This window comes from Pseudomonas sp. MYb13 (assembly GCF_002980075.1).
Lineage (GTDB): Bacteria > Pseudomonadota > Gammaproteobacteria > Pseudomonadales > Pseudomonadaceae > Aquipseudomonas > Aquipseudomonas lurida.
Genome location: NZ_PCQI01000023.1, coordinates 1 through 55,403 on the forward strand (window position 1 = coordinate 1; position 55,403 = coordinate 55,403).

General features: G+C 61.8%; 57 protein-coding genes, 1 pseudogene and 1 riboswitch (1 of these 59 running past the window's edge). Of the genes and pseudogenes, 36 read left to right on the forward strand and 22 right to left on the reverse strand.

The window, feature by feature from the left end; genetic code table 11:
• The 5 genes and pseudogenes from CQ002_RS26110 to CQ002_RS26125 all read left to right on the forward strand — a co-directional run.
• Window positions 1–704 (forward strand): annotated as a pseudogene (locus tag CQ002_RS26110) (MFS transporter); the annotation flags it as partial.
• A gap of 61 nt (window positions 705–765) precedes the next feature.
• Entirely contained in the window at window positions 766–1,200 is a 435-nt protein-coding gene (locus CQ002_RS26115) for a hypothetical protein (RefSeq protein WP_034107720.1), read from the forward strand.
• Window positions 1,197–2,657, forward strand: a complete 1,461-nt coding sequence (locus CQ002_RS26120; protein ID WP_034107718.1) for an ATPase domain-containing protein — start codon at window positions 1,197–1,199, stop codon at window positions 2,655–2,657. Before CQ002_RS26115 ends, CQ002_RS26120 begins: the two co-directional genes overlap by 4 nt.
• An 8-nt stretch (window positions 2,658–2,665) precedes the next feature.
• Window positions 2,666–2,980 (forward strand): hypothetical protein, encoded by a 315-nt coding sequence (locus CQ002_RS28680; protein WP_234010342.1) that lies wholly within the window; start codon window positions 2,666–2,668, stop codon window positions 2,978–2,980.
• A 24-nt stretch (window positions 2,981–3,004) separates the two neighbouring features.
• Window positions 3,005–3,685, forward strand: a complete 681-nt coding sequence (locus CQ002_RS26125; protein ID WP_234010341.1) for a sensor histidine kinase KdpD — start codon at window positions 3,005–3,007, stop codon at window positions 3,683–3,685.
• Here CQ002_RS26125 and CQ002_RS26130 read toward each other — a convergent pair.
• Complete coding sequence (locus CQ002_RS26130; protein ID WP_034107714.1) at window positions 3,682–4,743, reverse strand: SDR family oxidoreductase; 1,062 nt, start codon at window positions 4,741–4,743, stop codon at window positions 3,682–3,684. The two genes, CQ002_RS26125 and CQ002_RS26130, sit on opposite strands and share 4 nt — an antisense overlap.
• Window positions 4,744–4,899: 156 nt before the next feature.
• Between CQ002_RS26130 and CQ002_RS26135 the strand changes: the two genes are divergently transcribed.
• Window positions 4,900–5,697: a DNA/RNA non-specific endonuclease gene (locus CQ002_RS26135; protein ID WP_034107712.1), complete on the forward strand. Its 798-nt coding sequence runs from the start codon at window positions 4,900–4,902 to the stop codon at window positions 5,695–5,697.
• Here the strand turns inward: CQ002_RS26135 and CQ002_RS26140 are convergent.
• The gene (locus tag CQ002_RS26140; RefSeq protein WP_034107710.1) at window positions 5,648–6,916 is read right to left on the reverse strand and encodes an MFS transporter; all 1,269 of its coding nucleotides are present in this window, start codon (window positions 6,914–6,916) and stop codon (window positions 5,648–5,650) included. The two genes, CQ002_RS26135 and CQ002_RS26140, sit on opposite strands and share 50 nt — an antisense overlap.
• Window positions 6,917–7,649: 733 nt before the next feature.
• On the opposite strand from CQ002_RS26140, the gene CQ002_RS26145 reads away from it, so the two are divergent.
• A complete protein-coding gene (locus CQ002_RS26145; RefSeq protein ID WP_034107708.1) occupies window positions 7,650–8,858 on the forward strand; it encodes a YeeE/YedE family protein in 1,209 nt (402 codons plus the stop codon).
• A 1-nt stretch (window position 8,859) separates the two neighbouring features.
• Here the strand turns inward: CQ002_RS26145 and CQ002_RS26150 are convergent, their stop codons facing one another.
• Window positions 8,860–9,021, reverse strand: a complete 162-nt coding sequence (locus CQ002_RS26150) for a DUF2986 domain-containing protein (RefSeq protein ID WP_069077874.1) — start codon at window positions 9,019–9,021, stop codon at window positions 8,860–8,862.
• Between the two features lie 150 nt (window positions 9,022–9,171).
• Between CQ002_RS26150 and panB the strand changes: the two genes are divergently transcribed.
• Window positions 9,172–9,987, forward strand: coding sequence for a 3-methyl-2-oxobutanoate hydroxymethyltransferase (gene panB / locus CQ002_RS26155; protein WP_034107706.1), 816 nt, complete (start codon window positions 9,172–9,174; stop codon window positions 9,985–9,987).
• Here the strand turns inward: panB and CQ002_RS26160 are convergent.
• Together CQ002_RS26160 and CQ002_RS26165 are read right to left on the reverse strand one after the other, a co-directional pair.
• Window positions 9,975–11,369 (reverse strand): PLP-dependent aminotransferase family protein, encoded by a 1,395-nt coding sequence (locus CQ002_RS26160; protein ID WP_105163152.1) that lies wholly within the window; start codon window positions 11,367–11,369, stop codon window positions 9,975–9,977. The genes panB and CQ002_RS26160 overlap by 13 nt on opposite strands.
• A gap of 48 nt (window positions 11,370–11,417) precedes the next feature.
• Window positions 11,418–12,452 (reverse strand): alpha/beta fold hydrolase, encoded by a 1,035-nt coding sequence (locus CQ002_RS26165; protein ID WP_105162611.1) that lies wholly within the window; start codon window positions 12,450–12,452, stop codon window positions 11,418–11,420.
• Window positions 12,453–12,697: 245 nt separating this feature from the next.
• Between CQ002_RS26165 and CQ002_RS28225 the strand changes: the two genes are divergently transcribed.
• The 3 genes from CQ002_RS28225 (at window position 12,698) to msrA (ending at window position 15,255) form a co-directional block, all read left to right on the forward strand.
• Complete coding sequence (locus CQ002_RS28225) at window positions 12,698–13,204, forward strand: hypothetical protein (protein ID WP_146117485.1); 507 nt, start codon at window positions 12,698–12,700, stop codon at window positions 13,202–13,204.
• 102 nt (window positions 13,205–13,306) lie between these two features.
• Entirely contained in the window at window positions 13,307–14,653 is a 1,347-nt protein-coding gene (locus CQ002_RS26170; RefSeq protein ID WP_105162610.1) for a hypothetical protein, read from the forward strand.
• A gap of 95 nt (window positions 14,654–14,748) precedes the next feature.
• The gene (gene msrA, locus CQ002_RS26175) at window positions 14,749–15,255 is read left to right on the forward strand and encodes a peptide-methionine (S)-S-oxide reductase MsrA (RefSeq protein ID WP_034107703.1); all 507 of its coding nucleotides are present in this window, start codon (window positions 14,749–14,751) and stop codon (window positions 15,253–15,255) included.
• A gap of 332 nt (window positions 15,256–15,587) precedes the next feature.
• Here msrA and CQ002_RS26180 read toward each other — a convergent pair whose 3' ends face one another.
• From CQ002_RS26180 to CQ002_RS26195, 4 genes are all read right to left on the reverse strand, one after another.
• On the reverse strand, window positions 15,588–16,841 hold the full coding sequence (locus tag CQ002_RS26180; protein WP_105162609.1) for an NAD(P)/FAD-dependent oxidoreductase: 1,254 nt from the start codon (window positions 16,839–16,841) through the stop codon (window positions 15,588–15,590).
• A 76-nt stretch (window positions 16,842–16,917) separates the two neighbouring features.
• The gene (locus CQ002_RS26185) at window positions 16,918–17,358 is read right to left on the reverse strand and encodes a type II 3-dehydroquinate dehydratase (RefSeq protein ID WP_105162608.1); all 441 of its coding nucleotides are present in this window, start codon (window positions 17,356–17,358) and stop codon (window positions 16,918–16,920) included.
• Window positions 17,359–17,371: 13 nt separating this feature from the next.
• Entirely contained in the window at window positions 17,372–18,352 is a 981-nt protein-coding gene (locus tag CQ002_RS26190) for an NAD(P)H-quinone oxidoreductase (RefSeq protein ID WP_105162607.1), read from the reverse strand.
• Window positions 18,349–18,771, reverse strand: a complete 423-nt coding sequence (locus CQ002_RS26195) for a RidA family protein (RefSeq protein WP_065904398.1) — start codon at window positions 18,769–18,771, stop codon at window positions 18,349–18,351. The genes CQ002_RS26190 and CQ002_RS26195 overlap by 4 nt, the downstream gene beginning before the upstream one ends.
• Window positions 18,772–18,953: 182 nt before the next feature.
• Here CQ002_RS26195 and CQ002_RS26200 point away from each other — a divergent pair, with 182 nt between their 5' ends.
• The 7 genes from CQ002_RS26200 to argE all read left to right on the forward strand — a co-directional run bounded on the left by CQ002_RS26200 (window position 18,954) and on the right by argE (window position 26,039).
• A complete protein-coding gene (locus CQ002_RS26200) occupies window positions 18,954–19,943 on the forward strand; it encodes a LysR family transcriptional regulator (RefSeq protein ID WP_034107694.1) in 990 nt (329 codons plus the stop codon).
• 189 nt (window positions 19,944–20,132) lie between these two features.
• Window positions 20,133–21,650 carry an amino acid ABC transporter permease/ATP-binding protein gene (locus CQ002_RS26205; RefSeq protein ID WP_105162606.1) on the forward strand — a complete coding sequence of 506 codons (1,518 nt, stop codon included), beginning with the start codon at window positions 20,133–20,135 and terminating at the stop codon, window positions 21,648–21,650.
• A gap of 27 nt (window positions 21,651–21,677) precedes the next feature.
• The gene (locus CQ002_RS26210; protein WP_105162605.1) at window positions 21,678–22,550 is read left to right on the forward strand and encodes a phytanoyl-CoA dioxygenase family protein; all 873 of its coding nucleotides are present in this window, start codon (window positions 21,678–21,680) and stop codon (window positions 22,548–22,550) included.
• A 40-nt stretch (window positions 22,551–22,590) separates the two neighbouring features.
• The gene (locus CQ002_RS26215; protein WP_034107687.1) at window positions 22,591–23,421 is read left to right on the forward strand and encodes an ABC transporter substrate-binding protein; all 831 of its coding nucleotides are present in this window, start codon (window positions 22,591–22,593) and stop codon (window positions 23,419–23,421) included.
• Between the two features lie 54 nt (window positions 23,422–23,475).
• Window positions 23,476–24,207, forward strand: coding sequence for a class II aldolase and adducin N-terminal domain-containing protein (locus CQ002_RS26220; RefSeq protein WP_034107686.1), 732 nt, complete (start codon window positions 23,476–23,478; stop codon window positions 24,205–24,207).
• A gap of 9 nt (window positions 24,208–24,216) precedes the next feature.
• Window positions 24,217–24,891: a DUF1028 domain-containing protein gene (locus CQ002_RS26225; protein ID WP_034107685.1), complete on the forward strand. Its 675-nt coding sequence runs from the start codon at window positions 24,217–24,219 to the stop codon at window positions 24,889–24,891.
• A complete protein-coding gene (gene argE / locus CQ002_RS26230) occupies window positions 24,888–26,039 on the forward strand; it encodes an acetylornithine deacetylase (protein ID WP_098467015.1) in 1,152 nt (383 codons plus the stop codon). The genes CQ002_RS26225 and argE overlap by 4 nt, the downstream gene beginning before the upstream one ends.
• Before the next feature lie 135 nt (window positions 26,040–26,174).
• Here the strand turns inward: argE and CQ002_RS26235 are convergent, their stop codons facing one another.
• Complete coding sequence (locus tag CQ002_RS26235; protein WP_105162604.1) at window positions 26,175–27,416, reverse strand: acyl-CoA dehydrogenase family protein; 1,242 nt, start codon at window positions 27,414–27,416, stop codon at window positions 26,175–26,177.
• A gap of 241 nt (window positions 27,417–27,657) precedes the next feature.
• Here CQ002_RS26235 and CQ002_RS26240 point away from each other — a divergent pair, with 241 nt between their 5' ends.
• Entirely contained in the window at window positions 27,658–28,581 is a 924-nt protein-coding gene (locus CQ002_RS26240; RefSeq protein WP_034107682.1) for an ABC transporter substrate-binding protein, read from the forward strand.
• A gap of 231 nt (window positions 28,582–28,812) precedes the next feature.
• On the opposite strand, the gene gudD is transcribed toward CQ002_RS26240, so the two are convergent.
• Both gudD and CQ002_RS26250 read right to left on the reverse strand, forming a co-directional pair.
• A complete protein-coding gene (gene gudD / locus CQ002_RS26245; protein WP_105162603.1) occupies window positions 28,813–30,138 on the reverse strand; it encodes a glucarate dehydratase in 1,326 nt (441 codons plus the stop codon).
• Window positions 30,139–30,157: 19 nt separating this feature from the next.
• Complete coding sequence (locus CQ002_RS26250) at window positions 30,158–31,516, reverse strand: MFS transporter (RefSeq protein ID WP_105162602.1); 1,359 nt, start codon at window positions 31,514–31,516, stop codon at window positions 30,158–30,160.
• Window positions 31,517–31,853: 337 nt separating this feature from the next.
• On the opposite strand from CQ002_RS26250, the gene CQ002_RS26255 reads away from it, so the two are divergent.
• From CQ002_RS26255 to CQ002_RS26270, 4 genes are all read left to right on the forward strand, one after another.
• A complete protein-coding gene (locus tag CQ002_RS26255; protein ID WP_034107679.1) occupies window positions 31,854–32,573 on the forward strand; it encodes a FadR/GntR family transcriptional regulator in 720 nt (239 codons plus the stop codon).
• Complete coding sequence (locus CQ002_RS26260) at window positions 32,570–33,265, forward strand: tRNA (adenine(22)-N(1))-methyltransferase TrmK (protein WP_105162601.1); 696 nt, start codon at window positions 32,570–32,572, stop codon at window positions 33,263–33,265. Before CQ002_RS26255 ends, CQ002_RS26260 begins: the two co-directional genes overlap by 4 nt.
• A gap of 1,029 nt (window positions 33,266–34,294) precedes the next feature.
• A complete protein-coding gene (locus tag CQ002_RS26265; protein ID WP_371919474.1) occupies window positions 34,295–35,668 on the forward strand; it encodes a methyl-accepting chemotaxis protein in 1,374 nt (457 codons plus the stop codon).
• Window positions 35,669–35,743: 75 nt separating this feature from the next.
• Window positions 35,744–37,471: an OPT family oligopeptide transporter gene (locus CQ002_RS26270; protein ID WP_105162599.1), complete on the forward strand. Its 1,728-nt coding sequence runs from the start codon at window positions 35,744–35,746 to the stop codon at window positions 37,469–37,471.
• A 38-nt stretch (window positions 37,472–37,509) separates the two neighbouring features.
• Here CQ002_RS26270 and CQ002_RS26275 read toward each other — a convergent pair whose 3' ends face one another.
• Window positions 37,510–37,950, reverse strand: coding sequence for a hotdog fold domain-containing protein (locus CQ002_RS26275; RefSeq protein WP_034107675.1), 441 nt, complete (start codon window positions 37,948–37,950; stop codon window positions 37,510–37,512).
• Window positions 37,951–38,085: 135 nt separating this feature from the next.
• Here CQ002_RS26275 and CQ002_RS26280 point away from each other — a divergent pair, with 135 nt between their 5' ends.
• Both CQ002_RS26280 and CQ002_RS26285 read left to right on the forward strand, forming a co-directional pair.
• Window positions 38,086–38,724 (forward strand): TetR/AcrR family transcriptional regulator, encoded by a 639-nt coding sequence (locus CQ002_RS26280; protein ID WP_105162598.1) that lies wholly within the window; start codon window positions 38,086–38,088, stop codon window positions 38,722–38,724.
• 68 nt (window positions 38,725–38,792) lie between these two features.
• A complete protein-coding gene (locus CQ002_RS26285) occupies window positions 38,793–39,419 on the forward strand; it encodes a glutathione S-transferase family protein (RefSeq protein WP_034107673.1) in 627 nt (208 codons plus the stop codon).
• On the opposite strand, the gene CQ002_RS26290 is transcribed toward CQ002_RS26285, so the two are convergent.
• A complete protein-coding gene (locus CQ002_RS26290) occupies window positions 39,420–40,046 on the reverse strand; it encodes a LysE family translocator (protein ID WP_034107672.1) in 627 nt (208 codons plus the stop codon).
• Between the two features lie 126 nt (window positions 40,047–40,172).
• On the opposite strand from CQ002_RS26290, the gene CQ002_RS26295 reads away from it, so the two are divergent.
• On the forward strand, window positions 40,173–40,895 hold the full coding sequence (locus CQ002_RS26295; RefSeq protein ID WP_105162597.1) for a BPL-N domain-containing protein: 723 nt from the start codon (window positions 40,173–40,175) through the stop codon (window positions 40,893–40,895).
• Window positions 40,896–40,940: 45 nt separating this feature from the next.
• Here the strand turns inward: CQ002_RS26295 and solA are convergent, their stop codons facing one another.
• The 4 genes from solA to CQ002_RS26315 all read right to left on the reverse strand — a co-directional run bounded on the left by solA (window position 40,941) and on the right by CQ002_RS26315 (window position 44,653).
• Window positions 40,941–42,113: an N-methyl-L-tryptophan oxidase gene (gene solA / locus CQ002_RS26300; RefSeq protein WP_105162596.1), complete on the reverse strand. Its 1,173-nt coding sequence runs from the start codon at window positions 42,111–42,113 to the stop codon at window positions 40,941–40,943.
• Window positions 42,114–42,155: 42 nt separating this feature from the next.
• Window positions 42,156–43,403, reverse strand: coding sequence for a hypothetical protein (locus CQ002_RS26305; RefSeq protein WP_105162595.1), 1,248 nt, complete (start codon window positions 43,401–43,403; stop codon window positions 42,156–42,158).
• Between the two features lie 69 nt (window positions 43,404–43,472).
• Window positions 43,473–43,835, reverse strand: a complete 363-nt coding sequence (locus CQ002_RS26310; RefSeq protein ID WP_034107668.1) for a hypothetical protein — start codon at window positions 43,833–43,835, stop codon at window positions 43,473–43,475.
• A gap of 122 nt (window positions 43,836–43,957) precedes the next feature.
• On the reverse strand, window positions 43,958–44,653 hold the full coding sequence (locus CQ002_RS26315; RefSeq protein WP_105162594.1) for a DUF1963 domain-containing protein: 696 nt from the start codon (window positions 44,651–44,653) through the stop codon (window positions 43,958–43,960).
• A 244-nt stretch (window positions 44,654–44,897) separates the two neighbouring features.
• Here CQ002_RS26315 and CQ002_RS26320 point away from each other — a divergent pair, with 244 nt between their 5' ends.
• The 7 genes from CQ002_RS26320 (at window position 44,898) to CQ002_RS26350 (ending at window position 48,742) form a co-directional block, all read left to right on the forward strand.
• Window positions 44,898–45,131, forward strand: a complete 234-nt coding sequence (locus CQ002_RS26320) for a hypothetical protein (protein ID WP_034107666.1) — start codon at window positions 44,898–44,900, stop codon at window positions 45,129–45,131.
• 79 nt (window positions 45,132–45,210) lie between these two features.
• Window positions 45,211–45,774, forward strand: coding sequence for a nucleotidyltransferase family protein (locus tag CQ002_RS26325; protein WP_034107664.1), 564 nt, complete (start codon window positions 45,211–45,213; stop codon window positions 45,772–45,774).
• Between the two features lie 311 nt (window positions 45,775–46,085).
• Window positions 46,086–46,526 (forward strand): TspO/MBR family protein, encoded by a 441-nt coding sequence (locus CQ002_RS26330; RefSeq protein ID WP_034107663.1) that lies wholly within the window; start codon window positions 46,086–46,088, stop codon window positions 46,524–46,526.
• Window positions 46,526–47,470: an alpha/beta hydrolase fold domain-containing protein gene (locus CQ002_RS26335; RefSeq protein WP_105162593.1), complete on the forward strand. Its 945-nt coding sequence runs from the start codon at window positions 46,526–46,528 to the stop codon at window positions 47,468–47,470. The genes CQ002_RS26330 and CQ002_RS26335 overlap by 1 nt, the downstream gene beginning before the upstream one ends.
• A 36-nt stretch (window positions 47,471–47,506) precedes the next feature.
• Window positions 47,507–47,965 (forward strand): GNAT family N-acetyltransferase, encoded by a 459-nt coding sequence (locus CQ002_RS26340; RefSeq protein WP_105163151.1) that lies wholly within the window; start codon window positions 47,507–47,509, stop codon window positions 47,963–47,965.
• Window positions 47,966–48,023: 58 nt separating this feature from the next.
• Complete coding sequence (locus tag CQ002_RS26345) at window positions 48,024–48,248, forward strand: hypothetical protein (RefSeq protein WP_034107655.1); 225 nt, start codon at window positions 48,024–48,026, stop codon at window positions 48,246–48,248.
• Entirely contained in the window at window positions 48,245–48,742 is a 498-nt protein-coding gene (locus tag CQ002_RS26350; protein ID WP_105162592.1) for a GNAT family N-acetyltransferase, read from the forward strand. The genes CQ002_RS26345 and CQ002_RS26350 overlap by 4 nt, the downstream gene beginning before the upstream one ends.
• A 25-nt stretch (window positions 48,743–48,767) precedes the next feature.
• Here the strand turns inward: CQ002_RS26350 and CQ002_RS26355 are convergent, their stop codons facing one another.
• From CQ002_RS26355 to CQ002_RS26365, 3 genes are read right to left on the reverse strand one after another with little or no spacing between them, the layout of a single operon-like run.
• A complete protein-coding gene (locus tag CQ002_RS26355; RefSeq protein ID WP_034107652.1) occupies window positions 48,768–49,532 on the reverse strand; it encodes an ABC transporter ATP-binding protein in 765 nt (254 codons plus the stop codon).
• Window positions 49,529–50,533 carry an iron ABC transporter permease gene (locus tag CQ002_RS26360; protein WP_034107651.1) on the reverse strand — a complete coding sequence of 335 codons (1,005 nt, stop codon included), beginning with the start codon at window positions 50,531–50,533 and terminating at the stop codon, window positions 49,529–49,531. The genes CQ002_RS26355 and CQ002_RS26360 overlap by 4 nt, the downstream gene beginning before the upstream one ends.
• A complete protein-coding gene (locus CQ002_RS26365; protein ID WP_069077850.1) occupies window positions 50,530–51,540 on the reverse strand; it encodes an ABC transporter substrate-binding protein in 1,011 nt (336 codons plus the stop codon). The genes CQ002_RS26360 and CQ002_RS26365 overlap by 4 nt, the downstream gene beginning before the upstream one ends.
• Before the next feature lie 115 nt (window positions 51,541–51,655).
• Window positions 51,656–51,851, reverse strand: a riboswitch (cobalamin riboswitch).
• A gap of 103 nt (window positions 51,852–51,954) precedes the next feature.
• Between CQ002_RS26365 and CQ002_RS26370 the strand changes: the two genes are divergently transcribed.
• Window positions 51,955–52,398, forward strand: a complete 444-nt coding sequence (locus CQ002_RS26370; protein WP_034107647.1) for a hypothetical protein — start codon at window positions 51,955–51,957, stop codon at window positions 52,396–52,398.
• A gap of 644 nt (window positions 52,399–53,042) precedes the next feature.
• On the opposite strand, the gene CQ002_RS26375 is transcribed toward CQ002_RS26370, so the two are convergent.
• A complete protein-coding gene (locus tag CQ002_RS26375; protein WP_105162591.1) occupies window positions 53,043–53,969 on the reverse strand; it encodes a DNA/RNA non-specific endonuclease in 927 nt (308 codons plus the stop codon).
• A gap of 130 nt (window positions 53,970–54,099) precedes the next feature.
• On the opposite strand from CQ002_RS26375, the gene CQ002_RS26380 reads away from it, so the two are divergent.
• A complete protein-coding gene (locus CQ002_RS26380; RefSeq protein ID WP_105162590.1) occupies window positions 54,100–55,161 on the forward strand; it encodes a M4 family metallopeptidase in 1,062 nt (353 codons plus the stop codon).
• 14 nt (window positions 55,162–55,175) lie between these two features.
• Window positions 55,176–55,403 carry the 5' portion of a protealysin inhibitor emfourin gene (locus CQ002_RS26385; RefSeq protein ID WP_034107641.1) on the forward strand. Its footprint extends 78 nt past the window's final position, so 228 of the gene's 306 nt are visible here — the first part of the coding sequence; it begins with the start codon at window positions 55,176–55,178; the stop codon falls past the right edge of the window.

A 55,403-nucleotide genomic window follows, 5' to 3' on the forward strand; every position in this document is an offset into this window, starting at 1 on the left:
GGCGCACCACCTTCGGCCTGATGTCGGCGGTGAGCCTGGTGCTGATCGCTTGGGTGCTGGTGAAAGTCCCGGACTACGCGCCCCAGCCCGCGCATCAACGCGTGTCGTTGGGCAAGGTGCTGACCACGCCGGGTGTGCGACCGGTGCTGGCGGTGGTCATCAGCTGGATGCTGGCGCACAACATTCTCTACACCTACATCGCGCCGTTTGTGGCACCGGCCGGTTTGGCGGATCGGGTTGACCTGGTGTTGTTGGTATTCGGGGTTGCCGCGCTGGCGGGGATCTGGATCACGGCAAGGCTGGTGGAGCCGCTATTGCGCCACACGGTACTCACGAGCCTCGTGGTGTTTGGCGGGGTCTCGCTGGCGTTGGGCTTGTTCGGCAACGTGCCTGGAGTGATCTACCTCGGCGTAGCGGTATGGGGCCTGAGTTTCGGCGGTGCCGCGACCTTGTTGCAAACCGCCCTGGCCGACGCGGCGGGGGATGGCGCGGACGTGGCGCTGTCGCTGAATGTGGTGGCCTGGAACAGCGCCATTGCCGGCAGTGGCGTCGTCGGTGGGGTGTTGCTGGAGAGCTGGGGCGTGGCGGCATTTCCGTGGGCGATGCTGGTGTTGATTGGCGTGTCGCTGGCGATTGCCTGGGGTGCCAGGGCCCATGGGTTCAAGCCGGGACGGCGTGCGGGAGCGGCGATAGTGGCTCATTAAACCCTCGGTCGAACGCCATTGGGTGTACGCTGGGTCTCAATTCATCGGATATTAGCCCTTCATGTCCACGCTAAGCGAAGAGAGCCGCCAGATCGTAGCTTCTCTGGCGCACCGTGCTGGTCCTGCCGCTGATATTGCAGGCATTGCTGAAGCGATCATGTCGATCTTGCAGGACATGGACGCAGCACTCATCCCCATCATTGGGCAGCAAGGCTGTGTCGCGCTGTTGCGCCGCAGCCTGCATCTCAGCGCCTCGACCCAGGCGCGACTCGCCAATTTGCACGACCGCATGCAGGCGGCGACGGATCGGGCCGGGCTCAAGGCCGTATTGCTAGAGCAGACTGAAGCTGATGCGCTGTTTTTGGGTGAGGTGTTGCTGACGACCTTTTACACCTTGCTCACCACGCTGATTGGGCCTTCGCTGACCGCGCGTTTACTGCGCGACGTGTGGGAACCTTCTTTGAGCGACACCCCTTCGCAGGAAAATTCGCCATGAGCACCAAAGTAACTATCAACCGCCTGGCTACCGGTGTGCCAGGGCTGGACGAGGTGCTGGGCGGAGGATTGCCGGAGTTTTCGTTCAACCTGATCGCCGGCCCCCCTGGCTGTGGCAAGACCACGCTGGCGCATCAGATGATGTTTGCCTTGGCGACACCTGAACGCCCCGCGCTGTTTTTCACTGTGCTGGGCGAGCCGCCGCTGAAGATGCTGCGTTATCAGCAGCAGTTTGACTTCTTCGACAACGAAGCGATCAACCAATCGATCCGCTACATCAACCTGGCCGACGATACCCTGGCCGGGAACCTGGACGAAGTGCTGCGCCGGATCGTCAGCGAAGTGGAGGCGCACTCGCCGTCGCTGGTGTTTGTCGATTCCTTCCGCTCGGTGGTGCTGGCCAGCCAGACCCAACACAACCCCAATAACAACCTGCCGCAGTTCGTGCAACAACTGGGCATGTTGATGACCACCTGGCAGGCGACTACGTTCCTCATCGGCGAGTACTTCACCGAGACCGACACCAACCCGATCTTCACCGTGGCCGACGGGCTGATCTGGTTGCGCCAGAGCGTCGAGCGCAACTCGATGGTGCGCAAGATGGAAATCATGAAGATGCGCGGCCAACCGACCTTGCCGGGCTTGCACACCTTTCGTATTGCCAGTTCGGGCATCAAGGTGTTCGCACCGGCAGCCCTCAACCCGGTCGAGGCGCCGATGACGCTGCCTGTTCAGCGCCTGAAAATGGGCGTGCCGCGTCTCGACGACATGCTCGGTGGCGGCCTGCCGCGGGGCTATTCGCTGCTGGTGGCTGGGCCTTCGGGGTCGGGCAAAAGCATCCTGGCGGCGACCTTCCTGGCCGAGGGTGCACGCAATGGTGAAACCGGCGTTATCGCGGTATTCGAACAACGCCCAAACCGCTCGCAAAACGCCGTGCTGGCCGACTTGATCCACAGTGGCAAGGTCGGCCTGGTGGACAGCCGGGCGCCGGACCTGTCGATTGACGAAATTGTCCAACTGCTGCTCAGCGAAATCAGCCGCTTGAACGCCACGCGGGTGGTCATCGATTCGCTGTCGGGTTTTGAGCTGGCCCTGGCGCCGACCTTTCGTGAGGACTTCCGTGAGTCGTTGTCACGCATGGTCACGGCCTTGACCCGCGCCGGGGTCAGCGTGTTGATGACCTCGGAACTCGAAGACCGCTACACCGACCTGCGCTTCAGCCCCTACGGCACGGCGTTCCTGACAGATGCGATCATCGTGCAGCGCTACATCGAAGTGCGCAGCCGCTTGCTGCGCATCATGGCCGTGGTCAAGGTGCGCGCCAGTGCCCATTGCGATGAGCTGCGCCAATACCACATCAACGAAGATGGCCTACAGATCGGCGAGATGCTCGCTGACCAGGAGGGGCTGCTAGGTGGTCGACCGACCCGCGAGCACACGGGCGCTGAAAATGTGTGAGTTGACTCATGAGTAAAGGCGCGGGCGGGGACGAGCGTGAGGTGGCCAGTGCCGCCCATGAGTTGTTCATGCTCGGCCAGAAAACGGTTGAGGCCCGCGCCGTACTGGCCGCGCTGCAGCAACAACTGACTGACGCCAACACCCGCTTGGAGGATTCCCAGCACGTCGAGCAACTGATTGAGGCCAACCAGCAGTTGGTGCTGGCGATACTGCTGGCGCAATCCGACGCGGTGGCGGCGCCTCTGGTCGAGGAGCAACAATTGTTCCAGGAATTGCGCGAAGCCAATGCGCAACTGGTGATCGCCGCACTCAGCGCCCAGTAGCTTCAAGCCACTGCCGAACGTGCGTTGGGCCAGCAGAAAAGCATCCTGGCGATGGTTGCCCATGAACTGCGCAACCCACTGACGCCCATCAGCCTGATTGCCGAGCGCATGGTCAGGCTACCCAGCGACCAACTGCCACGCATGCGCGAGTTGATCGAAGGCCAAGTCCAGCATATTTCCCAACTGGTCGACGACTTGCTGGATGTCTCGCGCGCCAGCACCGGAAAACTGCGCATTCACCGCCGCGAGGTGGACATGCTGCGCATCCTGAATGCCGCCGTCGACGCCTGCAGCCCGGTGATGATCGCGCGTAGGCAGCAATTCGATGTGGCGGTTCCCGACGCGATCCTGACTATCAACGGCGACCCCGTGCGACTCGCACAGATCCTTCACAACCTGCTAGGCAACGCGGCCAAGTACACCCAGGCGGGTGGCACTATCGCGATGGTGGTGAGCGTGGACGCTGGGCGATTGAGGATCAGCATTGCCGACAATGGCATCGGTGTGACCGCCAAGGCCTTGCCGTTCATTTTTGATCCTTATGTGCAGGACGCCCACGCAATCGGTTTCAACAGTGCCGGCCTGGGCATTGGCTTGACTGTGGTGCGCGAACTGGTCGAAGCCCATGGCGGTACCGTCACGGGCATGAGTGAAGGGCATGGCAAGGGCAGCGAATTTGTGGTGTCGCTGCCGCTGTCGGGTTAAGGAATCAGCCGCGCATCACGCAACTGATCGAACACGTCGAAAAAGGCCTGGTCGCTGGCCTGGTAGGCGGTGAAGCCCAGCTTGCGGCTCTTGGACATATCGGTGACGACCTCGATCGGCCGTCCCAGGTCGGCGTCGGTGTGCCACGGCGAGATGAGCCGGCTGATGTCCGCTTCTTTCAGCCCGTGTTGCGCCGCGATCTGGCGCCAGATGGCCTGGTCGTCGGCCATCTGGCGTTCGAGCGGGGCGGGCGCGGCGGGGAACTCTGCCGGCGCAAGGCCAAAATAATCCGCAATCTGCCCCCACATCCATTGCCAGCGGAATACATCGCCATTGGTGATGTTGAACGCCTGGTTGGCGGCCGCCGGTGTGGTGGCCGCCCACAGCTGTTGCTTGGCCAATTGCCGCGCATCGGTCATGTCGGTGAGGCTGTCCCATTGCACGCGGGAGCCTGGAAACACGAACGGGCGCCCGGTGTGTTTGCACACGCTGGCGTAGACGGCGAGGGTGGTCGCCATGTTCATCGCATTGCCCACGGCCACGCCGGTGACGGTGTGCGGGCGGTGCACGCTCCAGGTGAACCCATCTTTCTCGGCCGCAGCGAACACCTCGTCCTCCTGGGCATAGTAGAAATTCTCCACGTCCAGACGGCCTTGTTCTTCGCGGAACGGGGTTTGCGGCAGGCTGCCCTTGCCATAGTTCTCGAAGGGGCCGAGGTAGTGCTTCAAACCGGTGACCAGCGCCACATGCTGCACGCTGCTGGCGGGGCGCACCGCGTCCAGCACGTTGCGCACCATCGCGGCGTTGACGCGGATGTTCTCGGCCTCCGTGGCCTGGCGTGACCATGTGGTGATAAACACATGCGAGGGTTTCAACTCGGCCAGTGCCTGCTGTACAGACGCCGGGTCTTGCAGGTCGGCGGCTACCGGGATCACGCCGGGCACTTGGGACGGGCTACGGGACAGCGCGGCGACTTGCCACTGATTATCGAGCAGTAACTGGGTGATGGCGCTGCCAACGATGCCGCTGGCGCCAACGACTAAGGCTGTCTGGGTCATAATGTTCTCCCGAGGATGTAGGGTTCTGAGCCCCTTCGTGTAGGAGAGGTTCAACCTTATCCGTGAGCCTTGCGGCACCAAACAGCCCTATAAGGGTCATAGGCCCCGCACGAACATTCGCGCTTGTCCGTTTACCCTCACCATAAGATCTAACGCATGTACCTACGCAATATTGCAGTCGGGCTGTCGGCCCTTGTTTTGCTTTCCACCGCTGTAGACGCACGCAGCCTGGCCAATCCCTACACCCCCACGCAACAACGCAGCTCGTTCGACGGTTGCGCCCAACTTTTCCCCGCTACCACCCCGATCAACACAGCCACCGTCCCGGCGTCGATGAAACCCCTGGCCCTGTGTTCCGACACCTTTGCGGTGCTGTACTCGCAAACCAGCAAGACACCGCTGGTGGTGGTCGAGCGCCTGAATGCCGCGCAGTTGAAAGACGCCAAAGGCGAGGAGCGCACCAACCAGTTCTACCCCGACCCTCGCATCCCCAAGGCTGGGCGTGCGGAGCTGAGTGACTACCGCAGCCAGCACCCGGCCGTGGACCGCGGCCACCAGGCCCCGGCTGCCGATGCGCCGAACGCCCATGCCATGGCTCAGTCCTTCGCGCTGTCGAACATGGTGCCGCAAGACCCCACCAACAACCGCAAGGTGTGGAGCAAAGTCGAGGCCGACGTGCGCAAATTCGCCAAGCGTGCGGGGGGTGATGTGTATGTGTTCACCGGCCCGCTGTTCGATGCCGGCTACGGCACCATCGGCGACAACAAGGTCTGGGTGCCGACGCGCCTGTTCAAGCTGGTGTATGACGCCTCAAGCAAGCGTGCCTGGGCGTATGTGCTGCCCAACGCCGAGACGCGGATCCAGAAACCGATGGACTACGACACCTTTGTGAAGAGCACCGGGCTCAAGTTGTTGGGGGATCTTCCGGTTTCGGGCTCGGTGGGGCGGACATGATCGAGGCGGGTCTATCCAGTTGGCGCTTGAGGGTATAGAGCGCCACCCCCACGGCAAGTATCCCTGCCAACGCACCCACCCCCAGCGCCCAACGTGGCCCCAGGTGGTCAGCGACCCAACCGACAATCGGCGCACCGATCGGCGTTCCACCCAGGGCCACGCCCACGCGCAGGGCGATCACTCGGCCGCGCATCGCCGGCTCGGTCGTGAGCTGCATCAGGCTGTTGGTGGTGTTGCTGAAGGTCATGGCACCCACGCCGATGATCACCAGCGCCACCGCGAACAGCCAGTAGTTCGGCGCCAGGGCTGCCAAGGTGCAGCCAATCCCGAATATCGCCGCACCGTTGAGCAGCGAGCTGAACTGTGGGCGTTCACGGCCAGCCGCGATCAGTGCGCCGGCGATAGTGCCGATGGCCAGCGTCGAGGACAGCAGGCCGTAGCCGCGCGCATCGGTATCGAACACGCGGACCGCCATGGTCGAGATGAAGATCGGGAAGTTCATGCCGAAGGTGCCAATCAGGAACAGCATCAGCAGGATCGCCTTCAAGTCCGGTCGCGCCCACACATATCGCAACCCTTCGGTGAGGCTGCCCTTGGTGCGCAAGGCGCGAACCTTGGCGTGCTGCCCCGAGACCCGCAGCAAAAACAGCGAAGCCAGCACCGCAAAGAAACTGCTGCCATTGAGCAGGAACGCCCAGCCGGTGCCTACCGATGCGATCGTCAGGCCGGCCACCGCCGGGCCGATCATGCGGGCCATATTGAACGAGGTGGAGTTGAGCGCGATGGCGTTGGACAAGTCCTTCTCGCCGACCAACTCCGCGACGAAGATCTGCCGCACCGGTGCATCGAATGCCGAGGCGCAGCCGGACAGAAACGCGAACACATACACATGCCACAGCTCGACGAACCCGGTGATGGTAAACACCCCCAACGTCAGTGCCAGCAGGCCCATGACCGCCTGGGTCACGATCAGCAGTTTGCGCTGGTCATAGTGGTCGGCGGCAAAGCCGGTCCACGGCAGCAACAGCAGTTGCGGCCCGAACTGCAAGGACATGACGATGCCGACAGCGGCGGCGTTGTGCGCAGTGAGCTGGGTCAGCACCAACCAATCCTGGGCGGTGCGTTGCATCCAGGTGCCGATATTGGAAACCAGTGCACCGGCGGCCCAGATGCGGTAATTGGGGCTTCGCAGGGAGCGGAAGGTGCCGAGGAAACTCATGGTTGTATCGGGGACTCCTCAAGCCGACGGAACGATTTGCACAATGCCTGGGTGCATAGCGCGGCAGGCGCAACTACCTACCACAGTGAAGATCAATGTGGGCGTTGTCGAGCCCTGGCGAGGCTGCGAAGGCGGCACCGCCGGCATTTACATTGCCTGACCTACCGCCATCGCAGCCTCGCTAAAGCTCGACAGCTCCCACACGGGATCTGATTTGTAGACGGAAATTTGAGCCACGACGAAGATCAACTGTGGGAGCTGTCGAGCCCCAGCGAGGCTGCGAAGGCGGCGTCACGGCTAGCCTTTCCATTGCCTGACACACCGTAATCGCAGCCTCGCCAAAGCTCGACAGCTCCCACAAGGGATCTGCTTTGTAGACAGAAATTTGAGCCACGACGAAGATCAACTGTGGGAGCTGTCGAGCCCCAGCGAGGCTGCGAAGGCGGCGGCACCGCTGGCCTTTCCATCGCCTGACCCACCGCCATCGCAGCCTCGCCAAAGCTGGACAGCTCCCACAAGGGGTCTGCTTTGTAGACAGAAATTTGAGCCACGACAAAGATCAACTGTGGGAGCTGTCGAGCCCCAGCGAGGCTGCGAAGGCTGCGGCACGGCTGGTATTTCCATTGCCTGACACAGCGCCATCGCAGCCTCGCCGGCCCCCACACTGTATTTCGCCCCACGGGGTATACTCGCCTACTCGCAACCAACCCATTCAAACTGCCCGAGATACTCCATGAGCACTCTTTCTCTCACCCCCGCGCGCAAGCCTGTCGCGCCGCTGGTGGCCTTTATCATCCTGGTGCTTGGCGCCCTGTTCCTGCAAAACATGGTCGGCTCGCGCCAGGTGCTATTGCTGGTGGTTGGCGCCGCGCTGGGCTTGACCCTTTACCACGCCGCCTTCGGGTTCACCTCGGCGTGGCGCGTCTTCATCAATGATCGGCGCGGCGCCGGCCTGCGCGCGCAGATGGTGATGCTGGCGGTGGCGGTGCTGCTGTTCTTCCCGGCGTTGGGGGCGGGCACGTTGTTCGGGCAGCCAGTGGTCGGGTTGGTGGCGCCGGCCGGGGTGTCGGTGGTGTTCGGGGCGTTCATTTTCGGGATCGGCATGCAACTGGGCGGCGGTTGTGCGTCGGGCACGCTGTTCACCGTGGGCGGCGGTAATGCGCGCATGCTGGTGACGCTGTTGTTCTTTATCTGCGGGTCGTTGATTGCCACGCACCACGTGGATTGGTGGTTCGCGCTCCCGGCCTTCCCGGCAGTGTCTATCGTCAAGAGTTTCGGCGTGGTGCCGGCGTTGGGCTTGAGCCTGGCGGTGTTCGCGATCATTGCGCTGGTGACGGTTCGCCTGGAGAAGGGCCGCCACGGTCAGCTGGAAGAGGGTGTAAAAAGCGAGCACCAGGGCGTGCGCCGCTTCCTGCGCGGGCCGTGGCCATTGGTGTGGGGCGCCATCGGCTTGGCTTTGCTTAACTACGCCACCCTGGCATTGGCGGGGCGGCCGTGGGGCATTACTTCAGCGTTCGCCTTGTGGGGTGCCAAGGTTGCGAGCGGCCTGGGTGTAGACGTGGCCAGCTGGGCGTTCTGGCAGATGCCGGGCAACGCCAAGGCCCTGGCCGCACCGGTGTGGGAAGACATCACCAGTGTGATGGACATCGGCATCGTCCTCGGTGCGCTGTTGGCGGCCGGCCTGGCCGGGCGCTTTGCCCCCAGCCTGAAAATTCCAGCGCGCTCGCTGGTGGCGGCGGTAATCGGCGGCCTGTTGCTCGGCTATGGCTCGCGCCTGGCCTACGGCTGCAACATCGGCGCGTATTTCAGCGGCATCGCCTCGGGCAGCCTGCATGGCTGGGTATGGCTGGTGGCGGCGTTTATCGGCAACAGCGTCGGCGTGCGTCTGCGGCCGTTCTTCTTTGCGGGCGAGCGACCGCAGGTGGCGCTGAGCGGTTGCTGAATCAGCTTTCAGGTGGAAGGCTGGGCGCCTGGGCCGCTTCAGCCGCCAGCCTTTCCCGATCTGCCTTGCTGATGTACGTATCCTTTTTCTTCGGCGCCAATTTGGCGCTGGCCTTCTTGGCTTTGGCCTTGAAGAGCTGCTGCAGTTTTTTCTGGCGATTCATGTCTTTCTACCCGGGTTGTTCAGGCTCGGGATGATACCAGCTTAAAATCCGACGCCGTCCCCTGGGTCGCTTTTTAGCGCCGATCTGTGCATTGAATCGCCGTTGCTTTCACCAATAATCGGGTCCTCCAGCGCATAACGGAAGACACTGATGAGCATCCATACCCGCACCAAGCGCATGACGGTCCCGCAACTGGTCGCCATGAAGGGCCAGCAGAAGATCGTCTCCCTGACGGCTTACTCCAGCGCCATCGCCAAGCTGATCGATCCGTTGGTCGACTTCATCCTGGTGGGCGATTCCACGGCCATGGTCGGTTATGGCCGGCCTTCGACGTTGAGCATGCAACTCGAAGAAATCATCGGCCACACCCGGGCGGTGGTCGACAGCACGCACCTGGCCTGTGTCATCGCCGACATGCCGTTCGGCAGTTATCAGGAATCCAACGAGCAGGCCTTCCGCAACTGCGCCCAGGTACTGGCGCGCACCGGTTGCGACGCCGTCAAGCTGGAAGCCAACCAGGCGTTGGCGGGCACCGTCGAGTTTCTGGTGGCGCGCGGTATTCCGGTGATGGCTCACGTGGGGTTGATGCCCCAGTTCGTCAATGTGATGGGCGGTTTCAAGGCCCAGGGCCTCACCGCTGAAACCGGCGCCGTGATAGCCGAGGACGCTCGGGCCAACCTGCAAGCGGGCGCGTTCAGCCTATTGCTCGAAGGGGTGGCTGAAGGTGTTGCGCGGCAGATCACCCTCGACTCGACAATGCCCACCATCGGCATTGGCGCTTCACCGGCCTGTGACGGCCAGGTGCTGGTCACTGAAGATGTGCTGGGCCTGGGCGGCGAACACCTGCCGCGCTTCGTCAAACAGTACGCGGATGTCGGCGCGGTGATTCGTGACGCGTGCGAGCGGTTTGCCGAAGACGTGCGCCATGGTCGCTTCCCTGAGGCGCGGCACTGTTACGGGCTGTGACGGATTGCCCGCGCTAGTTGCTCCACGGCCTGGGCGATGTCCTTGCTCCAATCCAGGGTAAAGCTCAGGCGCACATGCTGTTTCCAGGCGCCTTGCTGGCTGAACAGCTCACCGGGGGCGATGACGATGCGTTCGGCCAGCAGGCGTTCGAACACCCGGTGCATGTCGACCGGGTGCTTGGCCTCCAGCCAGAAGCTCGCACCGCCTTGGGGCATCACCACCTCGAAGGTACCCTGGCTGTGTTCGTCCAGCAGGGTGTTCATACGCGTCATGCTTGCTTGCAGCACCGCCCGCAGCTTGTGCAGATGCGGGTCGATGCGCTGGGAGGTGAACAGTTTTGCGATAGCTTTCTGGCGGATCGGCGAGAGTCGAAACGCCCGCTTCAGGAACAACCGCTGCAACTGTGGCCCATGCCCTCGGCACAGCACATAACCGTAGGGCGCCTCGGCGCCGATCACCTTGTCGAAGGTCGAGAACACCAACAGTTTCTGCCGGTCGGCAAAGTCGCGGTAGCGGGCCGGCTGGGGGGTGAAGTACAACTCGCCGTACGTGTCGTTTTCGAACAACCAGATATCCCGCTCAGCGAGCCACTGGCAGATCTGCTGTTTATCCTCAGTTGGCATGCGGCTGCCATGGGGGATGTTCACGGTCGACGACAGCACCGCCAGGCGGATGGGCTCCTGCCTGAGCCGTTCATCGAGCGCGACCAGGTCGAAGCGCCCGTCGGCGTCCAGGGGCACTTCGATTACGCGGATGTGCGCCGCCTGCAACTGGCGCAGGATCGCCCATGAGCACGGCGATTCCACCAGCGCCACCGTGCCCTCCAGCCCCAGGGCATTGAGCGACAACTCCAGCACACTGTGCAGGTCCGCGCCGATGTACACCTGGTCGGCCTGCCAATAGTTGGCAGTGGAACAGGTGTAGTGCTCGGCCAACGCCGCGCGCAACTCTGGCTCACCGAACGGCAGATAGAGCGGGCTGAGTGAACGCGGGTAAAGGCGCGCCAGTTCCCGCTCGATCATCAGCAGCGGGTTTTCCAGCGAGAGCAGCATCGCAGGGGCGTCGCTGCTCAGGGCCAGCATGCCTGGCTGCCGGGCGCTGGCAAAGACTTGGTCGAGCAGGGTAGGCGGGTGTCCAGTCGATAAAGGCCCCGGCACCCAACGCGTGAAGTAGCCGAACTTGGGCTTGGCGTAAACCCGGCCTTCATCCTCGAGCAGCGAGTAGGCGTACTTGGTCGTCGATACCGACACGCCGAGGCGCTGCGCCAACTGGCGCAGCGACGGTAACTTCTGCTCGCCTTGCGCAGGGCTGGCCTCGATCATCTCGACGAGGTAGCGATACACCGCTTGGTAGGCGAACGAGGCGTCTTTGGGGGTATCCACGATCACTCCGGGGGCTTCATCGCGATGTTTCAGGTGATTGCGCCTTCTTCAAGGGTGAAAGGAGCGCGCCAGAAATTCATCGATCAGCGCCACCACCTGCCGCTGAATAACCGCCCTCGGTCGCGCGCCCTCACCATCCCGGCAGATCATGCCATCGCCTGGCGAATCTTCCTCGATCAACGCCATGCCGCCCGGCTTGCAGATCGACATAAAGCTGAAGTGCGTGGCGTCGGTGATCTCTACGTAGTGCGTCGATGCTTTTGGCAGGCGCCGGACCATGTCGGCAGACTCCAGGTTGGGGTCCATATCCTCCGTGGGTACGCCGCCCGCGATCACCAGTGCCGGCACCGGCAGTGCGGCCAGGCTGGAGTCGGTGAAGCCGCGCGAGAGACCCAGGTCCAATGTCACCACGGCGCCGACACGTACGTCGCGCAGGGCTGCGGCCAGTTGGGCCTTCGCAGTCGGTGTCTCGGCGGGTTTTATCTGCTGGTAGCCGATGCAACCGCCCAGCTTGGGATGGGCATTGCAGTCCCGGGCGAAAAGGTCCGGGTCGAAACGGGCACCGGCGATTTCCATGGCGGTCCAGCCGCCGATGGAATGGCCCACCACGGCGATGCGGCCTTTCGCGACTGCACCGAATTGCGTCGGCTGGGCGATCACTGCATCGATGGCCCGGCTCACGTCTTTGGGCCGTTCCCACAACTGCGCGGCAGCCTGGGGGCTGCGGTCTTTGCTGGTAGTGCCGGGGTGGTTCAGCGCCGCCACGATGTAACCCTTGTGGGCCAAGGCGCTGGCCAGCCATACCTGATTGCCCCAGTTACCGCCGTAGCCGTGGGACAGCACCACCAAGGGGTGTTCGCGGCTCTCTGCTGGCGCGTCGGGCACCGCGAGGGCGCCGAAGAACACTGCGTCATCGCGGATCAGCGCCGGTGTCGTAGTGGCGGCGGTGGGGTACCAGACGACCATTTGCAGAGGGCGCTGCGCATCGGCGACGGTGATGTTCTTGAAGCCGATAGAGGTGGTATCGGCGAATACAGGCGTTGCCAGGCAAACCAGCAGTAGCGCGGTGAGGGTGTTTTTCACAGTTTTTATCGTCCTTGATGTGAGGGCACATCATGCCTTGAAACAGGGCGTTTTAATAGAGCAGAGGCGGGACTAGGAAGTTGCTGACGAAGTCCTACTTGCAAGTATTACAGATAGGGACTTCATGTTTTTAGGAAGTGAGTGCCTTACTTGAATTGAAAAATAGTGCAAGGGTAGGGGTGTGATTCCTACTGCTGGAATGATTGGAACCTCAGGTACTCACTTCTGATGCTAGGGTGAAGATTATGAAAAGCTCGATTGTATATGCAGGCCGCAACCGTGCAAATCGGTTCTCGCTCGCCGTACTTGCTGTTTTAGTGGTGTTTACAAAAGAGATCGCATGGGCGACGGAGTTTTCTATTACTAAGTCGGGAGCACCAGGGCAAGTGCTCGTATTATCTAACTCCCACACTGATCCTGGTGTCGGTTTTACGAACTTCAATGTTTTGTATCCCGATACTCCCCCTGGAACACTTAATGATCCCAAGCAGTTGCTAGAGATTCGCTGGAGTACGACGTATTATCCTGGGACGCTTAGGGATGACGTGGAATTATGTTATTTTCGTCCTTTCAGCGCCGAAAAAAACTGTGAAACTATCTCCCCGAATTCTTCGGGTGTGTTAATGGTTTTTAATGATCAGTCCTTCGGTCATGGTTCGAAAGTCACGATTTATCACAGGGTATTGGGTGGTACGCCACCTTATGCTCGTCCTGCTGGCGTCGATTCTGTGACATTTAAATATCGGTATTAATTAGCGGCGTGGCACTCGTAGTTATTTCAACTGCGAGTGCACTATAGCGGCGCGAAACCTTTTGTATGAACGTTCACATGCCGTTAAGCAAGGTGAATTCTAATGATCACTATCAATCCTTCTGCATCATCGTCTAACACCCGCGTGACGAGTGATTCCCCAAGCGTTGCTACTGCGTACGCGGTCTCGTCTGATAATGGCAGCACTGATGCGCTCACTGCCACAAGCAATAACGGCATCGCCACCGTCTCGATCCTGGCGCGTCAATTGAATGAGGCGGCAATACGGGCTGAAATACCACTGGGCCAACAGAGCGCCGATTCACTCGAGGCGATCACCGACAATAAGTATTTCGCCAATAAGGCGCAACATGACGCAGAGATTCCAACTACCCGCCACCCGGAACTCTTGGCACGTGCGCGACAAGCGACCGGTTTCCTCAATGGGCATGACAGCAACCCCTTCAACGGCCTAGGGCGAGATCAACTCAACCTGATCGCCCGCGACAACGGTGGCGCCTTCACGGTTAACGAGCGACGGGCGGCGTGGGAATCGATACAGTCGATGGAGTCTTCAGCCAATTCGGGTACGAAGTCACCCCCCGCTACGGGTTACGAGATTATGATTTCGCGCTTGTTTCGCGGCAGCGAACCACCCGTCGCCCATCCACCTGCGACCTTTGAGAATGGCGCTCAACGGCGCAGCGAATTCCTCACGCGGGATGACCGTGCTTTGATATCGGATATGTACGCTTATGCACAGTCAGAAGGTGCGGATCTACGTCACGTCGACCTCTTGGTTCATGCACTTGCAAACTATCGTCATTACAGCGACGGTCGCCAGCTCATTGGCAGTAATGGCTACTACGTAGACGAGTATTGGACAACGTTCGATTTCAAGCCTGAGGACGCCGCCATTGCTTCAAGCGTTTTGACCAGTTCAGCGTTCAGCAGCACCCGTATCGACCAGGGCTTCGTGCGACACATTTTGAGTCCAGACAACGGGGCGTTCACCCATATTGGCGGCATACCGTTCCTGGAGCGGATGGTGAAAATATTCTCCAGTGAAGGCGCGGATCAACCCCCACTCGGCAGTGAGTTCGCCACCTTTGAATACGCCAAGGCCGCGGACCATATCGTCACCACCACGCACAAGGACATAAAGCTACCCCCCTCCAAGGTGATCACCGACGTCGTCAACGGGGTCTGGAACCTCACCGAATACGGCAAGGCCGCCGGCTATACGATGGATAAGTCCAATGGCCGGATATACAAAGTCACTGACCTGCAGAGCGATAAAGTGCAACAGCGTTCGACCTCGGAGGTTCTTGCCGGTGAGTTGCCCACTCACACGCTCCTGGGCAGCCTCGCAGACACCCGCGACCCGCCCAAGGCACGCTGGATCTGGCCCGGGCATCTGTTCAAACTGATGAAAAACTTCAAACCCTGAGGTCTCGGCTCGCTGCGTGATAAGAGCGTGAATCTTGCTATTGGCCAACACAGCCCCATAACTACGTCTGTATCCACCAAACGCAAGGGCAGACCATGACCAATTCAACCGAAACCGCCATCCTCGCCGGCGGCTGCTTCTGGGGCATGCAAGACCTGCTCCGACGCTACCCCGGCGTGCTGCAGACCCGCGTCGGCTACACCGGCGGCGACGTGCCGAACGCGACCTACCGCAACCACGGCAACCATGCCGAAGCGATCGAAATCGTATTTGACCCGGCGGTGATCACCTACCGGCAGATTCTTGAGTTCTTTTTCCAGATCCATGACCCGAGCACGCCTAACCGTCAGGGCAATGACGTTGGTCCGAGCTATCGTTCGGCGATTTATTACTTGAGCGAGCAGCAGCGCGATATTGCCGAGGATACCGCTGCGGATGTGGAGGCTTCGAAGCTGTGGCCGGGTCGGGTGGTGACAGAGATCGAGCCGGCCGGACCGTTTTGGGAGGCGGAGCCGGAGCATCAGGATTATCTGGAGCGAATTCCTAATGGGTATACGTGCCACTTTATCCGGCCGAACTGGAAGCTGCCCAAGCGTGGCTGAAAGCACTGTATGAAATCGCGAGTCGTTGTAAGAGGGTTACGACGACTCGTGAATCGATGGGCTAAAAACTTGAAGCGCTAGCGTTCAGCTAGCGCAGCCTCCCGGCTACTAAACAGAGGGGGCCAGCTGTGCGCAGGTTAGTAGACGGGGGAAACACACAAAGCCGGCGGATTCTGACGCACCTGTAGGCAATCGAGCACAGTGGTGAAGCTTGCTGCAGGACATATCCCGGCGGAGGCTGGCGGTCATCGTAGCCTTGCCAAGGCTCGACGACGCCCACAGGGGAGCGGCGTTGTGTGTGGGCGTTGTGGTTGCGAAAAGAACGCCCCTGCTTACTCAGGCTTTTTGTAGGCCTTGTACGCGTTCTGCAACACGATATGGTCCGCCACGTACTTCGCATCGTGCCACACCCCATAGATGAATGATGACGCGCGGTTGACCAGGTTCGGCAGCCCCAAAAAGTAAATGCCGCTTTGCGCCGAAATCCCGCGCTTGTGGAACGGCTCGCCGTTGTCGTCAAACGCATCCACTTTCAACCAGCTGAAATCGAATGTGAAACCGGTCGCCCACAGGATGGTGGTCACGCCGGCCTCAGCCAGATCCAGGCTGAGGGTCGGATTCACCAGGCACTCCGGGTCGGGCAACAATTCCCAGGCTTGCGGCTCCAGGGGGAACGGCAACCCATTCGCCTCGATGTAGGCATCTGCATCGCGCAGCACATCAAAGTAAGCGCGGTCGCCTTCGGCCACGTTCTCGGCCAAGCCCGGCTGGAACGTCATGACACCGTCCGCCCAATCCTGGGTGACGCCCACCAGTTGAATCCCTTGGTGCGCGAGTCGGCGGAAGTCGACGGTCTTGCCACCCTCATAGCCACTCACTGCAAACGCCACGTGCTTCTTCTTCGGCTGGATTTTGACTTCGTCCCACAGGCCCAGCGCACCCAACCACCAGCAGTAGTCGCGGCTGCGGTAGGCGCGGGGCGGGCGGTAGTGTTCGCCGACCGAGAGGTACACGGTCTTGCCGGCCTTTTGCAATTCTTCGGCGATCTGCGAGCCGGAAGCGCCGGCGCCGACCACGAGTACGGCACCTTCGGGCAGTTGGCCAGGGTTCTTGTAGGCAGAGGAATGCAGTTGATGAATTGGCGCGCTGGCGGGGACGATATTCGGGATGGACGGGCGCTGGAACGGGCCGGTGGCAGCAACTACGTTGGCGGCTTCGATCACGCCGGCCGAGGTGGTGACCTTGAACCCGGGGCGGCCCATATGGCGCTCCACCGACTGTACGTCCACACCCGTGCGTACCGGGGCCTGCAACTGGTGCACATAGGCTTCGAAGTAGTCCGCCATGCGTTCTTTCGGTGGAAAGGCCTCGGGTGAAATCCCTTCAAAAGCAAGGCCGGGGAAGCGGTCGTGCCAGGCCGGGCCGTTGGCGACGAGGGAGTCCCAGCGTTCCGAGCGCCAGCGTTCGGCGATGCGGTGGCGCTCGAGCACGATGTGGGGCACGCCCATCAGGGACAGGTGTTCGCTCATGGCGACACCGGCCTGGCCTGCGCCGACTACCAGGGTGTTGATGGTTTCTACTGACATGGGCGGTTCCTGGAAAGTGAGGGTTTGTCTGCAACATCGATTTCAACCGGAGGCGCTGGCTTGATGCGTTGTGGTTTCAAGATGTCAGCAACGCAGCGACGGCAGTCAGTGCCAGTTCATAACCCAGCGTCCCTAGCCCGGCGATCACGCCGGTAGCGGCTTTGGACACGTAGGAGTGATGCCGGAAGCTTTCGCGCTTCCAGATATTGCTCATGTGCGCTTCGATGATCGGGCCGTCGAAGGCCAGCAGTGCGTCAAGGATCGGCACGCTGCTGTAGCTCAGCCCGGCCGCGTTGATCACGATGGCGTCGGCGTTCAAGCGTGCTTCCTGGAGCCAGTCCACCAGCACGCCTTCGTGGTTGCTCTGGCGAAAGTCCAGGGTCAGGCCCAGCGCGGCAGCATGGCGTTGGCAACGGGCTTCGATGCTGGCGAAACTTTCGCTGCCGTAGGTGCCGTTTTTGTCCAGCCCGTAGAGGTTGGCGTTGGGCCCGTTGAGGAAAAACACGCGGTGGGTCATGAGGGGCTCCAGGTTATTCGGCGACGGTCAGCACGACTTTGCCGACATTGGCATTGGCTTCCAGCAGGCGGTGCGCGTCGGCGGCTTGAGCCAGTGGCAACAGTGCATGGACCTGCGGGCGCACCAAACCGGAGGCCAGCCAGGGCAGGAAACGCGAACGGATGCACACGGCCAGGCGGGCTTTTTCGGCATGGCTTTTGGGGCGCAGGGTGGAGGAGGTGAGGCTGAGGTTTTTGCGCATCAGCACCTGTAAGTCCAACTCGATGCGGGCGCCTTGCAGGAACGACAGGCTCACGTGCCGAGCGCCCATGGCCATGGCGGCAAGGTTGCGCGCCACGTAAGGGCCGCCGACGTTATCCAGCACCACGTCGACGCCGCGCCCTTCGGTGCAGTCGTTTACTGCGTCGACGAAGTCTTCAAGGTGACGGTCAACCGCGCGCCATACGCCCAGCGCTTGCAGCATCGCGACTTTCTGCGGGCCGCCTGCGGTGGCAATCACTCGCGCACCGGCGGCGTGCGCACACTGCACGGCAAAGCTGCCGACGCCACTCGCGGCACCGTGGATCAGCGCCGTGTCGCCACTGCGCAAACGGCCCAGTTCAAACAGGTTATGCCACACGGCAAACGCCGCTTCCGGCACCCCAGCGGCATCGTGCAGTGACAAGCCCGCAGGCACCGGCAAGCAATGCGCCGCCTGCGCCACGCAGTATTCGGCGTAGCCGCCGCCATTGAGCAAGGCCATCACGCGATCGCCGGTGGCGAACTCATCCACATCCGCGCCCACCGCGACAACCATGCCCGCTGCTTCCAGGCCCAGCACATCGGTGACACCCGGGGGAATGGGCGAGCCATTGCGTTGCATCAGGTCGGGCCGATTGACCCCAGCCGCCGCTACACGAATCAGCACTTCACCGGCGTGCAATGGCGGGACAGGGCGCTCTACCACCTGCAGCACCTCTGGGCCGCCGGGCTCGCGGGCGATTACCGCTTTCATACGGTCCAGTCGTCTGGCACCACGGCGATCACGTCGATCTCCATCAACCATTCTGGTTGCCCCAGGCCGGAGATCACCAGCCCGGTTGAAATGGGGAACACGCCCTTGAGCCATTTGCCGACTTCCTGGTACACCGGCTCGCGGTAACGCGGGTCGATCAAGTAGGTGGTGGTCTTGACGATATGCGACAGGTCCGAGCCCGCCTCTTCAAGCAGTTGCTTGACGTTTTTCATTGCCTGCTCGGCCTGGGCTCGCGGGTCGCCAAGGCCGACCAGGTTGCCGTCGAAGTCGGTGCCGATCTGACCGCGTACGTAAATGGTATTGCCGGCGCGCACGGCCTGGCACAGGTCGTTGTCCAGCGCCTGGTTGGGGTAGGTCTGCCGGGTGTTGAACATGCGGATGCGGGTGTGGGTAGGCATGACGGAGGCTCGTGGGAAGCGGAATGAATCCAGCTTCACACCGCCCCGGTTCCGGCGAAACCAGCATTTGCGCGGGGTAGTGCTTAGGAAAAACCGAAGCCCGTGCAGGTCATCGGTTGGCGCCTGACCCGGCACGAACCCTGCAACGTGACCTGTACAGTCATTGTTGAGGGGCAGGCGTAATGCTCAGTCGTATTACTCAGCGTCAACTGGAGTATTTCGTTGCGTCGGGAGAGGCGGGCAGCATCAGTGCGGCCGCCGAGCGCATCCACGTGTCGTCGCCGTCGATCTCGGCGGCGATCACGCATATGGAGGCGGAATTGGGTATCCAGCTGTTTATCCGCCACCACGCCCAGGGCATTTCACTCACGGCAGTAGGGCGCCTGGTGATGCAGGAGGCCAAGCTGATCCTGGAGCAGATGACCAACCTCTACACCATAGCGTCGGAGTCATTGAACACCGTGCGCGGGCCGTTGCGGGTGGGCTGCCTGGAGTCGCTGGCGCCGATGATCACGCCTGAATTGGTGTTCGGTTTCGGCCGTGCGTTTCCCGGCGTGCGGCTGACGCAAGCCGAGGGCAACCACGAGGAATTGCTGGAGAAATTGCGCAGCGGTGAGCTGGACATTGCCCTGACCTACGACCTGGTGACCAGCCCGGACATCGACTTCCAACCCCTGGCGCAGTTGCCGCCTTATGTCATGGTCGGCGAGTACCACCCACTGGCGAGCTTGCCGGCGGTGAGCATGCAAGACCTTGAGGCCTACCCGGTGGTGCTGCTCGACACGCCGTGGAGCCGCGACTATTTCCTCAGCCTGTTTATCCAGGCGGGCACCACGCCGAACATCATCATGCGTTCCACCAACCTCGAAACGGTGCGCGCCATGGTTGGCAATGGGATCGGCTATTCCTTCGCGAATGCACGGCCCAAATCGAACATGTCCCAGGACGGCAAACGCGTGATTCGCCTGCGCCTGGCGGGCGCGCACCGGCCGATGCGCCTGGGCTACGCCACGGCCAGCAATACCCAGCTGTCGCGGGTGGTGTCGGCGTTTGCCGAGCGGTGCCGCATGTTTGTGTCCGACCAATACATCCCCGGCATGGCACCGCCGAGTTTTTTTGACCCGCATGCGGTGCGCGATTGTCGGAGCGAGCTTGCTCGCGAAGCTCGGTAACGATCACGCGGCAACCCGGTTTTGCACCGAAATGCGGCGCGCGACGCGCCGTGAATTGCGGCGTGCACCCTTTTGAGCTGCATAGGTTCTGCCTACCCAGTGCCCCGGCTTTTACGAATTGACCCCAAGTGCCTCCCCCCACGACTCTGAACCCATCGATGTAGATCAACTTCTCAGGGCACGGCGACGATGACATTCGACTGGAATTACATGTTTGGTTTGCTGGCCGATGCCGAGTTCTGGCGCGCGACGTGGACGGTGATCAAGCTCAGTACCCTGACCTGGGTCTTGAGCATTGGCCTGGGTTTTCTGCTGGCCCTGGCCAAGCAATCCAGGCATGGCCTGCTCAGCGTGCCGGCCCGTGGCTACATCTGGCTGTTCCGCAGCCTGCCACTGCTGGTGCTGCTGATCTTTATCTACAACCTGCCCCAGGCGCTGCCCGGCACGTCGGCGGTGCTGGCCGACCCGTTCTGGTCCGGCCTGCTGGCCCTGGTGATCTGCGAGACCGCCTACGTGGCCGAGATCCATCGCGGTGGCCTGCTTTCGATTCCCAAGGGGCAGGGCGAGGCGGCGCGGGCGCTGGGCCTGAAGTTCTTCGGCACCCAATGGCGCGTGGTGATTCCCCAGGCGCTGCGGGTGGCGTTGCCGTCGCTGGCCAACGAATACATCTCCATCGTCAAGCTCACCTCGCTGGTGTCGGTGATCTCCCTGACCGAGATCCTGATGGTCGGCCAGCGCCTGTATTCGCAGAACTTCCTGGTGATCGAAACCATGGCGGCGGTGGCATTCTTCTACGTGTTTATCGTCACGGTGTTCGACTTCCTGCTCAAGCGCCTGGAGCGCTTTCTCGACGTCAACCAGCGCAATGTTTCCCGCGTTCCCGACGCGGCAGTGCTGGCCCTCGCGACTCAACAGCGCACGGCCTTGGCGCGCCCGGCCACCAGTGGCGAGCCCGCGCTGCATGCCACACGGCTGCACAAGGCCTACAACGACATCGAGGTGCTGGGCTCGGTCAACCTGCAGATCCAGCCGGGTGAAGTGGTGTCGGTGATCGGCCCGTCGGGCTCCGGCAAGACCACGCTGATCCGCTTGCTCAATGGCCTTGAGCAACTGGATAACGGCGAGATCCGGATCAACGGCCAGCCGTTCATTCACTTAAATAAAGTCGGCGCGCACAAACCCCAGTACATCGAGCACGCCGAGCATCGCCTGAACATCGGCATGGTGTTCCAGAGCTTCAACCTGTTCCCGCATTTGAGCGTGCTCGACAACCTGCTGATGGCGCCCAAATACCACCGCCTGGGAGCGACCTGCGACCTCAAGCAACAGGCCTACGCGCTGCTGCACAAGGTCGGCATGCTCGACCACGCCTGGAAGTACCCGCACCAGCTGTCCGGTGGCCAACAGCAACGCGTGGCCATCGCCCGCGCCCTGATGATGCGCCCGCAGATCATGCTGTTCGACGAGCCGACCTCGGCGCTCGACCCGGAGAAAGTCAACGAAGTGCTGCAAGTGATCGAGGCCCTGGCCGAGGAGGGCATCACCATGGTGATCGTCACCCACGAGATGAACTTTGCCTTCAAGGTTTCCGACCGCATCGTGTTCATGGAGAAGGGCCGCGTGGTCTGCGACGACACGCCGGGCGCCCTGCGCAGCGGCCACAACCCACGCGTGGAGGCGTTCCTCAAGGACGTCTCGCTGGCGTGATCTCTTTAACGTTCAGGACACCCTAAAATGATCGAGCAATCGCAAATCGAACAATTCCAGCGTGATGGATTCCTGGTGGTAGAAGGCGTGCTGTCGGTGGACGAAGTGGCCGCACTGCAGCACGACTTCGACCAGTGGGTAGAAGAAAGCCGCGGCCATGACCGGGGTTGGGGCACCACCGTGGATGGCCGCGAGCGCTTTGACCTGGAGGGTGATCACCGCGCCGATCACCCGTCGCTGCGCCGGGTCAGTTCGCCCACCGAGATTTCCCCGGCTTACGAACGCGTGGCGTTGCACTCGCGGATGGCGGCGATTTGCGCGCAGTTGATCGGCGCCCAGGGCACACGTTTTCACCACAGCAAGATCAACTCCAAACTGCCCCATACCGCGACCCAAGTGAAGTGGCACCAGGACTTCCTGTTCACACCCCACAGCAACGATGACATCGTCACCGCCTTGCTGATGGTCAGTGAAGTCACACCGGAAAACGGCCCGTTGAACGTGATCCCCGGCAGCCACAAAGGCCCGCTGTGGTCGCACTGGCAGCACCAGCGGTTCACCGGTTCGGTGGACGATGCGGTGGTCGAGGAACACTGCCAGCAACCGGTCGCCTGCTATGGCCCGGCGGGCTCCGTGTGCTTCATGCACACCCGCCTCCTGCATGCTTCCAGCCCTAACGAGACCGAACTCCCGCGCACCCTCTTCATCAGCGTTTACGCAGCTGAAGATGCGCTGCCATTCGGCGAGAACCCGCTGCCCAGTGCACATGCCGGCCTGCTGGTGGCCGGTGAAGAAAGCGGCTTGGTGCGTTCCACGGCCAACCACATGCGCTTGCCGCAGAAGCCCCGTGGCGCCTCGTTCTTCGTGCAACAGGCAGGACAAGATTCAGTCACTGCCTAACCCAATTCCTTGCTACCCAAACCCCTCGCAGGTAATCACCATGACAGCGTTTCGTAAAAGTGTTCGTCCCCTCGCCGTGTGCCTGCTGGGCGCAGCGGTTGCGATGACTTCGTTGGCGGCTTCGGCGTTCCAGCAGGAAGGCAAGATCATCGCTGGCTCCGATGTGACGTTCTTTCCCTATGAGTACATGGATAACAACAAGCCCGCAGGCTTTGACATCGAGTTCATGGACGGCCTGGGCAAGGTCATGGGGCGCAAGGTCGAGACCCTCGACACACGCTTCCCCAACCTGATCACCGGCCTGCAGGCCGGGCGTTTCGATGTGACCAACTCGTCGATGTACATCACCGCCGAGCGGGTCAAGGTCATCGACATGATCCCTTATCTGAAAAGCGGCGAGTCGATCCTGACCCTCAAGGACAGCACGTTCCAGCCCAAGACCCCGGAAGAGTTCTGCGGCCACAAGATCGGCTCCATGGGCGCGACCTCGTGGCTGGCGCAGATGAACAAGCTGTCGGCGGAGTACTGCGTGGCCAAGGGCTTGAAGCCGATCCAGATCAGCGAATACAGCACCGACCCGCAAACCACCCAGGCCCTGTTGGCCCACGCGGTTGAAGCGCAAATCACCGACGCCGCCGTGGCCCGAGGCGTGATCGACAAACTCGGCAACCGCGTGGTGATCTCGTCCGACACGTTGATCTACCCGGTACTGAATGGCTTCGGTGTGAAGAAGGGCAATGACACAGTGAAGAAGGCCTTGCTCGACGGCCTGGAAAAATACCGCGCCACGCCGGAGTACGCCGCCTTGCTGAAGAAGTACAACTTCGAGGCGCCAACCGAGGCCGATATCGCGACGCTGATGCCGAAGTAAACCTATCAGCGCGTGCCGCATTCGCGTGCGGCCGCGCCCTGCGGAGACCGATTCATGGCGTTATCCCACGAAGAACAGACGCGCATCGACCTGGCGGCGACCTTTCGCATCATTGCGCACCTGGGCATGCATGAAGCGGTGGCCAACCACTTCAGCGCCGCGGTGTCGGCCGACGGCAAACAGTTTTTGCTCAACCCGAAGTGGAAGCACTTCTCGCGTATCCGCGCCAGTGACCTGTTGCTGCTGAACGCGGACGACACGACCTGTGCCGACCATCCCAACGTGGACGCCACCGCCTGGTCGATCCACGGGCAGATTCATCGGCTGCTGCCGCACACCCGTGCGGTACTGCACTTGCACCCGGTGTACACCACGGCGGTGGCGTGCCTGGCCACGCCGCACATCCCGCCGATCGACCAGAACACCGCACGGTATTTCAACCGCGTGGCGGTGGACGAGTTGTACGGCGGCATGGCCGACACCGAGGCCGAAGGCGCGCGCCTGGCCGGGCTGCTCGATGGCAAGAGCCGCCTGCTGATGGGCAACCATGGCGTGATGGTGACGGCGGGGTCCATCGGTGAGGCGTTTGACGATATCTGGACCCTGGAACGCGCCTGCCAGATTCTCGTGACGGCCTGGTCGACCGGGCAGCCGCTGCGGGTGTTGTCCGATGAAGTGGCGGAGAAAACCGCGCGGGGTTGGGAAGGCATTGCCGATTTTTCCCGCCAGCATTTCGAAGAAATGAAGCAGTTGATGATCGACGCTGACCCTTCAGTGCTCGACTGAGGAAACCCCATGACTTTTTCCGTTGTCGCCCGCTGCGCCGAGACGGGGCAGTTGGGTATCGCCATCAGCTCATCGAGCATTGCGGTGGGCGCGCGTTGCCCGTGGCTACGGCCGGGCGTGGGCGCGGTGGCGTCGCAGAACATCACCTTGCCAAGCCTTGGGCCGCAAGTGCTGGACTTGCTGGAACAGGGCCTGGCGCCCAGTGAAGCGCTGGCCACCGTGATCGCGCAGGATCACAGCCAATACCGCCAGGTGACGGTCATTGATAGCCAGGGCCGCACCGCGCATTTCAGTGGTGCGCAGACCTTGGGTATTTATAACGCGGTGAGTGGCGAGCAGTGCGTGGCGGCCGGGAACATGTTGGCCAACCCCGGCGTGATCACTGCCATGGTGGCGGCGTTTGAAACGGCCTCCGGGCACCTCGCCGACCGCCTGCTGGCCGCAATGCATGCCGGCGTGGCCGGCGGTGGCGAAGCCGGGCCGGTGCATTCGGCGGCGCTGGTCATCGTCGATGACCTGTTGTGGCCGGTCGTGAACCTGCGCGTGGACTGGGCTGACGCCGACCCGATCAGCACCCTCGACCACCTCTGGCAGGTCTATCGCGGGCAATTGCAGGACTACATCGACCGCGCCATTAACCCGCAGATAGCACCCGGCTACGCCGTGCCGGGAGATGACCGATGAACACGAGCCGCGACCTGCTGGCGCAGTTGGTACGCTTCGACACCACCAGCCGCGAGTCCAACCTGGCCTTGATCGACTTCGTGCGCACGTACTTGCAGGACCATGGCGTGGCCTGCGAGCTGGTGTACAACGAGCACAAGAGCAAGGCCAACCTGTTGGCGACCATTGGCCCGGCGGACGTGCCCGGCATCGTGTTGTCCGGACATACCGATGTGGTGCCGGTGGACGGTCAACGCTGGAGCGTGGCGCCGTTCGAGCTGACCGAGAAGGACGGCAAGCTGCATGGCCGTGGCACTGCGGACATGAAGGGCTACATCGCCTGTGTGCTGGCGTGCGTGCCGGCCCTGGTAAAGGCGCCGTTGCGCCTGCCGGTGCATATCGCGCTGTCTTACGATGAGGAAGTCGGCTGCCTGGGCGTACGTTCGCTGATCGAGCGGTTTCATGGGCACGCGGTCAAGCCGTTGTTGTGTGTGATCGGCGAACCCACCGAACTCAAGCCGGTGCTGGGCCACAAAGGCAAGCTGGCGATGCGTTGCCATGTGCAGGGCGCGGCGTGCCACTCGGCCTATGCGCCGTCGGGCGTGAATGCCATTGAATACGCCGCGCGCTTGATCAGCGAGCTGGTGCGTCTGGGCGAAACGCTCAAGGCGCCAGAGCATCTGGATGCGCGTTTTGATCCGGCGTTTTCCACGGTGCAGACCGGCCTGGTCAACGGCGGCAAGGCGCTGAATATCGTCCCGCAGGAATGCACGTTCGACTTTGAAGTGCGCTCGCTGCCGGCCCAGGATCCGTGGCAGGTGGTGCAGCATTTACAGGGGTACGCTGAACACACGTTGTTGCCGGCGATGCGGGCGGTGAGCGGGCAATCGGCGATCAGCATCAGCGAACTGTCGAGTTACCCGGGCCTGGCCACGTCGCTGGAAAGCCAGGCGGCCGAGTGGGTTGCGCAGTTCTGCGGCTCGCGGGAATTTGGCACGGTGGCCTTTGGTACAGAGGGCGGCCTGTTCGACCAGGCTGGCATTCCCACGGTGGTGTGCGGCCCCGGCAGTATGGAGCAGGGGCACAAGCCGGATGAGTTCATCAGCATGGAGCAACTGCAGGCGTGTGACCGCATGTTGGCGCGGGTGGTGGCGTTTGCGAGCCGTTAAGGCAGGCGCCGATCAGCATTGTGGGAGCGGGCTTGCTCGCGAATGCAGTCGGTCAGCCAATCGATTATTGACTGGCCCACCGCATTCGCGGGCAAGCCCGCTCCCACATGTGCCCTGTGGTGTGCCTTTTAGCTGTCAAGTTTTTGCCACGCCCACTCGCCATTGCGCCGGCGGCAGGCTTGCGTTCACCAGGTAATCGCCCACGATCCGCGACTTGTATACGCGCGGGTTATGGTTCGCCAGGGTTCGCGCATTGCGCCACAGCCGGTCCAGCGCCTTGCTGCTGGCGGTGGCGCTGGCCCCCAGGGCATCGAACAAGGCGGTGGTGGCGGCCAGGGTTGCATCCACCACCGGGTTCACCGCCAGGCATACTTCCAGTTCGGCCAGCGCAACCTGCGGATCGTCATCGTGCAACGGCTGGTCGTGGGCGATCACGTACTGCGCCGTTTGCTCCAGGCGTTGCGCCGCTTGTTGGGCAATGGCTTGCGCGGCGTAGGCCTGGCTCGCGACTTCACCGATCACCTGCAGCAGTTGCACGTCCTGGCCTGCGGTGTCGGCATTGCCGGTGGTGAACGTGCGTGCGCGTTTGCTGAGTTCTTCGGCACCGCTAAGTGCGGCGCGCCGGGCGATGCCGGCGAGGGTGCTGAGGTGGTAGAGCTGGAAGAACGATTGCCCATGCCCGAAGCGCTGTTGGGTGGGGCGCACGTCGTCGTCCACCACCGGCGCGTTATCGAACAGGCAGGTGCCGCTGGCGGTGAGGCGTTGGCCGAAGCCGTTCCAGTCATCGACGATCCGCACACCGGGGGCCTTGAGGTCGACGACCACGCTGTAGATCGTGCCGTCTTCGCCGGTGGCAATGGTGTTGATCAGGTCGCTGTAGAGCGCGCCGGTGGTGTAGAACTTTTGACCGCTGATCCGCAGCGAGCCGTCTTCGTCACGGTGCAGGCGGGTGCCGAAATCGCCCCGAGCCTGATGGCCGACTTCGGTGCTGCCGGGGGAGAGCAGGGCGCCCTGGCCGAGTCGGTCGAGCCACTTCGCGCGCCAGTCGAGGTCCTTGGCGCTGAGCACGTCTTCGCAGAAACCAAAATGGCCACGTAAGGCCTGGGTGATGTTGGAGTCGGCAGCGGATAGCTCCGTGAGCAGTGTGAGCAACTCGACCAGGGTGGCGTCCTGTCCGCCATAGCTGGCCGGCAGGCGCCAACGCGGCAAGCCCAGCGCATTCAGTTGCTGGATCACCGTGGCAAGGCTGGCGCGTGTCTGATCCGCCTCGGCGGCCTGTGCGAGTATGTGTGCAAACAATGGACGAAACGGCGCGGCCAGTTGTTCGTAGCGGGCAGTGGGCGGTGTGCCCCAGATATTCAAAGCGGAAGTCGACATGCAATGGACCTTGCAGAAAGTGGTTCAGGTGCTGGGGTCCAGTGGTCTGGTGACGTCACCCTAACTCAGGGACGGCAAAGTTTTTAATACGAAAAGCAGCTAGCAACCTGTGCGACCGTTCTATCGATAGTGCGCAACAGTATTAAACCTCGTTGTGTTATTGCGATAGCTTCTACGTCGAACGACCAGACTGCACGCCCACAGATGGTTGCATCCGCCATCTAACCCCGTGGGATTTATCATGATCAATCGTCGAACACTGCTTTCCTTGCTGGGCCTTGCTTGCTTGACGCTGCAGGGGCCTTCGGCCTGGGCAGCGGAGCCCCTGACCCTCACCGTGGGCGACCAGTTCTTCTCCAACCGTATCGTGTTGGAGCTGTCCGGGGAGCTGAAAGACCTGCCATACACGATCGACTTCAAACGCTTCAATACCGGTTCCCCGGTGGCCTCTGCCGTGGCCAGCGGTGCGCTGGACGTGGGCATTGTCGGTGATACCCCGGTGATCAGCCTGGCCGCCAATGGCGCACCGGTGAAGGTGGTCGCCAGTACCCAGACCAGCCTCGACGGTGTGGGCATTGTCGCGCGCAAGGGCATTCATTCGGTGGCCGACCTCAAAGGCAAGACCGTGGCCATCTGGAACGGCTCGTGGAGCCAGCAGTTGGCGTACAAGGCCCTGGATGAGGCCGGTGTGCCGCGCAGCAGCGTCCACTTCAAATACCTGTTGCCGGCAGAAGCCAGCCTGGCGTTGACCCAAGGCGACATCGATGCCTTCGGCACGTGGGAACCCTATGTGTCGTTGCAGGAAAAAGAGGGCAGCACCCTGATCCGCAATGCCAAGGGCCTGATGAGCGCGCCCACTTACATCGTGGCGTACGAGCCAGCCCTGGCGCAGAAAAGCGCGATCATCAAAGACTTCATCGCCCGCCTTACCCGCGCTCGGGTGTGGAGCAACACGCACATCGATGAGTACGCCGAAGCCTGGTCCAAGGCCAACCAGTCGACGCCGGAAATTGCCAAGGTGTGGTTCAAGCGCGACGCGATCAAGGTGCTGCCGATCTCGCCGACAATTGTCAGCGAGGCCCAGGCCACGGCGGATTTCCTGGTGGATGCGCAGATGTTGAAGCAGCGGTATGACGTGGCGCCGTTGTTTGACCGGGTGCTTTAAACGCGGGGCAAACAAGCGCTCATAGTCTCGACGGACTGTTCGTGCAACCGATGGCCACCAGAAAAGCACCTGTGGTCGCTGGCAAGCCTTGATGTTCAAGGCGCGGTAACAGCCAGTCAGGGAGCGCATGCCCGAGCATGACACTGGTCAAATGTGGGAGCGAGCAAGCCTGCTCCCACATTGGGGCCCTGGTTTTTCAGGGGGTAATGGGTGTGACCGGGTGCAATGTACTCAGCGCACCAGGCAGGGCTGCTTGTTGTTGAAGCGCCACCCCGGCATCAAAAACTGCATCGCCACGCTGTCATCCCGCGCTCCGAGCCCCATGCCTTTGTAGACGTCGTGGGCCTTGGCCACGGCGTCCATGTCGATCTCCACGCCCAGGCCAGGTTTGCTCGGTACTTTCACGTAGCCGCCTTCGATTTTCAGCGGTTCCTGGGTCAGGCGTTGGCCGTCCTGCCAGATCCAGTGGGTGTCGATGGCCGTGATGTCGCCGGGCGCGGCAGCCGCGACCTGGGTGAACATCGCCAGGGAAATATCGAAGTGATTGTTGGAGTGCGAGCCCCAGGTCAGGCCCCATTCATGGCACATCTGCGCCACGCGTACCGAGCCTTGCAGGGTCCAGAAGTGCGGGTCGGCGAGGGGGATATCCACCGATTGCAGTTGGATGGCATGGCCCATTTCGCGCCAGTCGGTGGCAATCATGTTGGTGGCAGTCTTGAGGCCGGTGGCGCGGCGGAATTCAGCCATGACTTCACGGCCCGAGTAGCCGTTTTCCGCGCCGCAAGGGTCTTCGGCATAGGCGAGTACGTGGTGCTGGTCGCGGCACAGGCGGATGGCTTCTTTCAATGACCAGGCGCCATTCGGGTCGAGGGTGATGCGCGCATCCGGGAAGCGTTCGGCCAGGGCGGTGACGGCTTCGATTTCGGCATCGCCACTGAGTACGCCGCCCTTGAGCTTGAAGTCGTTGAAGCCGTACTTGGCTTGTGCGGCCTCGGCCAGGCGCACCACGGCCTCGCTGGTCAGGGCCTTTTCGTGACGCAGGCGGAACCACTCATCGTCGCTGTCGGCCTCGTTGCGGTAGGCGAGATCGGTCGCGTGGCGGTCGCCGACATAGAACAGGTAGCCGAGCATTTTCACCGCATCGCGTTGCTGTCCTTCGCCGAGCAAGGCGGCTACGGGGACTTCGAGGAATTGCCCCAGCAGGTCGAGCAGCGCGGCTTCCATGGCGGTGACGGCATGGATGGTGATGCGCAGGTCAAAGGTCTGCAGGCCACGGCCGGCCGCATCCCGTGAGGCAAAGGTGCTGCGCATCTGGTTGAGGACACGCTGGTACTGGCCGATCGGCTGGCCCACCACCAGGCTGCGGGCGTCTTCGAGCGTTTCGCGGATACGCTCGCCGCCGGGGACTTCACCCACGCCGGTATTGCCGCTGCTGTCCTTGAGGATGACGATATTGCGCGTGAAGTAGGGGCCATGGGCGCCGCTGAGGTTGAGCAGCATGCTGTCGTGGCCGGCGACGGGGATGACCTGGAAGTGAGTGACGACGGGAGTATTCATGGCAGGTTCCTAAAAGGGCTCAGAGAGGTTTGCTGATGGCAGCGCCTGTTGGCGCGCTGGGCGACGTCAACACGGCAGACGGCGACGTCTTGGCGAAGAACACCAGGATCGCGGCGAGCACCGAGGTGCCGGCCAGGCCGTAGAGGCCGCCCTGGATCGAGCCGGTGGTCTGTTCGAGAAAGCCGAAGGTGGTCGGCGCGACGAAGCCGCCCAGGTTGCCGATGGAGTTGATCAGCGCGATCACCGCTGCGGCGATGCGCACATCCAGGTAGCCCTGGGGGATCGGCCAGAACAGCGACGATGCCGACTTGAAGCCAATGGCCGCAAAACAGATCGCCACAAAAGCAAACACCGGCCCACCGGTGGTGGACATGAACATGCCGGCCGCAGCAATCAACAGCGCTGCCGCCACCCAGGCCTGCTGGAACTTGAACTTGCCCGACAGCGAAGCGAAGGCGTACATGGCGATGATCGAGATCAGCCAGGGAATCGAGTTGAAAAAGCCGACCTGCACATCACTCAAGTCACCCATTTTCTTGATGATGCTCGGCAGCCAGAAGGTCGCCGCGTAAATCGTCAGTTGGATGCAAAAGTACAGGGCGCAAAACAGCAGGATCTGACGGTCCTTGAGCAGTTTGCCAATCGTCGGTTTGACGGTGGTGAGGGCTTCACGTTCGCGCTGTTCCTGGTCGATAGCGTTGACCAGTGCGTCCTGTTCTTCGCGGGTCATCCATTTGGCGTCGTGGGGCTTGGAGTCCAGCCAGAACCACACAAAGAAACCGATCACCACCGAGGCCAGGCCTTCAATGGCAAACATCCACTGCCAGCCGTGAAAGCCAAACCCTTCGATCTGCAACAGCACCCCCGACAGCGGGCCGGAAATCAGCGAGGCCACCGCAGAACCACTGAGGAAAATCGCGATGGCTTTACCGCGCTCCACGCCCGGCAGCCAGCGGGTGAAATAGTAGATCACCCCAGGGAAGAAACCAGCTTCGGCCACGCCCAGCATAAATCGCAGGATGTAGAAGTGGGTTTCGTTCTGGATGAACGCCATTAACGTGGCGACGATGCCCCAGGTAAACATGATGCGGGTCAGCCAGATTCGCGCACCGACCTTTTGCAGCAGCATGTTGGAGGGCACTTCGAAGAGGGCGTAGCCAATGAAGAACAGCCCGGCACCGAAACCGTAGGCTGCGGCACCGATGCCCAGGTCGTGCTCCATGTGCGTGCGCACAAAGCCGATATTGACCCGGTCGATGTAGTTGAGGATGAACATGATCACGAACAGCGGGAGCACATGGCTCTTCACTTTGCTCACGGCGCGCGCGAGGGCCGAGTCAGTTTCTGGTGTGGCAGATGCATGGCTTGAATTGTTCACAATTCAAAACTCCCCCTGATTATTTTTATGCGGGATCGCGTGTCTTGTTGATAGACATCATACAAGTGCTTTTCGCTGGTTCGCAATGCAGGGGTGAGTGTTTTTGTTTTCATAACGCCAGTATCAGCGCTATCTATTTGGTTATTTGCCTTGTTTTACTGGCTGTTCGTTGATTTTTATCTGCGGTGATATGCGAGTGTAGGACTTAGGCGTCCACCGGAAGCGATGAGCGTTTGAGTTTGGTTGTCATACAAGGTAGGCGTTTTCTTAATCAACCCGCACCCACCCTCGGCCTGGGTGTTAAGCTCCCGACAGCTAACCCCGTGGACCCGTAGCAATGCCCATTGAAAGTGGAACCCCCATCCGTAGACGCTCTACCAACCTTGCCCAGGGCGTGGTCGATGCACTGACCCAGCGCATCCTACTTGGCCAGCTCAAGCCCGGCGAAAAACTGCCCTCGGAATCCACCATCGTGCTTGAGCACGGGGTGAGCCGGACCGTCGTGCGCGAAGCGATCTCCAAGTTGCAGGCGTCGGGATTGGTCGAGACCCGTCACGGCATCGGTACCTTTGTGCTGGAGCAGCAGGCCCAACAGGGGTTGCGCCTGCATGTAGACACGGTGGCCAGTGTGCGCAACATGCTCGAACTGCGCCTGGGCCTGGAGGTGCAAGCCGTGGCGCTGGCGGCCTTGCGCCGAACCGACGAACAGCTCGCCCACATGCGCCAGGCACTGGACGATTACCAGGCATCGCTGGCCAATAACGACAGTTGCGTGGAGGAAGACAAACGCTTTCACCAACTCATCGCTGAAGCCACCGGCAATACCTTCTTCACCGAAATCATGCTGCACCTGGGGAATGCGATGATCCCGCGCACCCAGGTGAAGGTGACTGAACGCGGTGGCGCCGACTTCGCCCAATTGGGCCAGCTGGCAAACCTGGAGCACGAGGCGATCTTCAACGCGATCAAACGCCAGGACCCGGACGCCGCGCGCGCCGCCATGGTGCTGCACTTGACCAACAGCCGGGATCGTTTTTCAGGGGAGCAGGGCCGTTGAACGAACACACGTTATCCCTGCGCCTGGAGCGCGTGGGTGCGAACATTCCGATGGGTGCCCGACTGGCCGATATCGGCTCCGACCACGGTTACCTGCCGGTGGCGTTGATGCGCCGGGGCGTGATCGCCTCGGCAGTGGCGGGGGAGGTGGCGACGACGCCCTTCTACGCAGCGCAGCGCACGGTGCGTGACAACGGCCTGGAGCAGCAGATCACCGTGCGCCTGGCCGATGGCCTGGCGGCCATCGAACCCCATGACGGCATCACCGCAATCAGCGTGTGCGGCATGGGCGGCGAGACGATCCGCGACATCCTCGAAAGCGGCAAGATGCACCTGAGTGGCCAGGAACGCTTGATCCTGCAACCCAACGGTGGCGAGCAACCGTTGCGCCAGTGGCTGATGGACAACGGCTACTCCATCGTCAGCGAAGAGTTGCTGCGCGAGAACCGTTTCTACTACGAGATCATCGTCGCCGAGCGCGCCGGGCCGGTGGCTTATACCGCTGAACAGCTGTACTTCGGCCCGCTGCAGATGCAGGCGCGTAGCCCGGCGTTTATTGGCAAGTGGCAGCGTCTGTTGCGCCAGAGGCAGAAGACCCTGGCCAGCCTGGAGCAGGCCAGGCAGGCGGTGCCGGAGCAGAAGGTGCAGGAAATTGCCCGGCAGGTGGGGTGGATTACTGCGCTACTGGCTTGATACACCTCAATTCAAACGTGATGACCACGTGAATGTGCACGCCAGTGAGCGAATTTGTAACGGTTGCGCCGCCATTGCAGCCACGTCAGCTCCCACACTGGAAGTGGGTTGTTTGTGGAATGTGCGCCATTAGTTACATGGGCGGTGATGCGATGAGTGCTTTCGCCCCATTAGTGTGCGCCGCGCATTATGTGTTGGGTGCGAACCGGCCTATTCCCGCGCTTCAGCCAACGGCCCATATCTTGCTAGTGCCTTCTCAATCAATGACATGGCATTTTGCTGCTAGTCATATCAAGGCGTTGCCCACGGTGCACCCCGTGGGTTGTTTTTGGGGAGTGGTCGTACATGCACAGCCTTTTGTCACCGGGTATCCGCCTGCTCGGACGTTTCGGTTTCGCGCGTAAATTCCAGATCCTGTTTTTCCTGTTCATGCTGCCCCTGGCGGGTAGCCTGTGGATGATCGGGTCGGACTACCGCGACAAATTAACCGTGATTTCCAGCGAGCAGTCCGGCGTTCGGCAACTGCTCGCCCTGGACGCCCTGGATGGCCAGTTAACGGCGCAGCGCAACCTGGCTGCGCGCTGGAAGGCGGCAGACATCCTGCACGCGCCAACGCCAGCGGCGAAGGCGGCGATGGAAAAAGTCGATGCCAATTTCCCGGTGATCCTGCAAAGCCTGCAAGCCCTGGGTGATTCGCTCAAAGCCCAGAATGCCAGTGCCGACATCCTGGCCCGCTTCGAAGACTTGCAGGCCACGGTCAAGGGCATGGACTCCCAATCCCTGCGCACCGTGGGTTGGTGGCCGGACGGGTACGACCGTTTCACCTCGGCCCTCACCGCCATGCAAACCCTGCGCGAGCAGATCACCCTGGATGCCGGGCTGATCCTCGACCCCTGGCTGGAAACCTACCTGCTGATGCAGATTTCCACTCAGCACACACCCGACCTGATCGAGCGTATCGGCCGCATGGCCAGTGTCGGTCAGTCGTCCATCGCGTCGGGGCAGTTCACGTTGCAGAGCCGCTTGCAGATGCGTGACTTGCGCGGCCGCATCGGCGATGCACGGGACCAGTTGGTCAAGGCCGCGGCGTCGCTCAAGGCCAAGCAATATGCGGGTCTTGAGCCCTGGACCGGGCAATACGACAACAGCTTGCAACGGCTGGACAACGAACTCAAAGTGCTCGACGACGGGGTATTCGGCGGCACCATCAAGCTCGACACCGCAGGCTTCGAGCGCAGTGTCGATGGGGTGCTCGACAGCTTGGGCGCGCTGCGTAGCCAGTCGCTCAGCTCGCTGGATGCGCGCCTGAGCTATTACCGCGATCGCTCGCTGCAGAAATTCATCCCCGTCGCCGCGACATTCAGTCTGTTGGCCTTGGCCGCGTTGTACCTGTTCATATGCCTGCAAGCCTCGATTCGCCGCAGCGCCAGTGGCATCACCACGCTGGCTGAGTCTCTGCGCGACGGCAACCTGTGCGTCGAGGTGGCGGTGGAAGGGCGCGACGAACTCGCGGCCATCAGCACTGCGCTGAACGTCGCGGTGGTGCAACTGCGCACCAGCCTGCTGGGGGTCAATCACGAGACGCAGCAACTCGGCTCGGCGGTGCTCACCCTCAATTCGCAATCGGGCAGCACGCTCACCGAAGTCGAAGACCAGCAACATCAAATCAGCCAGATTGCTGCTGCCGCCACCCAACTGGCCGCCACTTCGCTGGGCGTCGCCAGAAGTTGCGAACACGCCTCGGGTAGCGCCCAGCAGACCCGGCGTATTGCCGAAGACAGCAGCCGCGACAGCCAGCGCACGACGGCCAGCATCCAGCAGCTCAACCAGCGCCTGACCGATACTGCCGATGCACTGGAGCAAGTCAGCCAACAGGGCCAGCAGATTCAATCGGTGGTCGACACCATCCGCGGCATTGCCGAGCAGACCAACCTGCTGGCGCTCAACGCCGCCATCGAAGCCGCCCGCGCCGGCGAACAGGGCCGCGGTTTTGCCGTGGTAGCCGATGAAGTGCGCAGCCTGTCGCAACGCACCCAGGCCTCCACCGCGCAAATCGCCGGCACGGTCGACAGCCTGCGTGCCACGGTCAGCCAGGCGGTCACGTTGATGGGCGCTGCGTGTGAACAGGCACTGACGGATGCTGAATCCGTCACCGGGCTGGGCACACGTTTGGGCGAGATTGCCGGTGCGGTGCAACACGTCACCGACACCCTGGCGCAGATCGCCACTGCTGTTGAAGAACAAGCGGCGACGGCAGATGAAGTGAGCGGCAATATCCAGCAAGTGGACCAGGCGGCAGGGCGCTTGCTCGACGGCGCGCGGGCTGTGAACCGAGCGGCCGACACCTTGAGCAAAGGCAGCCAGGCATTGAGCGACAACACCGCGCGGTTTCGCCTGGGCTGAGCAATCGGATGAACCTTCGGCGGATACGGGGCTCACTTGTCAGGTAGCCCTGTTCCCTTGCCGAAAGGAATCCGCATGTCCGCAACGACCCTCCCGCACGGCCCCGTCACCCGCGAACTCAGCCTGCGCGCCGTCATCACCGGCAGTGTCCTCGGCATCCTGCTCACACCTTCCAATGTCTACGCCGGGTTGAAGATTGGTTGGTCGTTCAACATGTCGATCATCGCACTGTTGATTGGCTACGCCATCTTTCAAGGAGTGGCCAAGCGTTCCACCGACCACCTGCCGTGGACCTTGCATGAAAGCAACATCAACCAGACCGTCGCCTCGGCCGCCGCTTCAATCATTTCCGGCGGACTGGTAGCGCCGATCCCGGCCTATACCTTGCTGACGGGCAACCAGTTAGACGCTATCCCCATGATTGCCTGGGTGTTCTCGGTGAGTTTCCTGGGCATCTGGATCGCCTGGTATCTAAGGCCCTCGTTGCTGAATGACAAGGCGCTGAAATTCCCCGAGGGCATGGCCACCCTGGAAACCTTGCTGCACATCTACAACCATGGGCGCGAAGCCGCGACGCGCTTGAAGGTGCTGCTCGGCGCCGCGTTGCTCTCCGGGCTGGTCAAGTGGGTCGATAGTTTTATGTGGGCCTTCCCGCGCTGGTCGCCCAGCGCTCAGTTGGAGCGCCTGACCTTCACCGCCGACCCTTCGCTGTTGCTGGTGGGCTTCGGCGGTATCATCGGCATTCGCGTGGGCCTGACCCTGCTGCTCGGCGCCTTGCTCGCCTGGGGTGGCCTGGGCCCCTGGTTGTTGGCGCAACACCTGGTGACCTTGCCTGTGGGCAGCAGCGGTCCGCAGTTTGCCGCGCTGGTGGAGTGGTTGTTGTGGCCGGGCGTAAGCCTGATGGTGTGTTCCACCTTGGCCTCGCTGGCGATTCGTTTGTGGGCTTTGTACCGATCAACGCAATCCGGCGGCGAATCGACCTGGACGGTGCCAAAACCGGGACCTGCCGCCGGTTTTGTGCTGGCGATTGTGCTGGTGGTGAGCCTGCAGGCGCTGCTGTTCGGCATTCATCTGGGCATGGCGTTGCTCACGATCCCATTGGCGATTTGCCTCGCCGCCGTCGCCGCGCGCGTGGTGGGCGCCACCGGCATTCCGCCCATCGGCGCCATTGGGCAACTGTCCCAGCTGAGCTTTGGTATCGTCGCGCCGGGGCAGGTGCCGATCAACTTGATGAGCGCCAACACGGCTGGTGGCTCGGCCGGGCAGTGCACCGACTTGATGAATGATTTCAAGGTGGGCAAGGCCATTGGAGCCACGCCGCATAAGCAGGTGATCGCGCAGATCCTGGGGATTTTCATCGGCAGTATCGTTGGCGTATTCGCCTACCTGGCGTTGATCCCGGATCCGCAAACCATGCTGCTCACCGAGGAGTGGCCGGCCCCGGCGGTCGCTACCTGGAAAGCCGTGGCGCAAACCCTCACCCATGGGTTGGATTCACTGTCCACCAGCATTCGCTGGGCGATTGCCATCGGCGGCCTGGTTGGCGTAATGCTCGGTATGCTGGACAGCACCTTGCCTGCCCATCGTGCCCGCTTCCTCCCGAGTGCCGCCGCCCTGGGCCTGGCCTTCGTGCTGCCGGCCTCGGTCTCGCTGATGATGGCCCTGGGCGCGATACTGACCTGGCTGCTGAGCTGCCGCTGGCCGAGCCTCACCGAGCGCTTTGCGATTACCGCCGCCGCTGGCTTGATTGCGGGGGAGAGCATCACCGGCGTAGGTGCTTCACTGTGGTCGATGGTGCACTGACGCGTGGCTCGGCAGTTGCCGAGCCAGCCGCCATGGCCTCAGGCGATCTTCACGTTCATGGTGATCCTGGCGGTGAACACCTTCACTTCGCCCTCATCAAAAATATCCACCGGCACGATCTTGTCCCCCGCGGTGGACCAATCAATACCGCTGCCATCCGCTACGGCACGGATGTTCGACTTGGCCTTCGCCAGGTACTCCACGGTCATGCCCTTGGGGATCCATTTGGCACCTGACGGTATCGACACGTCCGTCATCGTTCCACCCGCCAATTCCGCCGCGTTGCACAACGCAATGGCATGCACGGACGCCAAGTGGTTGGTGATTTCCTTGCGAAACGGCACATTGACCACGGCATGCCCAGGGCGCAGTTCGGCGATTTCCGGGTTGATGGTGCTGAAGTAGGGCGCCACTTGGCAGGCCATTTGGCTGAACGCTGCAGGGCCTGCACTGTTGAACATGCTGAGAAACTGGCTCATGGATTATCCTCGCAATGGGTTGACAGAATAATATTCTGTGACGGAACAATATTCTGTAAATTCCACAGGTGTCAAGCCATGCCTTCTCTGCAGGCGGCTGTACCTTTAGACTCCGTACATTTGGCGAGCCACTTCATGCACGCACCTGACCTGATCGAGCGCACCTTCCCGGGCCGGCGCAGCGACCTCAAGCGCAGCATCCTGCGCGAGGCCCTGGCCAGCTTTAACGACGTGGGTATTGAAGCGACGAATATCGAAACCATCCGCGCGCGGTGCGAGACCAGCGTGGGCGCCATCTACCATCACTTCGGCAACAAGGAAGGTATCGTCGCCGCGCTGTTTTTTGCCGCGCTGGAAGATCAGGCCGCCTTGCGAGACCACTATCTGAAGCCGGCGCAAACCGCCCAGGCCGGTGTGGAAGCGCTGGTGCGCAGTTATGTGGAGTGGGTGGATGCGCAACCCGAATGGGCGCGCTTTATGTTCCAGAGCCGTTTCGCCGTGGCCAACGGCCCGCACAAGGACGAGCTGCTCACCCGCAACAAGCAGCGCAATGCGCAATTGACCGAGTGGATGAGCGACGAAGGCCGCCGCGAGGCGTTCAGCCATATCCCGTCAGAACTGCTGCTGTCGCTGATCATCGGCTCGGCCGAAAGCTATTCCCGTGCGTGGTTATCCGGCCGGGTCAAGCACAGCCCGAATCACTACGCCGCGTTGCTGGCGCAGGCGGCGTGGGCCTCGATCAGCCAAACGCCTGCACAATCGGCAGACATTTAATTGTCGGCACTCCTGGAGGCTGGCGTAGTCTGTTTCCAAGACATTCCTCTCGCCCTGCGGAGCCTTCAATGATTATCGTCCACCACCTCAACAATTCACGCTCGCAACGCATCCTGTGGCTGCTCGAAGAACTCGGCCTGCCCTACGAGATCAAGCGCTACCAACGCGACCCGAAAACCAACCTCGCCCCGCCAGAGCTCAAGGCCATCCACCCGCTGGGCAAATCCCCGGTGATCGAAGACGGTGGCCAGGTGCTGATCGAATCCGCCGCCATCATCGACTACTTGATCCGCCACCACGGCCAGGGCCGCCTGCAACCGGACCCCGCCAGCGCCACCTATGACACCTATGTGCAGTGGCTGCACTTCGCCGAAGGCTCGGCCATGTTGCCGTTGATGCTTAACCTCTACGTCGGCCGCCTGGGTGACGCTGGCGCACCGTTGCATCCGCGCATCGAATCGGAAGTGGCCAACTATTTGGGTTACCTGAACGACGCGCTGGCGGAGAAAGCGTACCTGCTGGGCGACGAGCTGAGTGGTGCGGATATCCAGATGAGCTTTATCGGCGAAATCGCCAAGGCCCAGGGCAAGCTGCAGGCCTACCCGAACCTGGCGGCCTGGGTGGAAAAATTCCAGGCGCGGCCTGCCTATCGCAAGGCGGTGGAGCAGGGTGGGGAGTATGCGTTTGCCAAGTGACTAGCGTTGCTGCAACGCCACCTTCAGGCCCAGGCCCATAAACAGTGTGCCGATGATTTTCCCTTCCCAGCGCCGCAACCGGGAAAGCCCCTTGATGCCTCGGCTCAAGGGGCGGATGGCGAGGGCGAGCAGGCTGGTGTAGACCGCGCTGAGCGCCGAGAATATCAGGCCCAGTACCGCGAACTGCACCAGCGATGAGCCAGATTCCGGGTGCACGAATTGCGGCAGGAAGGCCAGGAAGAAAATCGCAGTCTTCGGGTTGAGCAGTTCGGCGCCCACCGCCTGGAAAAACGCCTGGCGCGGCGTGACGGCGGGCAACGTCAGCCCTTTCTGAGTGCCGGTTTTGGCCATGAACGCGCGGATGCCCAAGTAGATCAGGTAAGCCGCGCCCGCCCACTTCACGGCGTTGAACGCCGTGGCCGAGGTCATCAAAATCGCCGACAACCCCAGCGCCGCGCCCAGGGTATGCAGCAGATCGCCGCACGCCACGCCCAGGCCGGTGGCAACCCCGACCTTGCGGCCGCCCTGCACAGTGCGGGTGATCACCAGCAACACGGACGGGCCGGGGATCAGGAAAAGGCCGATCACGACGGCGATATAGGTGATCAGGGAGGCGAGTTCAAACATGCTGGGCACTCTCGGAACGGGGCTCGACCGCCAGTTATCCCCAACTGGGCATTGTTTACAACTGTTAACGGATTCAACCGCGCAATCGCTATAGGCTTTGCGGTGTCCGTACAGGAGCCCCCGGCCATGAACCTGCGAGCTATTGCTACCTTGTTTGCCTTTGCCCTTTTGCTGCCGTCACCGGCCGAGGCCTCGGCGCCCATCACCCATGTCGCCATCTACCGTGGCCCGGCAGGCTGCGATGACTGTTCAGAAAACGTGGCAAAAGCCCTGGAGCGCATCAACCCCAACTACCGTATCGACTTCGTAGGCGCCGATGAGCCCATCGACATCACGCCGCAAACCCTGGCGGGCTACGACCTCTACGTGCAACCTGGTGGCGGCCAGGACATCCCCGGCGCCCTGCGCAGCCTGGGCGATGCACGCATTGAGGCGATCCGCGATTATGTCGCCAACGGCGGGCGCTACCTGGGCTTGTGCATGGGCGCCTACCTGGCGGATGACAGCAACCTCGGCCTGATCCCCCAGGACCTCGACGGCGAAGCCGGCCGCCCCGGTTTCGAAGTGCCCGACATTGCCGACGCCGCCGTGCAGGTCACGTGGGAAGGCAAGCCTGACCACGTGTTCTTCCAGGACGGCCCTTACTTCCCCAAGGTCGCGCCCAACAGGGTCATCGCGACCTACCGCAACGGCGACGTCGCGGCCGCGCGGTATACCTTCGAGAAGGGCGTGGTGATACTGAGCGGCCCACACCCCGAAGCCAGTGCACAGTGGTTCGAGAACGCTGAAATCCCGTTAAGCCAAATGCCCCAGCGCGACCTGTTCGGCTCGCTCATACGCCACTTCTAGTCGCCACCCAGCGTGGGGCGAGCCCGCTCGCCGCGGCAGGGCCGTTCACCACAAAGGTCTTAAGCGCTGCAACGAAAACGACGACAGATCCAGCTCGCTCGTGCCCCGTATGCACCACTGCGCAAAAGCCTCGCCCAGCGCCGCCGAATGCTTGAAGCCATGCCCCGAACACGGCGACACCACCAGGGTGTGTTGCAGCGTCGGGTGTTTATCGATGATGAAATGATGGTCCGGCGTCACGGTGTAGGCACACACCGCCGACTTGACCACATTGGCCGTCAGCCCGGCGATACGGCCCTGCACGTGCTGTTCGTACATCTCCCGCGCCTGTGCGGGCGAGACCGTGCGGTCCAGCGTCTCTGGCGTGGACACGGTGTGGTACTGCGCCGTGGCCAGCTTCAAACTGCCCTCGCCGGGCAACGCCGGGAAACCGTAGTTGGTATGCGCCTCGCCCGGGCCGTGGGTGAAGATAAACGTGGGTGACGCCCCAACCAGCGGCGCATCCGGTTCCAGCTCGAACCAGAACAGTTGCTGCCGATACACCTTGAGCAACCGGTCAAACGGTGCCCCCAGCAGATCGCCTGCCCAGTTACCGGCGCTCATCACCAGCTTGTCGGCCTGCAAGGTGCGCCGGTCGGTGGTCACCGTCACGCCATGTTCATCCGAGCGGATATCGGTCACGGTCTCGCCTTTGTACAGCGTCGCGCCATGTTGCTCGGCCAGGCGCAATTGCACTTCGATGCAGCGCTCGGGCCGCACGAAGCCGCCGGCGGGCTCGTAGTAGCCGATGGCGTTGTCCGCCACCTGGGCAAATTGGGGAAAGCGCCGGCGAATCTGCACAGCGTCCAGCACTTCGTGTTCGATCCCGTAGGTCTGCGCCAGGCCGATGGTGCGCAGGGTGAAGTCGCTTTCATCGCTGGGGTCGAAGCCCTCGTGGGAGGTGAGTACCAGCAAGCCGGACTGTTCGAACAACGACTCCCCCGACAAGGCCTCCAGCTCTCGCCAGATGCGATGCGAGTTGCGCACGATGGGCACGTACTGCGCCCCTTCACCCACCGACAGCCGCGTGATTCGCGTATCGCCGTGGCTGGAACCGAAGGTATGAGGCGGGTGATGGCGGTCGATGCCGGCGACCTTCACGCCCGCTTTGGCCAGTTGGTACACCGTGGCGGCACCCATGGCGCCCAGGCCGATGACCAGTGATTCATAACGTTCCATCGTTAATACCTAATTGAGAAGCTTGTTTGGGAAAACGCCCCGTCAGCGCACCACGTCCAGCGTCTGGATTTCATTCACATAGTGGGTCTGGCTCGACGTCGACTCCAGGGTCAGGGCGACGCCCAGGTCCTCGATAAACGCACGCGAGGACGTATAGCCGTCCTGCTCGCAGGCCAGTCGGATGGCATCGCCCGTCAACGACGCAAACACCTGGCGCGCCGGGAAACGTTCGCCCACCTTGCAGGTCAAGGTAGTCTCGGTCGGTTTGTCGGTGGGCTTGACCGGCACATTGGCCATCTTCAGGTGGGCACTCAAGATCTGGCCCGGCGCCCAGCTCGTCGGTAGTCTTACCTCGGCCTCGCGGGTCTGCAGCACCTGGCCTTCGCCCACACCGTTCATTTTCGATTTCAGCTGGATCAGGTCCGCCAGCATTAAACGGTCCACATTGAAGGCGGTGCCATAGGCTTCATTCTTGACCAGCAAACCGTCCTCAGCCTTGAACCGGATCGTGATCGGCGCGTCCTTGCCCGCGCCATTCTTCGACAGGTAGGTGTAGCTCAACGTCTTGAACCTGGGCTGCAACAGCGGCGCGTCGAGGCCCTGGAGCACATTGGGCGGCACAGGCACATCGGCGAGATTGGTTTCGGCCACCGTGCGCGGGTAATCAACCGGCGCAATGTCCGGCCGCAGCAGTGCCACCAACCCGGCATTCACGCCACCCTGCACCGAACAGCTCACACGGGAATGCTTGCCCTCCGGCTCCACGATCAGCACACGTTCCACATTGCGCAGCCCCGGTGCCTTGCCCGGCATCGGCTTGATCGACTGCCAGCTATTGCCCACCTTCAGCTCGCTGCGCGTGTATTGTCCCTCGCCTTTTTGCAGCGCACCGGGTGGGTCCAGCAACGCCGCGAAGCGCTGGGCGACTTCATCAATATTGCCGTCCACCGTGAAACCCCAGAAATAATAGAGGCCCAACGGCCCTAGATCGCTGACTTCATCGTTGTAGGACAGCAGCTTCAAACCCGCGATGGTCGGCGCGCTCACCGGCACCGCAGTGGCCATGGGGTCGGTGCGGTCGCGCACCGCGATCCAGGTGAAGTCCTTCTCCTGCTTGAGGGGCGCGTAGGCTTGCCAGGCGTCGCGATGGGTGTTCAGGCTGCTGAAGAAGCTGGCATCGCAACGGGTGAAGGCCTTGAGGGTTTCTACCCGTGCGGCGTCATCGGCCCGGGCTATCGAAGGCAACAGCACGGCAGACGCGAGCAGGGCAGCGGAAAGCGGCAACTTCATGGGACGGGATTTCCTTTTCAGCGGGCGGAGAGCAGGGCGAGGCATTATCCAGCAGTTCGGCGCCAGGCTCTAGTTGGCGGAGCGGGTCAGGCGCAAACGCCAATTACCGCCGTGCTGGGTTTGGCAGGCTTCTTCGCAGTCAAGTTGAACGCAGCGCTGCAACGGCACGGGTGGGATTTCTGCATCGTGCAGGGCGGCGGCCGTGAGTTCGCGCAGGCGAGCGTCCAATCCTGTCGCCACGGCATGCTCCTTGTTCGCGCGGGTGTCGAAGATCCAGGTGATGCGCAGGCTATGAGGGAAGTCAGCGTAGTTGACCGTATGCGTCAGCCATTCAAACCCCGGGATTTCAGCCTTGGCCGTTTCGCACGCCTCAGTCAGTGCAGCGACCAGTTGGCGTTCAATACCGGCGATTGCACGTTTGGACAGGGCCATGTAAAGCTCCGAATGCAGACAAGCGCCGCAGATTAAAGGTAGGAGTCGTCGAGCTTAGGCGAGGCTGCGAAAGGATCACCTCGGTGTCCTTGTAACCCCGCAGCCTGTGTATCGCATCTCGCTCAATAAAAATCATAATAAAGCGCCCATTCGCCCGTGATGCGGTGCTTCCAGAACATCAAGCTCCCGTTATCCACTACATTCAGCTGGATTTTTGCATCCGACGAAATCTGGAACACAAACTCAAACCCTTCGCCTGGATCGACACCCGACTGGCAGAACGACGGATAGCCGCCGAGCTTATGCTCATAGGTGTGGGTCACCAAGTCGTAATAACTCTGTATCACCCCGGCGCGTTCCAGGTGGAGTATGTGCTGCTCAAGCTCAGCAGGAACGCCGCCGCCATCCCACAACGGGTAATCCTGCGGCACGTGTTCCGTCTTCAAGGGAAACGGCTTGAGAAACGCACCCGGTACCGGCAGGGTTTTACGCACCAGCACATCGTCCGGCCCGTATTCGCGTATCAGCCAGTTATCCCCCATGGGTTCAAAATGCTCGGGGAACGGGTTCGACACAAACAGCGTCAACACCCGAACCCCCTCCAGTGCCGGGCTGTTGAAGGGCAGGGCGGGCAAGTAGAACTGCGCGTAGGGCAGCAACGTTTCCCCGGCCTTATTGGTGGGGATGCCTTCATCGGCGCGGAACAGAAAGACGTTACCCAGCCAACTCTCTTCATCGGTGCCCGCAGGGCGAAAGCCGCCGGCGATGAGTTTGAGTGCTGGGCGAGCCAGGCGTTGTTTGATGTCGTGGATATCCATGGGGGGTGTAAACCTTCCTTGCATCCAAGGGATAGAACCCACGTTACAAGAATTTGCCTCGTATTGATGCCTTCTACGCTGGCAACTTTCTGCTGTCGCAGGGTATGCAGTTAATCCCGTGTAACCCTGGCATAACCATTTGCTTCTTGCCGAAAGCGGACCGTTTCAGGCCAAACAGGTCTACCATGCCACCCCCGGCAGTGGTTTCACGCGCTACCGATCTCATTCTCCCAAGGTATCGCCTATGTCCATCGACCAGATTTCCCTCCCTAAAGGTGTCGGCCCTCACGCCACCAAGCTTTTCGACGCCATCACCGGCGCTTCCACCCACGAAGAACTCAACCGTGCTGGCGGTAAGGCTGAAGGTTTTGTACTGGGGCTTGAGGCCACCAAGGCGATCAAGAGCCAGATCGCCGAGTCGTTGTATGTGGTTTACGATGACGCGGCGACTCACCGTGCGGGTGAGCTGAAGGGCTGATGTTCAGCGTCCAGAGGGTCGACGCTTACCCAGGAGTCAATTAAAGATCACCGTCTGGTCTTTTCGCAAAGGAGCGCACATGGCATTGACCGTTAAGACCCTGCTCAACCTGGCCATGGCCAACCCCATCAACGCCGAAATCACCGCGCGCCTGCCCGACCTTGGTGTGGACCAGTGCTTTCTCACGGCGGGCTGCCTGTTCCAGGCGGTGTGGAATCATCAGTCGAATTTGCCTGCGGCCCAGGGCGTCAAGGACTACGACGTTTTCTACTTCGATACGGACCTTTCCTACGAGGCCGAAGATGCGGTGATCCGCTCCGCTGAAACGCTGTTCCAAGACCTGGGCGTGAACGTCGAGGTGAAGAACCAGGCGCGGGTGCACCTTTGGTACGGTCAGCGGTTTGGCCGGCCTTACCCGCAGTTGCACACCGCCAAGCAGGGCATCGACCGTTACCTGGTGGCGGGTACGTGCATCGGTTTGGAGATTGCGACGGGCGAGGTGTATGCGCCCTATGGGCTGGAGGATGTGGCGCAGGGCGTGCTGCGTATCAACCCGCTGCATCCGGAGCGGGAGCTGTTTGCGCGCAAGGCCACCAGTTATCAGGCGCGGTGGCCTTGGTTGAGGATTGTGGCGCCTGACTAGCGTGAGTATGGCGGTGATGCCTGCACGGTGTGGGTCGGTAGGGCGTGGCGAACCCTTCGCAGCCTCGCTGGGGCTCGACAGCTCCCACAGTTGATCGTGGTCACGGCTGAAATCCCATCGTTAGACACACTGGAATGCAGCAGCACAGCAGCCCCCCGTGTGGGAGCTGTCGAGCTTCAGCGAGGCTGCGAAAGCGGTAGGTCAGGCGATAAAGATACCCCGCACTGCCAGTGCCCACCGGTAGATCGGCAGTGAACTTTTACCCGTGTGCGACACGTCCAAGCATTGAAATGCTCAACCAAGGACCGACCATGACTTTCTTCATCTTCCTGCTTGCCTGCATCGCCGCTGCCAGTACCGGCATTATCTTCAAACCCGGCGCCTGGTATGAATCCCTCGTAAAGCCCAGCTTCACCCCACCCAATTGGTTATTCCCGGTGGCGTGGACGATTATCTACCTCTTGCTGGCCTGGGCCGGTTATCGCCTCAGCCTCATCCCGGGCAGTGAGGTGGTGTTGGCATTGTGGGCAGCGCAGATTGCGTTGAACACGCTGTGGACGCCGGTGTTCTTCGGTGCCCATCGTATCCTCGCCGGGATGGTGATTATCGCGGTGCTGTGGGTGACCGTGGCGGCGATGGTGGTACTGGCGGTGCGCCTGGACCTGATCACCGGCTTGATCCTGTTCCCTTACCTGGCGTGGCTGTGTGTGGCGGCGGCGCTGAACTTCTCGATCCTGCGGAATAACCGCTGATGGCCCATAAACCCTGGCCTGCCAGTGAGCCTGAACGGGCCGAGATGCGCCGCTTCAACCAAAAGCTCGCCTGGATGCCGCGCTTTAAAATCCGTAATCGCATCACGCCGCGCTTGATCCAGGCATTGCTGCGCGCCAGTCAAAAGATCAAGCGCTCGCCCGTGGCTGAAAGCCGACTCGTAGGCTCTGTACCCGTGCGCATCCTGCGGCCGAGCGGCAAGCCCCAGGGCGTGGTGTTGGATATCCACGGCGGTGGCTGGGTGATCGGCAATGCGCAGATGGATGACGACCTCAACCTGGGCATGGTCAACGCCTGCGACGTGGCGGTGGTGTCGGTGGATTATCGGCTGGCGGTCGACACGCCGGTCGAGGGCCTGATGGACGACTGCCTGGCGGCGGCGCGTTGGTTGCTCACCACTGAAGAGTTTGCTGGCCTGCCGGTGATCGTGGTCGGCGAATCGGCCGGCGGGCATCTGGCGGCGGCGACGTTGCTGGCGCTCAAGCAGTGGCCGGAGCTGCTCCAGCGTGTGTGCGCAGCGGTGTTGTATTACGGCGTCTACGATTTGACTGGAACGCCGAGCGTACGCGCGGCGGGGCCGCAAACATTGCTGCTGGACGGGCCGGGCATGGTCGAGGCGCTGCGCATGCTGACGCCGGGGTTGAGCGATGACGAGCGTCGGCAGCCGCCGTTGTCACCCCTGTATGGTGACTTCAGCGGCATGCCGCCAGCGTTGATGTTTGTCGGCGAACTGGACCCGTTGAAGGATGACACACTGTTGATCGCAGAGCGGTGGCCTGGCGCTGAGGCACATCTGTTGCCAGAGGCGGCGCATGGGTTTATTCATTTTCCGGTGGTGATGGGGGCAGCAGTGCTTGCCTACAGCCGCGAATGGATAAGCCGTCGAGTGAGTGGGGCAGTACTCAGTCTTCCAGCGTCCAAGTAGTCTTACGCCTCTTCAAACCAAGGAAAGCACGTGCCCGTGAACGCATTGACCCTACGCCCGGCGCGTGTGACCGACCTTCCGTCAGTCTACCGAGGGGAGTTGGCCTACATCCAGCAATGGGAACCCACTCACGAAGCCGGTTGGCGCTCGCAGGTGGAGCGCAACCTCGCGCTGTGGGTGGACAACTTCGAGCGGTTGACGGTCGCTGCGCTGGACGGGCAGTTCGTCGGTTATTCGCTCTGGAAACCCGAGGAAGGCTTCGCCGAGCTTTACACGATCAATGTCAGCGAAGCTGAGCGGCGCAAGGGCATCGGTCGGGCGTTGCTGGAGGCGTATGCGGTGGCGGCGAGGGACGGTGGCTGCACGCATTTGAGTTTGAGCGTGCGCCCCGACAACCCAGCCCGGCTGATGTATGAGCGCGCAGGGTTTGTACAGGTGGGGACCGGTTCTCATGGCTATCTTCATTATGAACGAGCGGAGGGCCTGGGAACTTAAAACCTGATCAAGTGGTCAGGTTGATCAGTTGCTCCTCTCCCTCAACAAGGACTTCCCCATGCGCGAATACACCCTCGACTACCGGTTCAACGACGAACCCCGCACCCATGTGTTCGAACTCAAGCAACCCGAGTTGGCGATGCATGAAGCGGCGTTGCACTTGCTGCAGTTGCATTTTGGCGATGCGGAGAATGGCTTGATCCTGCCGCCTGCTGATGCGACGCCGGAGCAAATTCTGGAGCAGGCGCAGGTGGTGGGGATTACGCAGATCGAGGTGGCATGAGCCCAAGGCCGATCATTCAGGCGGTCACGGCTGCGGATATCCCAGAGGCGCTGGCGTTTGTGCTGGCGGCCCGTGCCGAGCTGTTCCCCACGCTCAGCGCGACGGGGATGCCGGCGGACCTGGCGCATTTCGAGGCGATCTATCTGCACGGCGATGGGCGATTTCTTGTCGCGCGTGATGAGGGCCAGATCGTCGCTGCCATTGGTTATTTGCCCTATGACGGGCGTTTCCCGCAGTTGAATTACCAGGGCCTCAAGACGGTGGAGGTGGTGCGCCTGTTTGTGCGGCCGGCGTTCCGTCGCTTTGGCTTGGCGGGCGAGCTGTACCGTGCGCTGGAGGCGTTGGCCACAGCGGATCGGGTAGCGGCGATGTACCTGCACACCCATCCGTTTTTACCGGGAGCGATTGATTTTTGGCTTCGCCAGGGCTTTGAAGTGGTGGACGTGGAGGCGGACCCAGTGTGGCGCACGACGCATATGCAGCGTTGCCTCTAACACCATACCCTCACGAATATCCTGATCAGTTCGGACGCAACCGCAGTATCTGCGCGCCATCAAATGGGTCTGTCAGGTAATGCGCCTGCACCCCGAAGGTTTCCTGCAAGCGCTGCGGTGTCAGCACCTCCAGCGGTTTGCCCAGCGACACCAGCCGCCCGTGATCCAGCACCGCCAAGCGGTCACAGGTCAGCGCCTGGTTGAGGTCATGCAGGGCAATCAAGGTGGTGACGGGCAAGCCCTGCACGCCTTTTAGAATCCCCAGTTGGTGCTGGATATCCAGGTGATTGGTCGGCTCATCCAGCAACAGAATCTGCGGCCGTTGCGCCAATGCGCGGGCGATGTGCACACGTTGGCGCTCCCCGCCCGAAAGGCTGCGCCAGGCGCGTTGGCTCAGGTGGGTGGCGTCGACGTCATGCAAGGCCTGTTTCACGATGGCGTCGTCTTCGCTGGACCAGGGGCTCAGTGCCGACAACCACGGCGTACGGCCCAGGGCCACGGCGTCGAACACGCGGATGGCGTCGTCGGTGTCAGCCTGCTGTTCCACCACCGCCAGTTGCTGCGCGATGGCGCGGCGCGACAGCTTGCCCAAGCGCTGGCCACCCAATAACACCTCGCCGGACGCCGGTGTGCGCAAGCCGGCGAGCAACTTGAGCAGGGTGGATTTGCCGGAGCCGTTCGGCCCGACGATACCGAGGGTTTCGCCCAGGTGAACCTCCAGGTGGATGTCGCGCAGCAGCTCGACCTCGCGCACCTTGAAACCCAGGTCCGTGCAGCTCAGCACCGTCATCGCGCGTTTCTCCGGCCGATCAGGATCAGCGCAAACACCGGCGCGCCGACCAGCGCAGTGACCACGCCGACCGGTATCACCTGGCCCTTGATCAAGGTGCGTGACAGCACATCCGCCGCAATCAAAAACAGCGCGCCACCCAAGGCACTCGCCGGCAGCAAGCGCGAATGCCCGGTGCCAAGCAGCAGGCGCACGGCGTGGGGAATCACCAGCCCGACAAAACCGATGGAGCCGACAATCGACACCATCACCGCTGTCACCAGGGCTGCGCAGCCTACCAGTACAAACTGCACGCGGCGCACCGGGATGCCGAGGGATGCCGCCGAGTCGCTGCCGAAGGTGAACGCATCCAGCGCGCGACGGTGCCACAGGCACACGGCCAAGCCAGCGACAGCCACCGGCACGGCCAGCCACACCGAGGGCCAGCGTACGCCGCTGAGGTTGCCCAGCAGCCAGAACATGATGCCGCGCGCTTGCTCGGAGCTGGCCGACTTGGTGATCAGGAACGCGGTGAGCGCATTGAACAGCTGCGAGCCGGCGATGCCCGCGAGGATGATCTGGCCGGTGCCGCTGGCCGAACCACTGGCACGCGCCAACAGGATCACCAGGGCAAATGCTGCCATCGCGCCGACAAACGCGCCGGCCGACAACGAAATCAAGCCGCCGCCCACGCCCATCAACGCCACCAACACCGCGCCGGTCGAGGCACCGGCGCTGATGCCCAGCAGGTACGGATCGGCCAGCGGGTTGCGCAACAGCGACTGCAGGATCACCCCGCAGGTCGCCAACCCCGCACCGCAGGCGGCGGCGACCAGGGCGCGCGTGAGGCGGTAGTTCCACACCACGCCTTCATCGATGGGGTCGAGCACGTAGCCGGCCGCCCACAGTTTGTTGGCGAGTACCTGGAGCACGACCTGCGGCGAGATGGCGGTTTCGCCGATGGCCACGCCAGCGAGTACGGCGGCGAGGAGCAGGGCCAGGGCGAGCAGGGTACGCATCATTTCGGCAGGTCGTAGCCGTCGATGGCCGTGGCCAGTTGTTCAAGGCCATCGAACATGCGGATGCTGGCCTGCAACGCCAGGGCGTCGAGGATGATAATGCGGTTGTTTTTCACCGCGTCCATGTTGCGGGTCACCGGGTCGCTGCGCAAAAACGCCAGTTTCTTTTCATGGTCGTCGGCGGGGTAGCGGCGGCGGTCCATGCGCGCGATCACCAGGAAGGTCGGGTTGGCCTTGGCAATGGTTTCCCAGCCGACGGCGGGCCACTCTTCATCGGACTGCACCACGTTGGACAGGCCGAGGGTTTGCAGCATGAACTCCGGAATGCCTTTGTGGCCGGCCACGTAAGGGTCGCTGGCCATCTCCGAACTGGAGAACCACACTAGCGCGCTGGCCTGCTTGAGGCCTTTGCCCTGTGCCGTGGCGACGGACTTGGCCAGGCGGGCCTTGAGTGCGTCGTTCAACTGCAAGCCACGATCCTGTACATCGAAAATCTGCGCCAGCTGGCTGATGCTCTTATAAATAGTCTCGATGTGGAACGGCTCCAGTCGCGTGCCGTCAGCGCCTACCAGGTTGTCCTTGCCTTCGCAGTCGGAGGGCAGCAGGTAGGTGGGAATCTTCAGTTCATGAAATTGCTCACGGGTGCCGACCACGCCTTGTGGCCCGACCACCCATTCCAGCTCGGCAGCCACCAGTTGCGGGCGCTTGGCGATCACAGCCTCGAAGCTCGGCTCATTATTGGCCAGGCGCTCGATGCTGTCGTTCTGCGCCTTGTATTGCGGCAACACGCTGTTGAACCACAGCGAGGTGCCCACCACCTTGTCGCCCACGCCCAGGGCATACAGCATTTCGGTGGCGGCCTGGCCGATGGTCACGCTGCGGGCAGGGGCTTGCTGGAAGGTGAGGGTGCTGCCGCAGTTTTCCACCGTCAGCGGGTAGTGGGTGGGTGCAGCGTGGGCCAGGGCACAGAAGCCAATGCCGGTAAGCAGGGCGGTAACGCGTGGCAGCATGGAGCAATCTCCGAGTGAACCGTACGTGGAACTGGGGAGGTACGGTTCGGAAATACACCCTCGAGCGCTGTGGTTGAGGCAGGCAAGCGTGTCCTTCCCGGACACCCCGCCGGTTAGTGATTGAGCGTGAGCCGGCAGGTCTCCTGACTGATGCATCGTCGCCAGGCTCCGGCCTTCCCGGACAAGGTCCAGTGGCATCAAGGAGCAGGCTCAGCACCTACAGTTGCGGGGGCAGTTCCGATTGGCGCGAGGGTACGGCGCTTCGGATTCCCTATTAGTCCCGTTTGGGAACCGGCGCGGTATGGTAGTCGATCGCGAGGTTTAACGGGAGGCCGTGAAGCCAACGGTAGCTCTTTGATGGTGGGGCTTCTATGATGCGCAGCCAATGGATCGCTTTATCACAAGGAATACACAGTGAAATCGTTCGTCGCGCTCGCCCTCGTCGCCACCCTCGCCGGTTGTGCCGCCCAAGGTAAATCTGAACAACAGATTCTTGACGAGGCCGCCACCGCCTATGTCAAGTCGATGCCGGCCGGGTCGGACAAACTCCGTTTGCACTCGATGAGCATCCCCAAAAGCGGGATGTTCGGCGATACCCTGGCGATTTCCATGGCCGGTGAGCAAAACGCCGCCTACCTCAGGGGAGAACTGCTCGATGCCAAGCGCTTGGGCGATGTGTTCTTTTTGATTATCGGTGCCAGCACGCCGGTTGATGTTGCCGTGATCAGCAAAGCCGTTGAGGGGCAGGACTTGAAGGGGATGCAGATTTATTACTCGGGCACTGATGCGCAGAAAGACAAAGTGCGTGCGGCGGTCGAGAAAACCCAGGCGCAGTTTCATTACATCAATGCGCAATGAGGGCCCGCCTGTTGCCTCGCCTGCTGCCTGTCACCCTGCGATCCTGAAATGTGGGAGCGGGCTTGCTCGCGAAGGCGCCCTGACAGCCAACCACTCTCTACCTGTCATCCCGCGATCTAACTGTGGGAGCGGGCTTGCTCGCGAAGGCGCCCTGACAGCCAACCACTCTCTTCCTGACACCCCGCGATCTAACTGTGGGAGCGGGCTTGCCCGCGAAGGCGGGCCTGACAGCCGACCTGGATGTTGGATCAGACGGGGTACATATCCATTTCTGCGGTAACGGCTGCTAGGGGTTCCGCTCTTACAGCGGGTCACTTTGGAAAAGCCCCAAAGTAACCAAAAGGCTCTTGCCCCAACACTCGGCACCTCGCTCACGCTCGGTGTGCCCGTAATCCGACAGTGATTTGGGGGGCCGCCGCCACGCGCCCTCCATGGCGCGGGGCGGCTAAACCGGCATCCCTGCCGGTTTACCCCCCAAATCCCTATCGAATTCCGGCCAGCGTGTTTGATGGGGCGCCTGAAATCAAAAGCAAGATCAAGATCAAGATCAAGATCAAGATCAGATCAAGAGCGGGTCGCTTTGCATCGTGGTTAGCGATGGTTGTCGACGACGCTTAACAGGTGGGTGCTGTTTGAAGCGCTGGTCACAGACGAATGTCTTCGGGGCCTTGTATCAGTGCTTCAATTCGTGTGCCGGTGGCGCGTTCTTCGTTGCTGAAACCGTCGTAGTCGGCGAGGTTGGCGAAGCGGATGCCGGTCAGGCGTTCTATCTGGATCACGCTGCGCTGGTAGGTCCTGAGCTGGCCGAACACCAGGTCCAACTGGCCGAGCTCGCGGCTCTGGTCAATCATGTAGGCACTGGCAGAAGGCTTGCCGTCGTCGCTGAGGTAGGCGACGACTTTCCAGAAGGCCGTCGGGATCTGTACGCCTCGGTACACACGGTCGTCGTCAGCGAACACCGGGCCGGTGAACACCGTGGCCCGGGCTTTCCAGCGTTGCGTGTTGTCGAGGATGTAGTCTTCGAGCTCCAGCCAGGTCTTCTGGTTGAACCCGCTCATCTGCGGCGAACAGTTGGTGAAATGAAAGGTGTCGACGTTGGCGGTTTGCGCCACGTCGCCCCAGTTCGGGTCTTGGCGGCGGACCAGGTGGCCGCGATCGAGGCCATTACTGGCATAGAGCGCTTCGCCCACCTGCGCATCGTTCGGCAGGCGACCGTCGTAGGCCCAGGTGTCGTTGCTGCGAATAATGTCCACGTGCTGGCCGCCGTCGATGTTGACGCCCACATACAGCGCAAGTCGCTTGGCGCGTGACATCGTTATCGAGAAGTGCGTGTAGTCCAGGCGCTGCTGTGTATCGCCCGCCAAGGCCTCCTCGACCGTGGGCCAGGGCACCCCGAAGCTGCCGAGAAAATCCTCGGCATAGCCGCCCCGGTCCTTCAAGTCTTTGGCCGAAGTGACACGGGGCGTCGTCGCTCGCGCCTCCAGTAGCGCAGGGCTCGGCGCGATCAATGGGCGCAGGTCGGCGAGCCTGGGGCGGTACGAAAGGTCGATTTTGGCTTTACGTGCTGGCATCGGTAAGTCCTCCTTGGATAAACACGACTGCAACATAAGTTAATGACAATTGATGATGCGCGTTAACCCCTGGGGACTATCCTCAAACGGTCACCCGGACGTTCACCACACGCCAACAGGGAGCCAGCCAATGTGTGATCGCCATTACCGTAACCCGATTTTCTGCCTGATACCGCCCTATATGCTCGACCAGATCGCGCGCAACGGCGACAAGGCGCAACGGGAGATCGCTTTGCGCACGCGCGCCAAAGACAGCACGTTCCGCTCGTTGCGCATGGTCGCCGTGCCCGCCAAAGGCCCGGCGCAAATGGCCCTGGCCATGGGCGCAGGCAAGCGCCGATCGATCTACAGCGCCAACGGCACCGATAGCCTGCCAGGCACGCTGATTCGTGGCGAAGGGCAGCCCGCCAGCGGTGATGCCGCAGTGGACGAGGCCTATGATGGCCTGGGCGCCACGTTCGATTTTTTTGACGAGGTCTTTGATCGCAACTCCATCGACGACGCCGGCATGGCACTGGACGCGACCGTGCATTTTGGCCAGGACTACAACAATGCCTTCTGGAACTCGGCCCAGATGGTGTTTGGCGATGGAGACGCGCAGTTGTTCAACCGCTTCACGGTGGCCCTTGACGTGATCGGGCATGAGTTGGCCCATGGTGTCACCGAGGACGAGGCCAAGCTGATGTACTTCAACCAGTCCGGGGCGTTGAACGAATCGCTGTCGGACGTATTCGGTTCCTTGATCAAGCAATACGCGCTGAAGCAACGCGCGCAAGACGCCGATTGGCTGATCGGCAAAGGGCTGTTCACCCAGAAGATCAAAGGCAGTGCCCTGCGCTCGATGAAAGCCCCTGGCACAGCGTTTGATGACAAGCTGCTGGGCAAGGACCCTCAGCCCGGGCACATGGATGATTTTGTGCAAACCTACGAGGACAATGGCGGGGTGCATATCAATTCAGGCATTCCCAACCATGCGTTCTACCAGGTGGCGACCAAGCTGGGCGGGTTTGCCTGGGAGCGCGCGGGGCGTATCTGGTATGACGCGCTGCGTGATGCGCGACTGCGGCCCAACTCCGGGTTTTTGCGTTTTGCTCGCATTACCCATGATGTTGCCGGCCGACTCTACGGCGCGAACAAGGATGAACAGAAGGCGGTCCAGGAGGGTTGGAAAGCGGTCGGCATTTCTGTCTGACGTGAGGAACAGCCATGCACATTTCGATCAAGGAAAACGGTGGGCCTGGGTTCTTTCCGGGCCTGGCCAAGCCGCAGACGGTGGAGCTGGACACGCTGCCCGAGCAGGACCAGCAGGAGTTGCGGCAGCTTATCGAGGCCTCTGACTTCTTTCAGCTGCCGCAAAGCAAAGCGCCCGAGCGCGGTAATCCGGGCGAGGTGCATTACACCCTGACGGTGACCGAGGGCCAGCGCGAGCACACC

Coding starts and splice junctions, on each gene's coding strand:
- CQ002_RS26115 (WP_034107720.1), top strand. CDS start 766: ATGTCCACGCTAAGCGAAGAGAGCCGCCAGATCGTAGCTTCTCTGGCG.
- CQ002_RS26120 (WP_034107718.1), top strand. CDS start 1,197: ATGAGCACCAAAGTAACTATCAACCGCCTGGCTACCGGTGTGCCAGGG.
- CQ002_RS28680 (WP_234010342.1), top strand. CDS start 2,666: ATGAGTAAAGGCGCGGGCGGGGACGAGCGTGAGGTGGCCAGTGCCGCC.
- CQ002_RS26130 (WP_034107714.1), bottom strand. CDS start 4,743: ATGACCCAGACAGCCTTAGTCGTTGGCGCCAGCGGCATCGTTGGCAGC.
- CQ002_RS26135 (WP_034107712.1), top strand. CDS start 4,900: ATGTACCTACGCAATATTGCAGTCGGGCTGTCGGCCCTTGTTTTGCTT.
- CQ002_RS26140 (WP_034107710.1), bottom strand. CDS start 6,916: ATGAGTTTCCTCGGCACCTTCCGCTCCCTGCGAAGCCCCAATTACCGC.
- CQ002_RS26145 (WP_034107708.1), top strand. CDS start 7,650: ATGAGCACTCTTTCTCTCACCCCCGCGCGCAAGCCTGTCGCGCCGCTG.
- CQ002_RS26150 (WP_069077874.1), bottom strand. CDS start 9,021: ATGAATCGCCAGAAAAAACTGCAGCAGCTCTTCAAGGCCAAAGCCAAG.
- panB (WP_034107706.1), top strand. CDS start 9,172: ATGAGCATCCATACCCGCACCAAGCGCATGACGGTCCCGCAACTGGTC.
- CQ002_RS28225 (WP_146117485.1), top strand. CDS start 12,698: ATGAAAAGCTCGATTGTATATGCAGGCCGCAACCGTGCAAATCGGTTC.
- CQ002_RS26170 (WP_105162610.1), top strand. CDS start 13,307: ATGATCACTATCAATCCTTCTGCATCATCGTCTAACACCCGCGTGACG.
- msrA (WP_034107703.1), top strand. CDS start 14,749: ATGACCAATTCAACCGAAACCGCCATCCTCGCCGGCGGCTGCTTCTGG.
- CQ002_RS26180 (WP_105162609.1), bottom strand. CDS start 16,841: ATGTCAGTAGAAACCATCAACACCCTGGTAGTCGGCGCAGGCCAGGCC.
- CQ002_RS26185 (WP_105162608.1), bottom strand. CDS start 17,358: ATGACCCACCGCGTGTTTTTCCTCAACGGGCCCAACGCCAACCTCTAC.
- CQ002_RS26190 (WP_105162607.1), bottom strand. CDS start 18,352: ATGAAAGCGGTAATCGCCCGCGAGCCCGGCGGCCCAGAGGTGCTGCAG.
- CQ002_RS26195 (WP_065904398.1), bottom strand. CDS start 18,771: ATGCCTACCCACACCCGCATCCGCATGTTCAACACCCGGCAGACCTAC.
- CQ002_RS26200 (WP_034107694.1), top strand. CDS start 18,954: ATGCTCAGTCGTATTACTCAGCGTCAACTGGAGTATTTCGTTGCGTCG.
- CQ002_RS26205 (WP_105162606.1), top strand. CDS start 20,133: ATGACATTCGACTGGAATTACATGTTTGGTTTGCTGGCCGATGCCGAG.
- CQ002_RS26210 (WP_105162605.1), top strand. CDS start 21,678: ATGATCGAGCAATCGCAAATCGAACAATTCCAGCGTGATGGATTCCTG.
- CQ002_RS26215 (WP_034107687.1), top strand. CDS start 22,591: ATGACAGCGTTTCGTAAAAGTGTTCGTCCCCTCGCCGTGTGCCTGCTG.
- CQ002_RS26220 (WP_034107686.1), top strand. CDS start 23,476: ATGGCGTTATCCCACGAAGAACAGACGCGCATCGACCTGGCGGCGACC.
- CQ002_RS26225 (WP_034107685.1), top strand. CDS start 24,217: ATGACTTTTTCCGTTGTCGCCCGCTGCGCCGAGACGGGGCAGTTGGGT.
- argE (WP_098467015.1), top strand. CDS start 24,888: ATGAACACGAGCCGCGACCTGCTGGCGCAGTTGGTACGCTTCGACACC.
- CQ002_RS26235 (WP_105162604.1), bottom strand. CDS start 27,416: ATGTCGACTTCCGCTTTGAATATCTGGGGCACACCGCCCACTGCCCGC.
- CQ002_RS26240 (WP_034107682.1), top strand. CDS start 27,658: ATGATCAATCGTCGAACACTGCTTTCCTTGCTGGGCCTTGCTTGCTTG.
- gudD (WP_105162603.1), bottom strand. CDS start 30,138: ATGAATACTCCCGTCGTCACTCACTTCCAGGTCATCCCCGTCGCCGGC.
- CQ002_RS26255 (WP_034107679.1), top strand. CDS start 31,854: ATGCCCATTGAAAGTGGAACCCCCATCCGTAGACGCTCTACCAACCTT.
- CQ002_RS26265 (WP_371919474.1), top strand. CDS start 34,295: ATGCGTGACTTGCGCGGCCGCATCGGCGATGCACGGGACCAGTTGGTC.
- CQ002_RS26270 (WP_105162599.1), top strand. CDS start 35,744: ATGTCCGCAACGACCCTCCCGCACGGCCCCGTCACCCGCGAACTCAGC.
- CQ002_RS26275 (WP_034107675.1), bottom strand. CDS start 37,950: ATGAGCCAGTTTCTCAGCATGTTCAACAGTGCAGGCCCTGCAGCGTTC.
- CQ002_RS26280 (WP_105162598.1), top strand. CDS start 38,086: ATGCACGCACCTGACCTGATCGAGCGCACCTTCCCGGGCCGGCGCAGC.
- CQ002_RS26285 (WP_034107673.1), top strand. CDS start 38,793: ATGATTATCGTCCACCACCTCAACAATTCACGCTCGCAACGCATCCTG.
- CQ002_RS26290 (WP_034107672.1), bottom strand. CDS start 40,046: ATGTTTGAACTCGCCTCCCTGATCACCTATATCGCCGTCGTGATCGGC.
- CQ002_RS26295 (WP_105162597.1), top strand. CDS start 40,173: ATGAACCTGCGAGCTATTGCTACCTTGTTTGCCTTTGCCCTTTTGCTG.
- solA (WP_105162596.1), bottom strand. CDS start 42,113: ATGGAACGTTATGAATCACTGGTCATCGGCCTGGGCGCCATGGGTGCC.
- CQ002_RS26305 (WP_105162595.1), bottom strand. CDS start 43,403: ATGAAGTTGCCGCTTTCCGCTGCCCTGCTCGCGTCTGCCGTGCTGTTG.
- CQ002_RS26310 (WP_034107668.1), bottom strand. CDS start 43,835: ATGGCCCTGTCCAAACGTGCAATCGCCGGTATTGAACGCCAACTGGTC.
- CQ002_RS26315 (WP_105162594.1), bottom strand. CDS start 44,653: ATGGATATCCACGACATCAAACAACGCCTGGCTCGCCCAGCACTCAAA.
- CQ002_RS26320 (WP_034107666.1), top strand. CDS start 44,898: ATGTCCATCGACCAGATTTCCCTCCCTAAAGGTGTCGGCCCTCACGCC.
- CQ002_RS26325 (WP_034107664.1), top strand. CDS start 45,211: ATGGCATTGACCGTTAAGACCCTGCTCAACCTGGCCATGGCCAACCCC.
- CQ002_RS26330 (WP_034107663.1), top strand. CDS start 46,086: ATGACTTTCTTCATCTTCCTGCTTGCCTGCATCGCCGCTGCCAGTACC.
- CQ002_RS26335 (WP_105162593.1), top strand. CDS start 46,526: ATGGCCCATAAACCCTGGCCTGCCAGTGAGCCTGAACGGGCCGAGATG.
- CQ002_RS26345 (WP_034107655.1), top strand. CDS start 48,024: ATGCGCGAATACACCCTCGACTACCGGTTCAACGACGAACCCCGCACC.
- CQ002_RS26350 (WP_105162592.1), top strand. CDS start 48,245: ATGAGCCCAAGGCCGATCATTCAGGCGGTCACGGCTGCGGATATCCCA.
- CQ002_RS26355 (WP_034107652.1), bottom strand. CDS start 49,532: ATGACGGTGCTGAGCTGCACGGACCTGGGTTTCAAGGTGCGCGAGGTC.
- CQ002_RS26360 (WP_034107651.1), bottom strand. CDS start 50,533: ATGATGCGTACCCTGCTCGCCCTGGCCCTGCTCCTCGCCGCCGTACTC.
- CQ002_RS26365 (WP_069077850.1), bottom strand. CDS start 51,540: ATGCTGCCACGCGTTACCGCCCTGCTTACCGGCATTGGCTTCTGTGCC.
- CQ002_RS26375 (WP_105162591.1), bottom strand. CDS start 53,969: ATGCCAGCACGTAAAGCCAAAATCGACCTTTCGTACCGCCCCAGGCTC.
- CQ002_RS26380 (WP_105162590.1), top strand. CDS start 54,100: ATGTGTGATCGCCATTACCGTAACCCGATTTTCTGCCTGATACCGCCC.